At 58.3% G+C, this 56,714-nt stretch carries 58 protein-coding genes and 1 tRNA gene (1 of these 59 running past the window's edge); 28 read left to right on the top strand and 31 right to left on the bottom strand.

Annotated features, from left to right (window positions below):
• The 6 genes from G1C95_RS03510 to pyk form a co-directional block, all read left to right on the top strand.
• Window positions 1–561, top strand: the 3' portion of a protein-coding gene (locus tag G1C95_RS03510; protein ID WP_169171581.1) for a bifunctional methylenetetrahydrofolate dehydrogenase/methenyltetrahydrofolate cyclohydrolase. Its footprint begins 318 nt before the window's first position; only the last 561 of its 879 coding nucleotides appear in the window; its start codon lies off the left edge, out of view; its stop codon occupies window positions 559–561.
• Between the two features lie 280 nt (window positions 562–841).
• Window positions 842–2,317, top strand: coding sequence for a 30S ribosomal protein S1 (gene rpsA / locus G1C95_RS03505; RefSeq protein WP_169171580.1), 1,476 nt, complete (start codon window positions 842–844; stop codon window positions 2,315–2,317).
• Between the two features lie 117 nt (window positions 2,318–2,434).
• Window positions 2,435–3,040 carry a dephospho-CoA kinase gene (gene coaE / locus G1C95_RS03500; RefSeq protein ID WP_169171579.1) on the top strand — a complete coding sequence of 202 codons (606 nt, stop codon included), beginning with the start codon at window positions 2,435–2,437 and terminating at the stop codon, window positions 3,038–3,040.
• 95 nt (window positions 3,041–3,135) lie between these two features.
• On the top strand, window positions 3,136–5,247 hold the full coding sequence (gene uvrB / locus G1C95_RS03495) for an excinuclease ABC subunit UvrB (RefSeq protein ID WP_169171578.1): 2,112 nt from the start codon (window positions 3,136–3,138) through the stop codon (window positions 5,245–5,247).
• Window positions 5,248–5,315: 68 nt separating this feature from the next.
• Complete coding sequence (locus tag G1C95_RS03490; protein ID WP_169171577.1) at window positions 5,316–6,302, top strand: TerC family protein; 987 nt, start codon at window positions 5,316–5,318, stop codon at window positions 6,300–6,302.
• Between the two features lie 166 nt (window positions 6,303–6,468).
• Window positions 6,469–7,917 (top strand): pyruvate kinase, encoded by a 1,449-nt coding sequence (gene pyk / locus G1C95_RS03485; protein ID WP_169171576.1) that lies wholly within the window; start codon window positions 6,469–6,471, stop codon window positions 7,915–7,917.
• A gap of 148 nt (window positions 7,918–8,065) precedes the next feature.
• On the opposite strand, the gene G1C95_RS03480 is transcribed toward pyk, so the two are convergent.
• Complete coding sequence (locus G1C95_RS03480; protein WP_169171575.1) at window positions 8,066–8,665, bottom strand: NUDIX domain-containing protein; 600 nt, start codon at window positions 8,663–8,665, stop codon at window positions 8,066–8,068.
• A gap of 239 nt (window positions 8,666–8,904) precedes the next feature.
• On the opposite strand from G1C95_RS03480, the gene G1C95_RS03475 reads away from it, so the two are divergent.
• From G1C95_RS03475 to G1C95_RS03440, 8 genes are all read left to right on the top strand, one after another.
• A tRNA-Leu gene (locus tag G1C95_RS03475) sits at window positions 8,905–8,978 on the top strand.
• Window positions 8,979–9,069: 91 nt separating this feature from the next.
• A complete protein-coding gene (locus G1C95_RS03470; RefSeq protein WP_169171574.1) occupies window positions 9,070–9,855 on the top strand; it encodes an ANTAR domain-containing response regulator in 786 nt (261 codons plus the stop codon).
• A gap of 21 nt (window positions 9,856–9,876) precedes the next feature.
• Window positions 9,877–12,732, top strand: a complete 2,856-nt coding sequence (gene polA / locus G1C95_RS03465) for a DNA polymerase I (protein WP_169171573.1) — start codon at window positions 9,877–9,879, stop codon at window positions 12,730–12,732.
• Window positions 12,733–12,757: 25 nt separating this feature from the next.
• Window positions 12,758–13,669, top strand: coding sequence for a Nif3-like dinuclear metal center hexameric protein (locus G1C95_RS03460; RefSeq protein WP_169171572.1), 912 nt, complete (start codon window positions 12,758–12,760; stop codon window positions 13,667–13,669).
• Between the two features lie 178 nt (window positions 13,670–13,847).
• Window positions 13,848–14,525 carry an NUDIX hydrolase gene (locus tag G1C95_RS03455; RefSeq protein WP_169171571.1) on the top strand — a complete coding sequence of 226 codons (678 nt, stop codon included), beginning with the start codon at window positions 13,848–13,850 and terminating at the stop codon, window positions 14,523–14,525.
• A gap of 73 nt (window positions 14,526–14,598) precedes the next feature.
• Complete coding sequence (gene glgX, locus G1C95_RS03450) at window positions 14,599–16,719, top strand: glycogen debranching protein GlgX (protein ID WP_169171836.1); 2,121 nt, start codon at window positions 14,599–14,601, stop codon at window positions 16,717–16,719.
• 150 nt (window positions 16,720–16,869) lie between these two features.
• A complete protein-coding gene (locus G1C95_RS03445) occupies window positions 16,870–17,238 on the top strand; it encodes an SdpI family protein (RefSeq protein ID WP_169171570.1) in 369 nt (122 codons plus the stop codon).
• 103 nt (window positions 17,239–17,341) lie between these two features.
• Window positions 17,342–17,854 carry a GNAT family N-acetyltransferase gene (locus G1C95_RS03440; protein WP_205832695.1) on the top strand — a complete coding sequence of 171 codons (513 nt, stop codon included), beginning with the start codon at window positions 17,342–17,344 and terminating at the stop codon, window positions 17,852–17,854.
• A gap of 62 nt (window positions 17,855–17,916) precedes the next feature.
• Here G1C95_RS03440 and G1C95_RS03435 read toward each other — a convergent pair whose 3' ends face one another.
• The 4 genes from G1C95_RS03435 to dcm all read right to left on the bottom strand — a co-directional run bounded on the left by G1C95_RS03435 (window position 17,917) and on the right by dcm (window position 23,064).
• The gene (locus tag G1C95_RS03435; protein ID WP_205832694.1) at window positions 17,917–18,696 is read right to left on the bottom strand and encodes a class I SAM-dependent methyltransferase; all 780 of its coding nucleotides are present in this window, start codon (window positions 18,694–18,696) and stop codon (window positions 17,917–17,919) included.
• A 498-nt stretch (window positions 18,697–19,194) separates the two neighbouring features.
• Window positions 19,195–20,199, bottom strand: coding sequence for a hypothetical protein (locus tag G1C95_RS03430; RefSeq protein WP_169171569.1), 1,005 nt, complete (start codon window positions 20,197–20,199; stop codon window positions 19,195–19,197).
• A gap of 110 nt (window positions 20,200–20,309) precedes the next feature.
• Window positions 20,310–21,761: an MvaI/BcnI family restriction endonuclease gene (locus tag G1C95_RS03425; RefSeq protein WP_240947406.1), complete on the bottom strand. Its 1,452-nt coding sequence runs from the start codon at window positions 21,759–21,761 to the stop codon at window positions 20,310–20,312.
• 43 nt (window positions 21,762–21,804) lie between these two features.
• A complete protein-coding gene (gene dcm, locus G1C95_RS03420) occupies window positions 21,805–23,064 on the bottom strand; it encodes a DNA (cytosine-5-)-methyltransferase (RefSeq protein ID WP_277348163.1) in 1,260 nt (419 codons plus the stop codon).
• A 185-nt stretch (window positions 23,065–23,249) separates the two neighbouring features.
• Between dcm and G1C95_RS03415 the strand changes: the two genes are divergently transcribed.
• Window positions 23,250–23,738, top strand: coding sequence for a GNAT family N-acetyltransferase (locus tag G1C95_RS03415; protein ID WP_169171567.1), 489 nt, complete (start codon window positions 23,250–23,252; stop codon window positions 23,736–23,738).
• 69 nt (window positions 23,739–23,807) lie between these two features.
• Complete coding sequence (locus G1C95_RS03410; protein ID WP_169171566.1) at window positions 23,808–25,559, top strand: hypothetical protein; 1,752 nt, start codon at window positions 23,808–23,810, stop codon at window positions 25,557–25,559.
• A 60-nt stretch (window positions 25,560–25,619) separates the two neighbouring features.
• Here G1C95_RS03410 and G1C95_RS03405 read toward each other — a convergent pair whose 3' ends face one another.
• The 25 genes from G1C95_RS03405 to G1C95_RS03285 all read right to left on the bottom strand — a co-directional run bounded on the left by G1C95_RS03405 (window position 25,620) and on the right by G1C95_RS03285 (window position 47,252).
• On the bottom strand, window positions 25,620–25,895 hold the full coding sequence (locus G1C95_RS03405; protein ID WP_169171565.1) for a hypothetical protein: 276 nt from the start codon (window positions 25,893–25,895) through the stop codon (window positions 25,620–25,622).
• A gap of 24 nt (window positions 25,896–25,919) precedes the next feature.
• Window positions 25,920–26,984: a GH25 family lysozyme gene (locus G1C95_RS03400; protein ID WP_169171564.1), complete on the bottom strand. Its 1,065-nt coding sequence runs from the start codon at window positions 26,982–26,984 to the stop codon at window positions 25,920–25,922.
• A gap of 76 nt (window positions 26,985–27,060) precedes the next feature.
• The gene (locus tag G1C95_RS03395; RefSeq protein WP_169171563.1) at window positions 27,061–27,402 is read right to left on the bottom strand and encodes a hypothetical protein; all 342 of its coding nucleotides are present in this window, start codon (window positions 27,400–27,402) and stop codon (window positions 27,061–27,063) included.
• The gene (locus tag G1C95_RS03390) at window positions 27,399–28,691 is read right to left on the bottom strand and encodes a hypothetical protein (protein WP_169171562.1); all 1,293 of its coding nucleotides are present in this window, start codon (window positions 28,689–28,691) and stop codon (window positions 27,399–27,401) included. The genes G1C95_RS03395 and G1C95_RS03390 overlap by 4 nt, the downstream gene beginning before the upstream one ends.
• Window positions 28,692–28,703: 12 nt before the next feature.
• Window positions 28,704–30,914, bottom strand: a complete 2,211-nt coding sequence (locus G1C95_RS03385) for a phage tail spike protein (RefSeq protein WP_169171561.1) — start codon at window positions 30,912–30,914, stop codon at window positions 28,704–28,706.
• Between the two features lie 19 nt (window positions 30,915–30,933).
• On the bottom strand, window positions 30,934–31,698 hold the full coding sequence (locus G1C95_RS03380) for a hypothetical protein (protein ID WP_205832693.1): 765 nt from the start codon (window positions 31,696–31,698) through the stop codon (window positions 30,934–30,936).
• An 88-nt stretch (window positions 31,699–31,786) separates the two neighbouring features.
• Window positions 31,787–34,648: a phage tail protein gene (locus G1C95_RS03375; protein ID WP_169171559.1), complete on the bottom strand. Its 2,862-nt coding sequence runs from the start codon at window positions 34,646–34,648 to the stop codon at window positions 31,787–31,789.
• Window positions 34,649–34,669: 21 nt separating this feature from the next.
• Window positions 34,670–35,110, bottom strand: a complete 441-nt coding sequence (locus G1C95_RS12695; RefSeq protein ID WP_205832692.1) for a DUF5361 domain-containing protein — start codon at window positions 35,108–35,110, stop codon at window positions 34,670–34,672.
• On the bottom strand, window positions 35,086–35,340 hold the full coding sequence (locus tag G1C95_RS03365; RefSeq protein WP_169171557.1) for a hypothetical protein: 255 nt from the start codon (window positions 35,338–35,340) through the stop codon (window positions 35,086–35,088). The genes G1C95_RS12695 and G1C95_RS03365 overlap by 25 nt, the downstream gene beginning before the upstream one ends.
• Before the next feature lie 96 nt (window positions 35,341–35,436).
• Window positions 35,437–36,138: a phage tail tube protein gene (locus G1C95_RS03360; RefSeq protein WP_169171556.1), complete on the bottom strand. Its 702-nt coding sequence runs from the start codon at window positions 36,136–36,138 to the stop codon at window positions 35,437–35,439.
• Between the two features lie 21 nt (window positions 36,139–36,159).
• On the bottom strand, window positions 36,160–36,522 hold the full coding sequence (locus tag G1C95_RS03355) for a hypothetical protein (RefSeq protein ID WP_169171555.1): 363 nt from the start codon (window positions 36,520–36,522) through the stop codon (window positions 36,160–36,162).
• A complete protein-coding gene (locus G1C95_RS03350; protein WP_169171554.1) occupies window positions 36,522–36,791 on the bottom strand; it encodes a hypothetical protein in 270 nt (89 codons plus the stop codon). The genes G1C95_RS03355 and G1C95_RS03350 overlap by 1 nt, the downstream gene beginning before the upstream one ends.
• Window positions 36,792–36,793: 2 nt before the next feature.
• A complete protein-coding gene (locus G1C95_RS03345; RefSeq protein ID WP_240947425.1) occupies window positions 36,794–37,105 on the bottom strand; it encodes a hypothetical protein in 312 nt (103 codons plus the stop codon).
• A 20-nt stretch (window positions 37,106–37,125) separates the two neighbouring features.
• On the bottom strand, window positions 37,126–37,512 hold the full coding sequence (locus G1C95_RS03340) for a Gp19/Gp15/Gp42 family protein (RefSeq protein ID WP_169171552.1): 387 nt from the start codon (window positions 37,510–37,512) through the stop codon (window positions 37,126–37,128).
• Window positions 37,509–38,420, bottom strand: coding sequence for a phage major capsid family protein (locus G1C95_RS03335; RefSeq protein WP_169171551.1), 912 nt, complete (start codon window positions 38,418–38,420; stop codon window positions 37,509–37,511). Before G1C95_RS03335 ends, G1C95_RS03340 begins: the two co-directional genes overlap by 4 nt.
• 27 nt (window positions 38,421–38,447) lie before the next feature.
• Window positions 38,448–38,948, bottom strand: a complete 501-nt coding sequence (locus G1C95_RS03330) for a hypothetical protein (protein WP_169171550.1) — start codon at window positions 38,946–38,948, stop codon at window positions 38,448–38,450.
• Window positions 38,949–39,024: 76 nt separating this feature from the next.
• Window positions 39,025–39,843 (bottom strand): VG15 protein, encoded by an 819-nt coding sequence (locus tag G1C95_RS03325; RefSeq protein ID WP_470287740.1) that lies wholly within the window; start codon window positions 39,841–39,843, stop codon window positions 39,025–39,027.
• Window positions 39,770–41,302: a phage portal protein gene (locus G1C95_RS03320; protein WP_169171548.1), complete on the bottom strand. Its 1,533-nt coding sequence runs from the start codon at window positions 41,300–41,302 to the stop codon at window positions 39,770–39,772. The genes G1C95_RS03325 and G1C95_RS03320 overlap by 74 nt, the downstream gene beginning before the upstream one ends.
• Window positions 41,303–41,315: 13 nt before the next feature.
• Window positions 41,316–42,794, bottom strand: a complete 1,479-nt coding sequence (locus G1C95_RS03315) for a terminase (protein ID WP_169171547.1) — start codon at window positions 42,792–42,794, stop codon at window positions 41,316–41,318.
• The gene (locus tag G1C95_RS03310; protein ID WP_169171546.1) at window positions 42,766–43,023 is read right to left on the bottom strand and encodes a hypothetical protein; all 258 of its coding nucleotides are present in this window, start codon (window positions 43,021–43,023) and stop codon (window positions 42,766–42,768) included. Before G1C95_RS03310 ends, G1C95_RS03315 begins: the two co-directional genes overlap by 29 nt.
• Window positions 43,024–43,127: 104 nt before the next feature.
• A complete protein-coding gene (locus G1C95_RS12620) occupies window positions 43,128–43,466 on the bottom strand; it encodes an HNH endonuclease signature motif containing protein (RefSeq protein WP_169171832.1) in 339 nt (112 codons plus the stop codon).
• 804 nt (window positions 43,467–44,270) lie between these two features.
• On the bottom strand, window positions 44,271–44,627 hold the full coding sequence (locus G1C95_RS03300; protein WP_169171545.1) for a hypothetical protein: 357 nt from the start codon (window positions 44,625–44,627) through the stop codon (window positions 44,271–44,273).
• Window positions 44,628–44,729: 102 nt separating this feature from the next.
• The gene (locus G1C95_RS03295; RefSeq protein WP_169171544.1) at window positions 44,730–46,058 is read right to left on the bottom strand and encodes a tyrosine-type recombinase/integrase; all 1,329 of its coding nucleotides are present in this window, start codon (window positions 46,056–46,058) and stop codon (window positions 44,730–44,732) included.
• A 15-nt stretch (window positions 46,059–46,073) separates the two neighbouring features.
• Entirely contained in the window at window positions 46,074–46,490 is a 417-nt protein-coding gene (locus G1C95_RS03290) for an ImmA/IrrE family metallo-endopeptidase (RefSeq protein ID WP_169171543.1), read from the bottom strand.
• 27 nt (window positions 46,491–46,517) lie between these two features.
• Window positions 46,518–47,252, bottom strand: coding sequence for a hypothetical protein (locus G1C95_RS03285; RefSeq protein WP_169171542.1), 735 nt, complete (start codon window positions 47,250–47,252; stop codon window positions 46,518–46,520).
• Between the two features lie 232 nt (window positions 47,253–47,484).
• Between G1C95_RS03285 and G1C95_RS03280 the strand changes: the two genes are divergently transcribed.
• The 11 genes from G1C95_RS03280 to G1C95_RS12505 all read left to right on the top strand — a co-directional run bounded on the left by G1C95_RS03280 (window position 47,485) and on the right by G1C95_RS12505 (window position 54,976).
• Window positions 47,485–47,679: a hypothetical protein gene (locus G1C95_RS03280; RefSeq protein WP_169171541.1), complete on the top strand. Its 195-nt coding sequence runs from the start codon at window positions 47,485–47,487 to the stop codon at window positions 47,677–47,679.
• Window positions 47,666–47,914, top strand: a complete 249-nt coding sequence (locus G1C95_RS03275) for a DNA-binding protein (RefSeq protein WP_169171540.1) — start codon at window positions 47,666–47,668, stop codon at window positions 47,912–47,914. The genes G1C95_RS03280 and G1C95_RS03275 overlap by 14 nt, the downstream gene beginning before the upstream one ends.
• 321 nt (window positions 47,915–48,235) lie before the next feature.
• Window positions 48,236–48,589, top strand: coding sequence for a hypothetical protein (locus tag G1C95_RS12510; RefSeq protein ID WP_240947404.1), 354 nt, complete (start codon window positions 48,236–48,238; stop codon window positions 48,587–48,589).
• Window positions 48,590–48,740: 151 nt separating this feature from the next.
• Entirely contained in the window at window positions 48,741–49,127 is a 387-nt protein-coding gene (locus tag G1C95_RS03265) for a hypothetical protein (RefSeq protein WP_169171538.1), read from the top strand.
• A gap of 95 nt (window positions 49,128–49,222) precedes the next feature.
• Window positions 49,223–50,074, top strand: coding sequence for a hypothetical protein (locus tag G1C95_RS03260; RefSeq protein ID WP_417852255.1), 852 nt, complete (start codon window positions 49,223–49,225; stop codon window positions 50,072–50,074).
• A gap of 66 nt (window positions 50,075–50,140) precedes the next feature.
• A complete protein-coding gene (locus tag G1C95_RS03255; RefSeq protein ID WP_169171536.1) occupies window positions 50,141–50,833 on the top strand; it encodes a hypothetical protein in 693 nt (230 codons plus the stop codon).
• Window positions 50,834–50,933: 100 nt separating this feature from the next.
• On the top strand, window positions 50,934–53,273 hold the full coding sequence (locus tag G1C95_RS03250; protein WP_169171535.1) for a DUF5906 domain-containing protein: 2,340 nt from the start codon (window positions 50,934–50,936) through the stop codon (window positions 53,271–53,273).
• Between the two features lies 1 nt (window position 53,274).
• On the top strand, window positions 53,275–53,706 hold the full coding sequence (locus G1C95_RS03245; RefSeq protein ID WP_169171534.1) for a hypothetical protein: 432 nt from the start codon (window positions 53,275–53,277) through the stop codon (window positions 53,704–53,706).
• Window positions 53,703–54,110, top strand: a complete 408-nt coding sequence (locus G1C95_RS03240) for a hypothetical protein (RefSeq protein WP_169171533.1) — start codon at window positions 53,703–53,705, stop codon at window positions 54,108–54,110. Before G1C95_RS03245 ends, G1C95_RS03240 begins: the two co-directional genes overlap by 4 nt.
• On the top strand, window positions 54,097–54,252 hold the full coding sequence (locus G1C95_RS03235; protein ID WP_169171532.1) for a hypothetical protein: 156 nt from the start codon (window positions 54,097–54,099) through the stop codon (window positions 54,250–54,252). The genes G1C95_RS03240 and G1C95_RS03235 overlap by 14 nt, the downstream gene beginning before the upstream one ends.
• The gene (locus tag G1C95_RS12505) at window positions 54,227–54,976 is read left to right on the top strand and encodes a hypothetical protein (RefSeq protein WP_240947403.1); all 750 of its coding nucleotides are present in this window, start codon (window positions 54,227–54,229) and stop codon (window positions 54,974–54,976) included. The genes G1C95_RS03235 and G1C95_RS12505 overlap by 26 nt, the downstream gene beginning before the upstream one ends.
• 48 nt (window positions 54,977–55,024) lie before the next feature.
• Here G1C95_RS12505 and G1C95_RS03225 read toward each other — a convergent pair whose 3' ends face one another.
• Window positions 55,025–55,882 carry a hypothetical protein gene (locus G1C95_RS03225; protein ID WP_169171531.1) on the bottom strand — a complete coding sequence of 286 codons (858 nt, stop codon included), beginning with the start codon at window positions 55,880–55,882 and terminating at the stop codon, window positions 55,025–55,027.
• A gap of 288 nt (window positions 55,883–56,170) precedes the next feature.
• On the opposite strand from G1C95_RS03225, the gene G1C95_RS03220 reads away from it, so the two are divergent.
• Window positions 56,171–56,605, top strand: a complete 435-nt coding sequence (locus tag G1C95_RS03220) for a helix-turn-helix domain-containing protein (RefSeq protein ID WP_169171530.1) — start codon at window positions 56,171–56,173, stop codon at window positions 56,603–56,605.
• Window positions 56,606–56,714 lie beyond the last annotated feature (109 nt).

Below are 56,714 nucleotides of genomic sequence, written 5' to 3'. Positions count from 1 at the left end.
GCGATTATCAATTTGATCGATCCCGCTAAGGATGCCGATGGCATGCATCCGCGTAACCTCGGCGAACTCGTGCTGCATGTGCGAGGCGACATCACCACGCCGCTGCCCTGTACGCCGCGCGGCGTCATCGCACTGCTCGACGCCTACAACATCGATTTGAACGGCAAGGAAGTATGTGTGCTGGGCCGCGGCATCACCATCGGACGCACCATTGGACTGCTGCTCACGCGCTCCGAAGTCAACGCCACCGTCACCCTGTGCCACACCGGCACCCGCGACGTGGTCGATCATATGCGCCGTGCCGATGTGATTGTGGCCGCCATGGGCTCCGCTGGCTTCGTCACTCCGGACAAAATCAAGGATGGCGCGATTCTCGTGGACGTGGGCGTCTCCCGCGTCTTCGACGAGGAGGCCGGTCGCTACCGCATCAAGGGTGACGTGGACAAGGCCTGCTATGAGAAGGCCTCCGCGTATACGCCGAACCCCGGAGGCGTGGGACCGATGACCCGAGCCGGGCTGCTCGCCAACGTCGTCGACATGGCAGAGCGCCAAATGAAATAGCTTGCGCTGCAATGAATTAAATTGCAACCACGGTAGCGTAGGCCGGCAGTTGCTGTTCGCGGGCGTAAAGCTTGGCCCGAGCGGCCTGGAGCGGTCCCGCGAACAGCAACTGCCGGCCTACGCGTCGAAAAGTAATACAAGATGCGCGACACACCCGAGTTTTGCAAGAGTTTTTTGACTGTAGGGGCCTGTAGACTTGGCTTTCGCATGTCCGAAAGGGCATGCTTATAACTGAAGAACGAGTAATATCCAACCAACTATTAGAAACCATAGTATTTACATGGCAGAGAACAACACTGAAGTCACCAAGGTCGCCATCAACGACATCGGCACCGAAGAGGACTTCATCAAGGCAGTCGATTCCACCATCAAGAACTTCGATGATGGTGATCTGGTTGAGGGCACCGTCGTCAAGATTGATCACGACGAGGTTCTCGTTGACATCGGCTACAAGACTGAGGGTGTGATCCCCTCCCGTGAGCTTTCCATCAAGAAGGACGTTGATCCTGACGAGGTTGTCGAGGTCGGCGACCAGATTGAAGCCCTTGTCGTCACCAAGGAAGACAAGGAAGGCCGTCTGATCCTCTCCAAGAAGCGTGCTCAGTACGAGCGCGCCTGGGGCGACATCGAGAAGATCAAGGACGCCGACGGCGTCGTCGAGGGCACCGTCATCGAAGCCGTCAAGGGCGGCCTCATCGTTGACATCGGTCTGCGTGGCTTCCTGCCCGCATCCCTCGTTGAGATGCGTCGTGTGCGCGACCTGTCCCCGTACATCGGCCAGAAGATCAAGGCCAAGATCCTTGAGCTCGACAAGAACCGCAACAACGTGGTGCTTTCCCGTCGTCAGTACCTCGAGGAGACCCAGTCCGAAGTGCGCGAGACCTTCCTGTCCCAGCTCAAGAAGGGCCAGATCCGTGAAGGCGTGGTGTCCTCCATCGTCAACTTCGGCGCCTTCGTCGATCTCGGTGGTGTTGACGGCCTGATTCACGTTTCCGAGCTGTCTTGGAAGCACATCGACCACCCGTCCGAGGTTGTCAAGGTCGGCGACAAGGTCACCGTCGAGGTGCTCGACGTCGATCTCGATCGCGAACGCATCTCCCTGTCCCTCAAGGCCACTCAGGAAGATCCGTGGCAGCGCTTCGCTCGCACCCACGTTCCCGGCCAGATCGTCAAGGGCAAGGTCACCAAGATCGTCCAGTTCGGCGTGTTCATCTCCGTCGAAGACGGCATCGAGGGCCTGGTGCACATCTCCGAGCTCGCCAACCGTCACGTCGAGAACCCGGAGACCGTGGTCAAGCCGGGCGAGACCGTGTTCGTCAAGGTGATCGACGTCGATCTCGATCGTCGCCGCATCTCCCTGTCCCTCAAGCAGGCCAACGACTCCGTCGATCCGGCTTCCGAGGACTTCGATCCGGCCCTCTACGGCATGCCGGCCGAGTACGACGAGCAGGGCAACTACAAGTACCCCGAAGGCTTCGACCCGGAGACCAACGAGTGGATCGCTGGCTTCGAGAAGCAGCGCGAGGAGTGGGAGTCCCAGTACGCCGCCGCCCACGATCTGTGGGAGGAGCACAAGGAATTCGTGGCCAAGGAGCTGGAGAACGCTGCCGAATCCGCAGCCGCCGACGGCCAGGGCCCGAAGGAAGAGAAGCCGGTCGAGGAGACCAGCAACTATTCTTCCGCCAACGTCTCCACCGGCACCCTCGCTGACTCCGACCAGCTTGCCGCCCTGCGCGACCAGCTGCTCGGCAAGTGAGTTTGCCATCAGGCGACTGACGCTTAGCGCATAACAAAACCCGGTACCCGTTTCATGCGGGGCCGGGTTTTGCATATTCGCTTAACAGTTCCCCAGGGGAGGATAATACGTAGGGTGATGAGAATAGGGTTGACCGGCGGCATCGCAGCCGGCAAAAGCACAGCGGCCGCACGATTGCGCGCATTGGGCGCGCTGCACATCGACTACGACGCATTGGCCCGACTCGTAGTGGAGCCCGGGGGAGCGGCACTGCCCCGTATCGCCGAAGCATTCGGGTCCCAGGCATTACATGACGATGGCACATTGGATCGGGCATGGATTGCCGAACATGTATTCGGGCATGCCGCGCAACCGGGAGCGCGCGAACGCTTGGATGCCATCGAACACCCGCTGATCTACCGTGAAGCCGCACGCATCGAAGCCGCGCATCCTGAAGCACGCATTATCGTGCATGATGTGCCATTGCTGGCCGAAGTGCTGTCCAAAGGCGAAATCCCGTTTACCTTCGACCACATCATCACTGTTGAGGCGCCGATAGAAGAGCGCATCCGCCGTATGATCGTTGAGCGCGGCATGACCCGTGAACAGGCCGAAGACCGCATCCGTAACCAATCCAGCCAAACCGAACGCGAGGCAATCGCCGACATCGTCATCGATACATCGCAACCCGTGGAACATACACGGAAACTTATCGAAGACCTGTACAACCAGTGGTCGGTATGACGATGTTTCTTGAGATTTTCATGCCGCAAGCATAATCGCAGGAGACATTAGACTGGTCAAATGCATCGGCATATCAGGGTATGAAAGAGGAACGCATGGGATTCAACATCGAGCGTACGAACAAGCCGTTCGTCGTCAAGTCGCCCTATAAGCCGAGCGGCGATCAGCCGGCCGCCATCGCGGAACTTGCTGAACGCATCAACAACGGCGAGAACGATGTGGTGTTGATGGGTGCCACCGGCACTGGCAAAACGGCCACCACCGCATGGCTGATCGAAAAACTCCAGCGCCCGACCCTGATTATCGAGCCGAACAAAACGCTTGCCGCCCAGCTGTGCGCCGAATTCCGCGAACTCATGCCCGATAATGCGGTGAGCTATTTCGTATCTTACTACGACTACTACCAACCCGAAGCGTATATTCCGCAGACCGATACCTATATCGAAAAGGACTCGAACATCAACGATGATGTGGAGCGCCTGCGTCATGCCGCGACCGCAAACCTGCTGACCCGTCGCGACTGCGTGGTTGTGGCCACAGTGTCGTGCATCTACGGCTTGGGCACGCCCGAGGAATACGCCGGGCGCATGCTGCTGCTGAAGGAAGGCCAGGAAATCAACCGCGATGACCTGTTGCGTCAGTTCGTCGCGATGCAATACAAGCGCAATGACATCGCTTTTACCCGCGGCACCTTCCGTGTACGCGGCGACACGGTCGAAATCATCCCCGTATACGAGGAACTGGCCGTGCGCATCGAATTCTTCGGCGACGAAATCGATCGCATCTCCACGCTGCATCCGCTGACTGGCGATGTGATCAACCATGAGAGCCAGGTGCATATTTTCCCCGCTTCGCATTATGTGGCAGGCCCCGAACGTATGGAACGGGCGCTGACCACCATCCGCGAGGAGTTGGACGAGCGTGTCGCCGAATTGAAAAAGCAAGGCAAGGAGCTGGAAGCCCAGCGTCTGACCATGCGCACCACCTACGATTTGGAAATGCTCACCCAGGTGGGCGTGTGTTCCGGCGTGGAGAACTATTCGCGGCATTTCGACGGACGCGCCGCCGGCACCCCGCCGCATACGCTGCTTGACTTCTTCCCCGACGACTTCCTGCTGGTTATCGACGAATCGCATGTCACTGTGCCGCAGATCGGCGCAATGTACGAAGGCGACGCCTCGCGTAAGCGCACGCTGGTCGAACATGGTTTCCGCTTGCCCTCCGCAATGGACAACCGTCCGCTCAAATGGCCAGAGTTCCTCGATCGCGTAGGCCAGACCGTCTACCTGTCCGCCACCCCCGGCGACTATGAGCTGGGATTAAGCGACGGGGTGGTCGAACAAATCATCCGACCCACCGGTCTGGTGGATCCCGCCATCGACGTGCGCCCGGTCGAAGGCCAGATCGACGACCTGCTGGGCGAAATCAAGGCTCGTGTAGCCAAGGGCGAACGCGCGCTGGTAACCACACTGACCAAGAAGATGGCCGAGGATCTGACCGCCTACCTGCTGGAGCGCGGTATCAAGGTCGAATACCTGCACTCCGATGTTGATACGCTGCGGCGCGTCGAATTGCTGCGCATGCTGCGCGAAGGCAAAATCGACGTGATAGTGGGCATCAACCTGCTGCGTGAGGGCCTGGATTTGCCCGAAGTGAGTTTGGTGGCGATTCTCGATGCCGACAAGGAAGGTTTCCTGCGCTCTTATCGTTCGCTGATTCAGACCATCGGCCGTGCGGCCCGCAACGTGGACGGCACCGTGATCATGTATGCCGACGAGGTCACCGATGCGATGCGCAAAGCCATCGACGAGACAGATCGTCGCCGCGCCAAGCAGATCGCCTACAACAAGGAGCACGGCATCGATCCCAAGCCGCTGATCAAAAAAATCAGTGACGTCAACGACATGCTCGCCAAGGAGGACGTGGATACTGCCACCCTGTTGGAGGGCGGTTACCGCAACGCTGGCAAGGCCGGCAATACGCATCTTGGCGTGCCCAGCTTGGATCCGCAAGAGGCGGACAAGCGCCATGAAGAAATCCTGAAGGCCGGTCTGCCCGCCCAGGATCTGGCTGGTCTGATTCGCCAGTTGAGCGAGCAGATGCACACTGCTGCAGAACAGCTCCAATTCGAGCTCGCCGCGCGTCTGCGCGATGAGATTCGCGACTTGAAGAAGGAACTGCGGCAGATGACCGAGGCAGAAAAATAGCGCGGAGGGGTGTTGCTCTTAGACGGTGAAATATTGGCCGTCATATATATCCATTAGGGTAGGGAATCATGGCTGAAACCCCTCTTGCATTTGAAATTGTCACCTTCGTGGTGCTCGCTTTATTCTTTGTGGTCGATTTGTTCATCATCGGACGTCGACCGCATGTGCCCTCCACCAAGGAGTGCGTGCAGCACATCGCCTTCTTCGTGGTGATGGCGCTGATCTTCGGCGGCTGTATCTGGTTCTTCGCCGGATCCAAGCCCGCCATCGAGTTCTATTCCGGCTGGCTGACCGAATATTCGCTGTCGATCGACAACCTGTTCGTGTTCGTGATCATCATGTCGAACTTCGCGGTGCCCAAGCAGCTGCAGAAATATGTGCTGTCCGTCGGTATCACCATCGCCTTGATCTTCCGTGGCCTGTTCATCCTAATCGGTGCCGCGCTGATTTCACGCTTCACCTGGGTGTTCTTCATCTTCGGTGCCTTCCTTATCGTCACTGCGGTTAAGCTCATCACCGGCGGCGACGATGATGAGGAATACCACGAAAACGGTTTGATTCGCGCTCTGCGCAAGGTCATCAAAATCACCGACGATTACGACGGTGAGAAGCTGCGGACCACCAAGAACGGCGTGCGCTACTGGACCCCGATGCTGATTGTGTTCCTGACCATCGGCACCACCGACGTGATGTTTGCCTTCGATTCGATTCCCGCCATCTTCGGTCTGACCAAGGATCCGTTCCTGGTGTTTACCTCCAACGTGTTCGCCCTGCTTGGCCTGCAGCAGCTGTACTTCCTGCTTGGTGCCTTGCTTGACAAGCTTGTGTATCTGCCGGTTGGCCTGTCCGTGGTGCTCGGCTTCATCGGCATCAAGCTCATTATGGAGGCACTGCACGGTAACACTCTGCCGTTCATCAACGGCGGCGAAGGCGTGCACTGGGTGCCTGAGGTGCCCACTTGGCTGTCGCTGGCGGTGATTGTTGTGGCGATTGGCGGAGCGGCGATTGCCTCCGTGATTAAGATGAAGGGCCAGCAAAGCGTCGAAAAGGCCTGAAAATGCAAGGCCACAAGGATGGTAAATCCTTGTGGCCACAACAATGTGAGCGCTCACAACACGCCGGCATGCTGAGTAGCTAAGCTGGCAAAACATCTGTAGACTGTGTCGTGGAATCTGACGGCCATCCGGTCGTCGGTCAATAGGAAAGATAAGGCAGGCACTAATGCGCAAAGCCAAGATCGTTGATACCCTCGGTCCCGCGAGCAACTCGCTGGAGAACGTCACCAAGCTGATTGAGGCGGGCATGAACGTTGCTCGTATCAACCGCTCCCACGGTACCTTCGAAGAGCACGAAGAGTGCTACAAGAACATTCGCACCGCCGCCAAGAACCTCGGCAAGAACGTCGCCGTTCTCGTTGATCTTCAGGGCCCGAAGATCCGCACCGGCTGGGTGAAGGAAGCTGACTGCGTCGATGGCACCGACAAGGTGTTCCTCGAGGAAGGCCAGGAGTTCATCATCACCACCGACGACATCGTCGGCGATGAGCACAAGGTTTCCACTTCCTTCAAGGGTCTGCCGGGCGACTGCCACGCTGGCGATCCGATCCTGATCGACGACGGTAAGGTCCGTCTTGAGGTCACCAAGGTCGAGGGCAATGACGTGTACACCAAGGTCATCGTCGCCGGTCCCGTGTCCTCTCACAAGGGCATCAACCTGCCGGGCGTTGCCGTGAGCACCCCCGCCCTGAGCGAGAAGGACGAAGAGGATCTGCGTTGGGGCATCCGCACCGGCGCTGACATCATCGCCATGTCCTTCGTACGTTACGCCACCGATATCGATCGCGCCCACGAGATCATGGACGAAGAAGGCCGCCGCGTGCCGGTCGTCGCCAAGATCGAGAAGCCGCAGGCTCTGGACAACCTCGAGGACATCGTCAAGGCCTTCGACGGCCTGATGGCTGCCCGTGGCGACATGGCCGTTGAGTGCCCGCTCGAAGAGGTGCCGCTGGCTACCAAGCGCATCATCGAGCTCTCCCGTCAGTACGCCAAGCCCGTCATCGTGGCCACCGAAGTGCTCGGCTCCATGGTGAACAACCCGGTCCCGACCCGCGCTGAGGCCTCCGACTGCGCCAACGCCGTGCTCGACGGTGCCGACGCCACCATGACCTCCAACGAGACCGCCGTGGGCAAGTACCCGGACGTGACCGTGGACACCATGGCTCGCATCTCTGAATATGCCACCGATCATGGCTTCGACCGCATCCCGGAGATGAAGAACCTCGACATGTCCTCCACTGGTGCTGTGTCCTCTGCCGCCGTTGATCTGGCCGACAAGCTCAACGCCAAGGCCATCGTGGCCTACACCCAGACCGGCGCCACCGTGCACCGCGTCTCCCGTGAGCGTCCGGCCGCCCCGATCTACGGCATCACCAACAACGAGCACACTTACCACTGGCTGAACCTCTCCTGGGGCACCGAGCCGGTGCTGGTGTCTGAGGACTACCACGACAAGTCCCGCAAGGATCTCATGATCTTCACCGACAAGGTGCTGAAGGAAACCGGCAAGGTCTCCGACGGCGACAAGATCGTGATTCTGTCCTCCGCTCAGGGCGAGCACAAGGCTGGAAGCACTGATTCTATCTACGTGCACACCGTCGGCGCTTGCGACTGATTCGCGTTTACACGCTAACAGTTAGCGCATAACATAATTCCCCCATCCGGATTTCAACGCCGGATGGGGGAATTATGTTATTCAGCCGTTTATATGCTTGTCTGCCCAGATCAACTACAGTCAGTCAAACTCAGGCAGATAGCAACAGTTAGTCGTTCACATGATCCAAGCTGCCGGAATACAGGCGCAGAATGGCGATGACGGACTTAGCATCGACAATCGTTCCATTCACCACCATCTGATAGGCATCCTCGATGCTGACCATACGCACATCGGAACGCGGCGTTTCCGGGCCAATCTCCTGACGAGTTGCCGGAGTAAGTCCTGTCGCATAGAACAGCGAAGTATGCTGGGTTGAATACCCCGGCGTATTGAGAAAACGGGTGAACTGGGCGAGCTTGGCTGCGTCGAATCCAGCTTCTTCGGCCAACTTACGCTTGGCCACATCAGCCGGGCGCTCGGATGGGTTGTTGGCGTGGCCCGCAGGAATCTCCAATGTCCAACGATGGTTGGCGATGCGGTACTGTTCGACCAGTGGAATCATGCCATCGTCGGTAACAGCGATCACAGCCACGGTCTCACCATTGTTTTCATGAATGAAGTAGCGTTCGAACGAACCGATCTGGTTGGACTCGAACGTGACATGATCAACGTTGAAATAATGTGATTCGACAATCTGCTTGCGAGAGATTTCCTTAACCGGAGACGGGCGCCACGGATCGAACGCCCGGTATGTTTCGTTACTCATCATGCCTCCTTGGGATAAAGGACGAAACCAGCCTCATTGTAAGCCGATTGCGCTTGCCAGCTGGGGGACAACACACTGGTCAAGCTATCCAATCGCATGTATCTGCCGGATTGCATGCGCAGTATTCTGCCGAAAAGCCATCATGACGAACAAGGACGAACAAGATAGTGGCATGAATATGCGTGTCTTGTTCATACACGTCGAACATCTATGCTAAACTCACCAAGAGTGCCGGGAACGCCCTCGTATCCCAATTGGTAGAGGAAGCAGCCTCAAAATCTGCGCAGTGTGGGTTCGAGTCCCACCGAGGGCACGCACGCAATATCTGCCCGATGACCGGCAACGGTGTCGGGCAGATATGTTTTGTGGGGCAGATACAAGGTTTTCGATGAAAAGAGGTTGGCATGGCTGCAAGGAAGAAGTCCGAGGAACCGATGATGAGCGTCGATGAGGTGTTGACCGACGAAGAGCTCAAGGCAGCTGCTGGCGAAAGCGAACCTGTTGCTCATGAGGAACGACCGGCTGATGCTCCGCACACGGTGGTGGTGGCCGAAGACGAGGCCGTGAACCGCATGGATTTGGTTGCCATGCTGGAAGACAACGGCTATGAGGTTGTCGGCCAGGCGGCTAATGGTGAGGAAGCGGTCGAGCTGACCCGTAAGTATCGCCCGGATGTGGTGTGCATGGATGTCAAGATGCCGCGTATGGACGGCATTGCTGCCGCCGGCATCATCTGCGACGAAAACATCGCCCCCGTGGTAATGCTTACCGCTTTCTCCCAGACTGACTTGGTGCGCAAGGCCACCGGTGCTGGTGCCATGGCCTATGTCACCAAGCCGTATGAGGAGTCCAAGCTGCTGCCTGCGCTGGAAGTAGCGATGGGTCGTTTCGCTGAGATCAATGATCTACTGGACAATGTGGAGCGAGGCGAGCGTAAGCTGAAGGAAGCCGAAGCTCAGCTTAAGGCGGCCGAGGAGAAGCTCAAGAAGGCCGAGGACACGCTGGAGGAGCGCAAGCTTGTCGATCGTGCCAAGGGCCTGCTGATGGATAAGGCTGATTTCTCCGAACAGGGTGCCTTCCGTTGGATTCAGAAGACGTCCATGGATCAGCGCATTCCCAAGAAGCGTTTGGCACTGGCCATCATCGCAAAGTATGGCGATCCGAAGCCGTCCGACGCCGACGAGCGCTAAACTGCAGACAGGTTTACCACTATGACGATTGAATCCACCGACGAGACGATTCTCGTGGTGGATGGCCACTCGTTGGCTTTCCGCGCCTTTTTTGCCCTGCCCGTCGAGAATTTCAGCACTGCGTCCGGGCAGGCCACCAACGCGGTATGGGGCTTTGCCACCATGCTCGCCCAAGTCATCGATCAGGAACAACCCAGTCATCTGGCTGTCGCCTTCGATATGAAGGGTGGCACGTTCCGCAACCAGATGTTGCCCCAATATAAGGGCACCCGTGAAGCTGCACCAGAGGAGCTTCTGACTCAGTTGCCTCTGATTCAACGCATGCTTAAGGCGCTGGGTGTCACCTACATCGAAAAGCAGGGGTATGAGGGCGATGACATTATCGCCACCCTTGCCACGATGGGTGAGCAGGCCGGCTATCGTGCGCTGGTGCTGTCGGGAGACCGCGATGCCTTCCAACTGATTGATGACCGGATCACCGTGCTGTATCCGGGGCATCATTTCAAAGAACTCAAGCATATGACCCCAGAAGCCGTGGTTGACAAATACAAGGTGACCGCGGCGCAATACCCTGATTTGGCTGCTCTTCGCGGAGAAACGGCGGACAATATCCCCGGTGTGCCTGGGGTGGGCGACGGATTCGCCGCCAAATGGATCAACCAATTCGGCTCCCTTGAGGGCATTATCGAGCACGCCGACGAAATCGGCGGCAAAAAGGGCGAGGCACTGCGCGCCAGCATTGACCAGGTGCGCCTGAACCGTAAGGTCAACGCGCTGGTGCGTGACGTGGATCTTGGCGTGAATATCGAGGATCTGACCTTCGGCACGCTGAACGTCGCCGATGTGGACGAATTGTTCAAGGAACTCGAATTCGGCCCACGCACCAAAACCCGTGTGCTCAAGACTTTCAATGGAGGGGTCAAGCCCTCTAACTCAGTACGAGCCTCAGATGCCGGAAAAACGGATGACAATGACGCGGAACATGATTCCGCCGGTCTGCATCTTCCCGAAACCACCAATATCGACACGGCGGCGCAATTCAAAGCATGGGTTGCCGAACATAGTGCGGAAGCTCACATCGCCGAAGAGATTTCCGTTGCTCAATCGGATGCCTCTGATGAAAAGAGTCGACATATTACCTGCGGCCAGGCTGTGCGCGCCGGCTGGCGTGTGGCAGCATGGGGCGACAGTCGTCCCGGCCGAGCTAGTTGCGAGGCTCTTGCCATTGCCACGGCGAATCATGCGGCCGTGATTACCACTCCAATTGCTGAGGAACTTACGGCAGCACTGGCTGCTTTCCTGAACCGCGAGCATGAGCATGCCATCGTTCACGGATACAAAGAGCTCTTGCACCTGCTGGGCGCGGCGGGCCTCGATATGGCCGTGCCGATGTTCGACACCAAGCTCGCCGGATATCTGGATCAGCCTGATTTCCATGCCGATTCGTTGAACCACGCTGCCGAACACTTCCTTGACTTGCATATCGACGAAGCGCAACAGCCCAGTCAAGGCACACTCGACTTTGATGATGAGCAAACCGAAGAGGATCCAAACGAGCGCCGCGCGCGTGATCTGGCGATCATCGGCGAGCTTGCCACCACAATCGGAGCGGTAATCGACGAGCGAGAGCAGTACTGGCTGATGCGTGCGATCGAACTGCCCGTCTCTCGCACACTGTATGCCATGGAACATGCCGGTGCCAAGGTAGACACGATGCGTCTGATCGCTTTGCGCGATCAGTTCTCCGCAGACGCCAACCAGGCACAACAAGTGGCGTTCGACGCCGCCGGCCACGAGCTTAACCTGCAAAGCCCCAAACAGCTGCAACAGGTTCTGTTCGAGGATATGGGTCTGAAGCCCACCAAACGCACCAAATCCGGTTCCTACACCACCAACGCCACGGCCTTGCAGGATCTGTACGTCAAATCGGTGGACAACGAACGCGCCAACAATTTCCTCGGGGCGCTGTTGCGGCACCGGGAAACCAACAAGCTCAAGCAGATTGTGGCCACGTTGATCGAAGCGACCAACAAAAACGACGAACGTATCCACACCACCTTCGAACAGACCGTGGCCGCTACGGGCCGTTTGAGTTCGGTGGATCCGAATCTGCAGAACATTCCCAACCGTAATGCTGCAGGCCGTGAGATTCGCAGTGTGTTTGTGCCGGGCGAAGGCTACGAGGCGTTGATGAGCTGTGATTATTCGCAGGTCGAATTGCGCATCATGGCGGATCTGTCGGGTGATGAAGCACTGATCGAAGCATTCAAATCAGGTGCCGACTTCCACAAATATGTGGCCTCCATGGTCTACAAACTGCCGGTGGATCAAATCACCGGCGACCAGCGCAGCCATGTGAAAGCCATGAGCTACGGTTTGGCTTATGGTCTGAGTGCTTATGGCCTCGCCCAACAGCTCAGGATCACCCCGCGTGAGGCTGAAGCGTTGAAGAATCGCTATTTCGACACCTTCGGCAAGGTGCATGACTATCTGGAATCGCTGGTATCCGATGCGCGTAACAACGGCTACACCGAAACATTGTTTGGACGTCGCCGCTACTTCCCGGCACTGCACTCGCCGAACCGTGCGGCCAGGGAGGCTGCGGAGCGCGCGGCATTGAACGCGCCGATTCAGGGATCGGCTGCCGACATCATGAAAATCGCGATGATTCGAGCGGATCAGGCCCTGCGGGAGGCGGGTGTGAACAGCCGCATCATTCTGCAAATCCACGACGAACTCGTGGTGGAAATCGCACCAGGAGAAAGCGAACAGGTCACCGACCTGATCACCAACGCCATGGAGCATGCGGTCGATCTGGCTGTGCCGTTGGATGTGTCCTGCGGCATCGGCTCCGACTGGCAGCTCGCCGCCCATTAACCAGGATTGACGAAAAGGAACGCCGATGCCCAATCTCAAAGCTGTCGTGGATGTGCTGGAAACGTTGTATCCGCTGCGATATGCGGAGCATTGGGATGAGCCCGGATTGATCGTGGGCGATTTGAGTGCTCCCGTGCGTCGCATTGTGTTCGCCGCTGATCCCACGTCGGCCATCATCGACAAAGCCATCGAAGCCGGCGCGGATCTGCTGGTCACCCATCATCCGCTGCTGTTCCGTGCGGTACATGAGGTATCTGGACTGGGCTTCCGCGGCGATATCGTGCGCAGACTTAATCAGAACCGGTGCGCCCTGTGGGTGGGGCATACCAACGCCGATGCATCCGTGCGCGGCGTAGGGCAAGCCGCTGCCGATTTGTTCGGACTGGTCGATCAGCACCCGTTGGTGCCCATTGACGATCCAAACGCTCCCGGTCCTGTTGGACTGGGGCGTATCGGCGTGCTGCCTGAGCCGATGCGCTTGGGGGATTTCGCGCGTCGTGTGTTTACCCAAGTCAACGACTACGGTATGGTGACCGCCCAAGGCATTCAGGTATGCGGGGAGCTGGATACTTTGGTGAGTTCGGTGGCGGTACTGCCTGGATCAGGTGATTCGTTGTTCGATGAGGTGCGCGCCGCTGGCGTGGACGTGTATGTGACCAGTGATCTGCGCCATCATCCGGCCACAGATGCCATCGAACAGGCCCGGTACGAGGCGCGTATGCGCGCTCAAGGCATTGCGCTTGGACAGGGGAGTGCAGGCGACGGCCAGGTGCGGCCGTTCCTCATCAATACACCGCATGCCGCCATTGAATCGATGTGGTTCAACTATGCGATCGAGGATGTGCCTGAGGCTGTGGAGCGGGCGACGGGGGAGCGGCCCGAAGTTACCTGGTTGCATGACACCACCGACCCGTGGGTGATGTCCATTACGCAGTAAGCCGATCTGCACTGGGCTCTCTGCTCTGTCCGTGGTGTTGTCGGACGTTGTTCGGTTGTACTGAGCGGAGCTACGTACACCATCGTTGCAGAAAATGCACAGATGAACAAACCCGTTCGATACCCGTTCGATACGGTATATGGGTACAGTAGAACCACATCAACCGGTAAGGAGGATCATGCCGCTACGCAATGACCCTGATGCGTTTGAACGCAGAATCGACCGCAAGCTCAACGCCAGCTGCGATGGCATCGATATGGATGTGCCAGCGCGCCAGGTCTCCAGCGAAACCGTATACACCGGTGCTGTGTTTCAGGTTGATGATGCGGTTATCGCACTGAAAGACAGGCAGGGGGCCGAGCATACCATCCGTCGCCAAATCCTGCGTCATGCGCCCTGCGTGGTGATGCTGGTGCATGACATGTCGTGCGACCGATACCTCATCGAACGGGAATATCGCGCCGGCAGCGACCTGTTTGCCTATGGCTTACCTGCGGGATTGATGGACGAGGGCGAAAGCGTTCTTGACGCCGCACTGCGTGAACTTGCTGAAGAAACCGGCGTGGTGCCCGATCGTAACGCCATGGGCATCGACCATGTAGGTGACTTCTACTCATCCGAAGGCATGAGTGACGAACTGGCGCACATCATGGTGCTCCATCTAGGATCATTCACACAAACAGAGCGACACTTCGACGCCGACGAGCACGTCGAATCCGCTTGGATTACGTGGAGCGATTTGACGGCGCTGCACATCACCTCATCCAATTCCATGCTCGCCGTGCAGCATGAGGCGTTACGTCGACTTATTGCCCAACATGCCGATGACGACAACAAACCGACATTGTTCGCCTGACATTCACCGTGCTCACAACACGTGCATTTAAAGAAAGTGGGATACTGGAATCATGCAGATCAGACCCGGATCAATGTACCCGCTGGGTGCCAACTACGATGGTGCCGGCGTGAATTTCGCACTGTTCTCCCAAGTCGCGCAGAAAGTCGAACTGTGTTTATTCGACGACAATGATGTTGAAACGCGCATTGAAATGACCGAACAGAACTCCTATGTGTGGCATAACTACATCCCCGGCTTGCAGCCAGGACAACGTTACGGCTACCGCGTTTACGGCCCCTATAACCCGTCACGCGGCCTGCGCTGCAATCCCAACAAACTGTTGCTTGACCCTTATGCCAAAGCCATCGAAGGCAACATCGACGGCGACGAAAGCCTGTTCTCCTACTGGTTCTCGTCGCCGGACGACGACGGACGGATGAACGACCTCGACTCGGTTGAGCACACCATGAAATCCGCCGTCATCAACCCCTACTTCGATTGGGGCAACGATCAACACCCCAACATTCCCTACCATGATTCGGTAATCTACGAAGCCCATGTGCGCGGCATGACCAACCTCAACCAGGACGTGCCGCCGGATATTCGCGGTACCTATGCAGGTCTTGCCTATCCATCGGTTATTGAATACCTGAAAAAACTCGGCGTCACGGCCATCGAACTCATGCCCATCCACCAGTTCGTCAACGACTCCTTCCTGCAGGAAAAGGGCCTGTCGAACTATTGGGGTTACAACACCATCGGCTTCTTTGCCCCGCACAACGCCTATTCAAGCTCCGGCCAGCGCGGCGAACAAGTCAACGAATTCAAGTCCATGGTTAAGGCCTACCATCGCGCCGGCATGGAAGTGATTCTTGACGTGGTGTACAACCACACCGCCGAAGGCAACCATATGGGACCCACCCTGAGCTTCAAAGGCATTGACAATCAGGCTTACTACCGCTTGGTTGATGGCGACGAGCGTCATTACTTTGACACCACCGGCACCGGCAACTCACTGCTTATGCGCTCTCCGCATGCCCTGCAGCTCATCACCGACTCCCTGCGATACTGGGTCACCGAAATGCACGTCGATGGCTTCCGCTTCGATCTGGCGGCGACCCTTGCACGTCAGTTCCAAGAGGTTGACAAGCTCTCCGCCTTCTTCGACATCGTCGAACAGGATCCGGTCATCTCCCGCGTCAAGCTCATCGCCGAACCCTGGGATTTGGGTTCCGGCGGCTACCAAGTGGGTGGCTTCCCCTCCAGTTGGTCCGAATGGAATGGTCGCTATCGCGACACCGTACGTGACTTCTGGCGCTCGCAGCCCTCCACGCTGCCCGAATTCGCCTCGCGTCTGATGGGTAGCTCCGACCTCTATCAGGTCAACGGCCGCCGACCGGTCGCTTCGGTGAACTTCATCACCGCGCATGACGGCTTTACCATGAACGATTTGGTCAGCTACAACAACAAGCACAATGAGGCCAATGACGAAGGCAACCGCGACGGTGAAAACAACAATCGTTCGTGGAATTGTGGTGTTGAAGGGCCCACCAACATTCGCGACGTCAACGACCTGCGTGCCCGTCAGATGCGCAACATGTTCTCCACGTTGCTGCTTAGCCAGGGCATTCCGATGATCTGCGGCGGTGACGAAGTGGCTCGCAGCCAGCAGGGTAATAACAACGCCTACTGTCAGGATAATGAGATTTCTTGGACTGACTGGAATCTCGACAAGCCGAAGAAGGAGATGCTTGCCTTCGTCTCCAAGCTCATCCACCTGCGTCTTGAACATCCGGTGCTGCATCGTCGTCGTTTCTTCACCGGCCGTGAACCGGGCGATGACACCAACATGATTCCGCAGGTCGAATGGTTCGACCACACCGGCTCCATCATGGATATGGACGACTGGCAGAACACGCATGCCTTCTCCATGATGATTTACCTCAATGGTTCGGATATTCCCGAAACCGACTGGTATGGCAACCGGATGGTCGACAACGATTTCATCCTGATCTTCAACGCCCACTACGAGCCCATCATGTTCACCTTGCCCGATGAGCATTATGGGCGCAAATGGCGGCTGGTAGTCGACACCCATAACCCCACCGGTCCGGAGCTGAACTATGAGGCGGGCTTCATGATCACCGCCCAGTCGCGCAGCTTCCTCATGCTGATGAGCGACAAAAAGAACGTCCATTCACAGGATGACTGATTGATTTCGCCCCGCCTGTCCGGCGGGGCTTCTCTTTATCCCGAGCATAACTTTCCCGTCATCCCGAGTGAAGTCGAGGGATCCCCATGAACATTGCAGGCCAGTCCGCAGAAGACCCGTTATTGTTGGCCTATATATATAATTGGACATATGTTAATTGCAGATTTTGTGATTAGTGTGGCGATGGTTGGGGTGTTTGCATGGGTATATCGCGCTGCACAATCAGGAACGTTGCCGTTTCAGAATTCTATTGGTATCAAAACACGGTGGGTGATGTCTTCGGAAGTGATGTGGACGCGTATACACCAGAAATACGCGTGGATCTTCCTAGTTGACGCAATTGCCTTTGCCATTCTCGGCATGACGATTATTATTGGCGGTTTCCTGAATGGCAGTATCAACGAGACGAACGCTTCGGCGGGCGTGGTGGCCATCGTCACTGTCGCAGTCATGCTCGTGGTTACGCTCATAGGCGTTGCAATAGCCAATCAAGACGCAAAACATCAAATGAGTCGCTAACTGCCCAAAGTGCTCTACAACTGAAATCTAACCGTGCACTCCAAACGATGTCATCCCGTTAGCTTGGCGAGGTGTTTTCTATAAGCATCAGAGCAGTTTCGCCATGCTGTTTTACCATGCTGTGGTGGAAAGGCGTAATGATATGGGGCATTTGGCGACGATACGCGACTATGAGTCCGCTGATTGCGAAACAATTGTTCAGTTGTTCTATAAGACGGTGCATGTGGTTAATGCCGCCGATTATTCTTCGGAACAGCTTGATGCTTGGGCACCTGCACATGTTGATGCTAAAACTTGGGATCTGTCATTTCGCGGGCATGATTCAGTGGTGGCAGAACGCGACGGTGAAATTGTGGGGTTTGCCGACATGGCAGCTGATGGGTACCTTGATCGTCTGTACGTGTCGGCGGATCATCAGCACCAGGGGATAGCCACCATGCTGTGCGATCGTTTGGAACTTGGGTGCAACGATGCTCGATGTTTCGTCACGCATGCCTCAATCACGGCCAAAGGTTTCTTTGAGCGTCGTGGCTATGGCGTCACCGCATGTCAACAGGTGATCCGGCATGGTATCGCTCTAACGAACTATGTCATGGTCAAGCCCAATACCCATTGACATCGAGTGGTGCGGAATACACAATACGGCCAGCGGATAAGCATCGAAGCTGGCCGTAAAAATTAAGCTGCTGCCGCTGCAGCGGCACGTAGGCGACGGTAGTCCGCGACCCATTGGCCGTTCCGCTGATCCCAAAGCTGAGGACGCAAGTAGTCGGAGACTTCACGAATTATTGCTCCACTTTCGTGCGGCGATAACGTTGAAAAATCATCAGCATAGAACTGTCGCAGCCAATTGGATAATCCTTGTTCACCAGCGCTCAGCGGTGTCGGGCGATCAAATGAAACCACATGAATACTGTTGAATCCTGCACACTGCAAGGATTCGCGAAAACGTTCATCTGTCGGGAAATTAAAGCGTGGCTTATGCGTGTGCCCGTGGGCAAGGAGCACGGTGCTCATTGCCCTTTCGATGTGTGCGATGTTACCGTGCGCGCCGAATTCGCAGACCAGCATGCCGCCGGGACGCAATGCTTGGTTCACGCTGTGCAGCAGAGCGTCATGATCCACAATCCAATGGAAGACCGCATTGGAAAAGACCACGTCGAATTCGTGAGTGAATGGCAGAGCCGTGGCATCCGCCAACTGAAATTTGATATCCGGGTGCTCCGCAGTCGCACGATCAATCATCTGCGGTGAACTGTCCACGCCGATCACATAGGGAAAGTGCCGTGCAAGATCGGCAGTAAGCGTACCCGTGCCACAACCTAGGTCGAGTATGGACTGTGTGGATGAAGGGATCAACGTTTCCAGCGATTGGCCATATTGAGCGACAAAAGCGTGACTGCTGTCGTAGAGCTTGGCGTCCCATTGCATGGGAATATCGTAGATCTGCCAAGACATGAGCATGACCTTTAAGCCAGATACTGGTCTTTGCATGCGGCGCTGATATCGTCAGTAACTCGACTGTACCTGCCATGCCGAGATCGTGCGGTCATTGTTACTGGTTTTTTACTGGGAAGCCTATCAGAGACAATGCAGAATTGGCGTTTCCCAAGCGGGAGTAGGGCTTTTGGTCGGGCCGGCGGGATTTGAACCCGCGACATTCTGTTATGCCGGGGGTTATTTTGGCTCAGACGACCGCTCTTTGTTAGGGCCAGAATCGTTGGAAACATGCGGTTTTGCATTTTTGACTGTCTTTGTTGAACCGACTGGAATTGGCCAATCGTGACGGTCATTGTTACTGGTTTTTTACTGGAATCGACCCCGTACCAGCAAGACACGCTCGGCGTGTCGAAGCACGATGCAAAACAGAAGATTTGCTTAGGTAGCCTTTATTAAAGAAGTCTATCTAAGTAAATCTTCATACTGACATGTCACGATTATGCCTTCTGTTGGAATTTAAAGATCCGAAGAACGCAAACTATAAATTTGGTCCAAGTTTGGCACAGATGACGAATCAGGTAAATCTACATGTTTCTTAGGTTCAAGAGGATTAGGGGAATAGTAGACAGGAAGCCAGCGTGGATTTACCCAACAATTCCCCGTCCATTCTGCGACTGCAGAACTTGTTAGAATGCCGGAACTTGTAGTCCATGGTGCTACTGGAGAAACTTCACACTGCTGTCCCGTAAAATATGTTCCCGGAACTGGTTTCACTACTTCTTTCACCCATAGTGGACTGCCGCATATTATGTTTTTTTCGGTATTATCGATACGCAACAACATTTCAAGAACTTTTTGTTCATGTAAAAGCGGTGCCCTATTTACGCCATCGCAGAAGCACTCATTATATAAACCATTGAGGGAGATCAAACGCTCTTCTTCTGAAAAACCTGACCACTCGGACCATAACGCCGAATTGCTCATTGACTCTATCAATTTATAGTATGTGTCAGCGCGTGATGGCCACCAAGTGGCTTTATGCTCTTCAGCTCGTCGTTGCGCGGAATCATCATCTAAATAATTGGCAATATCTCCATAGGCGAGAACGGTAAAATTCGCAGTTTTTCCTATCCACCATACAACATGACGAAATGTTGACTCTTCATCCGTTCCAGCCCAAGGCCACATAGTTCCACACTTTGCGATAACACGCACTAGTGCATATCTATCTCTTTTAAGGGAAGGTTCATATTGAATATGACCTACCTCTTCCATCTTTTTCCCTACATCAGACAAGAGTTCTCTTTCTGTTTTTTCCTTCTTACCAATTCTAGGTATAGCTGCAGTTAAAGTTTTTACTCCCCCTTGAAAATCAAGAGAAGCAGATGAATCTGAAGGGAAAAGAAGAGTCGTCTTATCTCGATTAATGGCATATTTTTTTAGCAGAGTATCTAACTTATTTTTGGAATAATATAGCAGTATATCATCTTTGGAAAGGTGCCATTCAATTGGTGCATACATCTTTTATACCTCTTCATCGCCGCATAGCTATTGCTATTCATCGATAATATCCAAAACCCCATGGCGCTTGTGAAAGTGCCATAGTACGCATTGTCTGCATAGCAACATCATTACGACTCTTTTTCCTGCATGGTTTCTGGAGTCCGTAGGTCTATCTCGCATATTCGCTGATAGATCGCGTTAATATCATTAATATTGATGCGGAATTGGCTTCTGGGGTGTGGTGTCCAGCTGCCGTTTTTAAGTGTGATTTTGTCGCCGGGATCGTAGATGGCTTTACAGTCTTGGAATGCTTGGAGGAATAGTCCGAAACTGGTGGAGAGGCCTAGGGTGATGAGCGGGCCGAATTCTACTGTGGTGCTGCCGCCAGATCCTTGCTTGATGTAAGGTACGTATGCGGCGCGGTTATGTTTGCGCTGCCAGTGCTCAAGCAGTTTAAGATATGACCATCCGGCTGCTAGTTCTCCGGTTTCCTTGTCGTAGAGGGCGATCATACCATTCGGATCATAGTTCTTGGAATCAGTGAACCCCACAAGACGTAGATTCAGTTTGGCACCCTCTTTGCTTTCATCAAAGCGATTAATGTCGCCGGAGGTGAAGTAATACTCGTTAGGTTTGCCGTTTTCATCGACACCACTGACATGACCGTATTTCAACACGAATTCAGCTTGTGTATGGTTCGTAATCCATCCGAGGTCAGGTTGTGGGGTGAATAGGGTGACCCTATGGTTGTTACGTCGTTCGAGTGATTTCTGACTGATGGCCTTGAGCTCCCAAACGTCGAAGTCTGGACCTGGGATGGCGTTTTCTCCCACACCTAGTTCTGCCTCTAGGGTCAGGCCCGGAGCGTTGGGCGCGATATACGGTTTGATCTGTTCTCCACTGTTCAGCCGTCGCCACGGGACAATTTTCTTGCCCATAATCTTAACCAAGGCTTCTTCGAGAATGGAGAATTCGCCAACCTTCTTCTTCGATTCATAGAAGACCGGGCAGATGTGGCCTTTTTCAAACGTATCCATGTCCAACACATATTGCGCAGCTGGTGACGACGCTCCAACGACAAGGGCAACCACATGGTCGTTTTCGCCGTCGGAATCCTTCACGGTTCCGAAAAACATGCAGCGGTTGAGTTCGTGACCCCGTTTCGACTCACCCATCAGCTCAGATGGACCTTCCTTACACCCCTGCAGAAAGCCCGAGAAACGTACTTCCGGATATTGCGGATAGAAACACATATTGGCATTTGGGGCGTTAAACTCGCCGTTGGGTGTAACCCAGCGCCATGGCACCGGAATCCTAATTAGCAGAGGCCCCGCTTTCTTCTTTTGTGACTTAGGAGCCTTATATTGCGGCGTACCAAGTGGAAGGAAGGCAAGGTCGGACGGGTCACTACCTAGGAAGATCTGCTGTTTCGAATTGTTGTTGGGCACCAATCGCTTGACCCAGATGCTCTCGGCACCGGCATTGGTCAGCAAATCATGGACCTGTTGAATGTCGGCTCTGTCGAACCATCGTTCATCATCGTTGACATGGGTATCGTTCATATTCTCAACAATACCCATGTCAACGACGCTCGTAGTGTGTCAACACGTAGGGAAACTGAAATCAGTCGAGGCCCGCGCCAGCGACTGCCAGTTGGCGTGCCTTCTGAATCGCCTCGCCCGCCATTTCGGAATCGGATATCAGCTCCGGTTCCTCGCCTTCCTGCATGACTTTGAGGATGTGAGGGCGCATGATGCGGGCGATTTCGGCGACAGCTGGTACGACCACCGAGTTGCCAAACTGGCGGTAGGCCTGCGTGTCTGACACGGGGATGCGAAAATCATCCGGGTAGCCCATCAAACGTGCGCATTCTCGCGGCGTGAGTCTGCGCGGCCGTTCATTATCTTGTGCGACAAGGATCTCGGATCCGTCCTTGTGATAGCGCGCGGATAGCGTGCGCGACACCATATCGGGGGTCACCAGCCCATAGCCGAACCCGTGTCCCAGCGCTTCGTGCTTCTTCTTGTAGTCCTGAAGATACTGCCACAGGCGCGGAGTGAGTGTGTACTTATCCTGCACTTTGTTGTGCTTGGAATCGAAGTAACGATCACCGTCCCAAGGCAGATACGGCTCGGTGCCATCTGTCTTGTGCAGGATGTCGGCAAGCAGAGGCTTATGCTCGGGGAACTTCAGATCGTCCCACGTGAAGTCGGTGTGTGAGCGGAAACCCACAATGTAGATGCGCTCGCGATGTTGGGGTACGAAATTCTGACCGTCGATGACCTTCCAGTGGACTTCGTAGCCGAGTTCGTTCTGCAGTGCATCAAGGATCACCTTGAACGTGCGGCCTCCGTCGTGCGAGGTCAGGTTCTTCACGTTCTCCAGCAGGAACGCCGCCGGTCGCTTCGCGGCAATGATGCGGGCGACGTCAAAGAACAGGGTGCCTTGTGTCTTGTCGCGGAACCCGGTTTCACGTCCCAAACTGCGTTTTTTCGACACGCCCGCTAGGCTGAACGGCTGGCATGGGAAACCCGCAAGCACCACATCGCAGTCGGGAATGTCATCAGTGTTCACCTGTGTGATGTCGCCGGCCATCGTCTCAGCGAACCCGTAGTTCGTCCGGTACGTGCGCGTCGAAAACTCGTTCCACTCGGAAGAGAACACCGCATGTCCGCCGGCTGACGCGAAACCGCGACGAATGCCACCGATGCCGGCGAACAGATCGATGGTGCGGAAATCGGTACCAGTCTCATGCGTGGTGCCGAAATACAATTCGCGCAACGCGGGAACATAAGCCGGCTTGCACTCCACCTTGCCCGACTCCCAACGCTCCACCGTCGAGGTGGATACCTGCAAAGACTCGGCCAGCTGTCGTCGCGTCATGGATCCACGCAGCAACGTGATAAGCTCAGTTGGCTCGTCAAAGGTGCCGGTACTCTGTGGTTTTCTGGTGATTATCCTGCTGCTCATAGGGAATATACTATGTCATTATGATGACAAAAATTCCCAGATGACTCTACCTGCATAGTAAAATAGAACAAATGTTCGATTTATGGTAACATGAAAACATGAATCTTGAAATGCTCCGCCTCTGCCCAACGCAGGATTTCGAAACTCCTTTTGGCTATGACGTTGACGGGTTCACCGAACGCTGGTGGCATGGTTCGCTGACGGCTCAGCCGTTAGAGGAGCAGAGGGGGAATGACTATTGGTCTTTTGGGGAAGAAGGGAATGAGATTGTTCGCGCCTGGATTGAAACAAGTACGCTAGATGACTCTTATATTGATTTCACTCCGCCGGAAGTGGTCACCGATATTGCTTTCTTCGAGGTTCGAGAAAAATACAGGAGACGGGGATACGGCACAAAGGCAGTTGAAATGCTTATGATGCATTACCGCAAACGGCTGATAACTTCGTTTCCCGTCGACGCGGCAGCGGACTCGTTTTGGTGCTCGGTAGGGTTCATCTATCACCCGAGAAAGGATGGCGCAGATTGCCGAAATTCAACAACCCGGAGATATGACCCTCTTTATGTTTTCGACAATCGACAGGACTGAATCAATAGCTCGATTCCGGGCTTAAGTCATTGATTCGTCATTTTGTAATGAGTTCAAGGAGTCACAATAATGCCTGGTCGCATTCCATGGGAGAGAATATCCGGCGATGACGTAGAAACCATTATTGCAGTATATGTGTGTAGAGAAAATCCTGATGCAATACGAATTCGTCCATCAAGAGGTGATGGTGGCGTTGATCTTCTCAACAAAAGAGAAGATGGTTCATATGATGTATATCAAGTAAAAAAATTTGCGACAAATCTTTCGGATAGCCAGAGAAAGCAAATTCTCAACTCATGGGAAAGAGTGCAGCAATACTTCAATGAGCGCCACTGGACCATACAAAACTGGTACTTGGTTCTTCCTTTGGATCCAACACCAGAGAATTTTGTATGGTTTAAAGAAACCATACAAAATCACTCATCCTTCGCTTGCCATTGGAAAGGTCTTACTAATGTGGAAGTTTGGGCATCAGCTATGCCGGAAGTCTATGATTATTATATGGCTGATGGAAAAGAAGCAGTCAATCAACAAATTAAATCGTTATTGAGCGCTGCTCAACAGCCAGATCTGCGTGATTCGAAAGTTCTAACGGAAAAACTCCTTAGATATGCGGAACTTCTTAGTTCTACTGATCCCAACTATGCTTATTCCGTTCGTATCATAAGCAAATATGATAAAAATGGTCTTGTTTTCTTTAATCGACCAAACCTCTTATATTCTGCAAGCATAACCAATGATGAGGGCTATTCTGTAGTTATAGAAGCGATTGCCAAATACAAAGCTTCCTCTGAGTTCGCTCCTTTAAAAGAATCCGGTACAATATATGCGAATACTCCGGAAAAAGAGAAAGAACTGTTAGACTTTCAGAGATATGGGACACCTTTTAACAAGATGCCAATTAAGAATGTGAGTGGAAATCTAAAGCTCCCATTACTTGAGGAAAGCAAACACGTAATTTCTTCTCATATTTCCTTATTGGCACAAGTTGATCCGCATCCATTGACATTGATTCTGGTTTCAGGGAATAAACACATAGCCCTGAAACAAAAAAGCCACACGGTCGGATATGTCGGAGGTGAGTGGGTAGGTGAAGATAACTCTCATGTGATTCATGTTCGATTGCGAACAGACATAGACTCTCTAAAGTCAACATTGCAAATTACTGTTCGTCTTGATTCTTTATCGGGTTGTGAGGTTCTGCCAGCATTTCATGCCATAGATTTTCTGTATGAAGTTTCACAAACAAAAATGATGGAATTGCAGACCTTGGATGGAGAAACAGTATATTGCAAGTCTGAACATTTAGATGATACAGTCTTTGATGAAGAAAAGATTTTCCCTTGGTATGAATTACTCTCATCCTTAAAGACGATTCACGATGCAGCTTTTGTCGATTTCAAGTGTCCCGACTTTGCGAGTCTTAAGATGACACATGTTCGACGTTGGAATGAAATAGAACATCTACTTAGGGGAGAACTTGTAATTCGACATTGGGATTCTTTCAAATTTGTCAAAAATGCTGACACAAATGTTGATTTCCCTGCGGGTGTAATTGTTTATTCTAAACTAGTAGCCCCAATTGGCGATCAAAGTATTTTTTTGGGCTATACTCAGTTGTTTTTTAATGCGAATTCGATAGATTTGCTTCCTGATGACAAAGAATATGTTTTGCATTCTTCATCCGATATTTGTGATTTACTCATAGAACACAAATACGAGCCCCGTAAGCCTGAGGATAGAGACAATATTTCTCGCGTTACTGTAGGACCTTTGATGAATTTATCGGAATATCAACAATATGTTCTTCCGAAAGAATAAGGAGTTTTGGATCCCATTTGATAGGTTCCAAAACTCCTTTAGTCAAGCATACCGATGGTTTTATTGTTTAGATAGTTTTCCGTCGAACGCTTGGTTGACTAGCGTGTATACGGTTTGTGCGACGCCGACTACGCCTGCGAGCACGATGCCCCATGTGTATGTGCCGTCGAATCCTCCGGTGGCGGCGATGGCGATGGTGCCGAACAGTATGGACGCCGCGAGCGACGTCAGCCCAACATATTCTGCGGGGATATACTGCTTGATCGCCTGAACGAATGCGGGCACGATAAGGGCCACCAGTCCGGATGCGAGGGTGGTTGCCGTGGATATATCCATTGTGTTTTCCTTCCTGTGGGTTGGTCAGTAGCGCAGCTGCTGGCCGGGGAATATGAGGTTGGGGTTGCTCAGGTTGTTGAGCTGCGCGACGCGCTGCCAGCCGGCGGCTCCGAAGATGCCGCTCAGCGTCTCGCCACGCCTGACCACGTGAATCCGCGTGCCGGTTCCAGCGTTGGAGGCAGTGGTTGCGGTGCCCGTGTATCTGACTGTCTGGCCGGGCCAGATGCGGTTGATGTCACCGGACGGCACGCTCCAAGCGGTGACGGGCCAGAGTCCGGTGCGCATGGCGATGCCGCTGATGGTGTCGCCGGAGCGAACGACCACGCTGTATCCACCGGCTGGCTTGGGAGCCGGTTGCGGCGCAGGTGTAGGAGTCGGTGTCGGAGCGGGAGTAGTTGCGGTGTTGTTGGGGTTGGCGTATTTGTTCCACTGTTCGCGGGTGCCTCGGAAATAGTTCAGATCCAGCGGCCCGTTATATCCGTTGATGCGTCCGCTGCTGGTGTACTGGCGCATGGCCTCGCCGTAGCGCCCGTAGTTCCATGGGCGGGACTGGTATCCGGTGGGATTGTTATTAGCGTACTGTGCCACCCACAGGCCGCAGTTACGGCGCACGTCGGATGGGATCTGGTAGATGTATGCGGCGGACACGTAGACGATCGGCCATACCCCGGTGCGGTCGTGGACGCGGTTGACGAACACGCGCACCCAGTTGGAATTACCCCATGCTGCGTTCTGGTAGGATTCCCAGTCCAGCACGAGCACGGCCTGTCCGATGTAGGGGCGCACGGTGTTCACGAAGTAGTCGGCTTCGGCAGTCGGGTTGCCGCCGCCGGCGTAATGGTAGAAGCCCAAGCTCTTGCCGCGCTGCCGCACGCACTGCGCCTGCCGGGTCATATAGCCGTTGGTGAAACCGGTGCCTTGGGTGGCTTTGACGACGGCGAAGTCGTAGGAGGCGGTGCAGGTCACGTTCGGTGTCTGCCAGCCGCTCACGTCGATGCCGTGCATGTCGGCGATCGCCAACGGTACGGCCATGCATGCGATGAGTATCGCCGCGAGTATTGCCGCGAATCGTTTCCTGAGTTTGGGCATGATGATGCCCCTTTCTCCCGGAACGAGGAACGCCCCGCTGTGGTGCGGGGCGTTCGTCCGGAGTTGTGTTGTGGGTTTATTGGTAGTTCCAGTGGTTGGTGTCGAGTCGCTGCCGATAGTCGTCTTCGAGTTGCCTCAGGCGTATGCGGCCGGGGCCGTTGCCGCCGAGGCGCGTGTATTCACGTCCGGCGTCGAGCTGGTGCTCATGCTGCATGCGGTTGGTGGTGGATTGGAACAGGGATTGGCGGTAGATCTCGAGTTCGAGTCGGCGGATGGTCGGTGAGTCGGCGATGGCCCTTTCCATGTCCCGCCGTTGGTCGAGCCGGCGTAGCAGCCATGAGACAAGAGAGGTGACCGCGCCGCTGCCGATGACTGCGCAGACAATCAGGATGATGGGGTGTGCATTCATGGTGGTCATGGCAATACTTCCATTGCAAAACGAACAACGCAGGTGAATGCCGGCGAGCATACGTTGGGAAAGTCAGACGAGCTGATGAGATGCAGGTTGTATGTTGTCTGAGATTGCGTCTCGTCGAGGAACTCGACTCGCACGTTACCTGTGGATTTGATGGTCGTCACTCTGACACCCACGTGGGTAAGCCCGTCTGCAAAGCTCGTGATGGTCTTCAGCATCGGGACTGCGAACAGACAGGTCGTAACGCTGCTTTCGAAACGGTAGTTCTCTGAGAGCACCGTGATTTCAACCGGACCAGTGATAGTGGATTCATAGTTCATATTCGGCGTAAACGTGATGATGGGATCATAGAAGGATCCACGGCCGCTGTATCCGAGGACTGTCACGGTGTCGAAGGGTGAGGCATACTCACCTATCCGTGAGTACCAGCGTCCTCTGTCTTTCATATAGATGGAGCCATCGGAGAGCACACCGATTCCACCACTGGGTCTAACGATGCCAGCCTTTTTGGCGGTCGCCACCGGCACGTTGCTCACGTCACCAGGGTCGCCCTTCGGGCCAGGATCGCCTTGGACTCCCTGTTTGCCGCGTGGCAGGCCGAGGGCCACGATCATGTCGCCATTGCCGTCTGTGCTTGTGGAGACGGTCGGGGTTGCGGAGTCCAGAGCAGTGGCGGTGATCTGACTGATCTTGGTGCCGCGTGGGATGCTCAAGTTGAGCTTGCGCTGCCAGCCGCTACCGGTCAGTGTTGCACTGGCCTTCTTGGCGGGCGTGAGCGTGGCGACGGTGCCCATGGTGATCGCTGCGGTGTCGATCAGGTTGTGGGCGTCATCGATGATGCCGTGCAACTCCTTGAGTGGATCGGCGAGTTCCGCCGCCTTCGGGTTCAGGCGGGACGGTTCCACAAGCACGGGGATGCTTCGGCTGGCGATGACGTTGCCTTCGGCATCCTCGATGTCCAGACCCAGCACGGTGCGCTCGCCCGCCTGTTGCAGCAGGGCGCGTGGCACAGGCGCGGTGAAGGTGACCTGACGCACGCCGGTCGAGTTGTCCGTGTTCGTCTTCACGGTCATCTTCCTGTACCCTCCGGCGCTCGCCGGATCGGTAGGGTCGCGGTTCCATGTGAGTTGCGCGGACAGTCCGTTGAGGTCATCGACGTCGTTGCCGCCGTCTGTGATGTTGAATTTGAGGATGCGTCCGTTCACGTCGCCCGCGTTGAGGCGGATGGGCGGGGCGTAGTCGTCGGCGAGGTCGAGCGTGGCCTCGATGGTGCGGTACTTCTCAATCTCCATGAACGGTTTTCCTTACTGTTTGACGAATGCGCCGTTCTCGAACACGTAGGTGCCGGACGGGTCGGCCAGGCTGATCCGCTCGCCCAGTGTGACGGCAAGGTTCCCGTGCCTGAGCGTTGTTTCCGTGGCGTTTTGCCGGACTGCCTGGCTGAGGTTGCTGGCGGTGACGTAGGCCTCGTCCCAGTCGTCTTTGCCGAGGGTGACGTCCATGCTGGCCGTATCCCATGCGTTTTGGCGTTGCGATACGGTCTGGGCGGCATCGGCCCATGTGTTCTTGTTGTCCTGCACGAGCCGGCTGGTCTCGCTCCATTCGCCGCTGTTCGCACTCACCGTTTCGGCCGTGGCATCCCACTGCGGTTTGCCTTCGGTCATCGCCGCCGTGGTGCCGTTCCATGCGTCGGCGTGCTGGTTGATGGCGGAGGCCGCCGCATCCCAGTCCGCTTGTCTGGTGGTGACCGTTTCGGCGGTGTTGGCCCAGCCGGTTGCATTGGTGTTGATTGTGGTGGCGGCGTCGTTCCATTGGGTTGCATTGTCCACGACGGTTTGAGCCACCTGGTCCCATTTGCCCGCGTTCTGGCTAATCTGCTGGCTGCTGGTGTTCCATGCGGCCGATTCGGCCACCACCCGTTCCAGGCGCTGCTCGGCGGTCCGGTTGGAAACGGTGAACCGTTCGATGATGTTGCCGATCGTGACGGTCGTCGATGCGGGGTCAAGCAGGTTCTCCTCAAGCTGGAGCACGCGGCCCGCCAGCCGCAGGTCGGGTGTGAAGGTCGTATCCACGAGCAGCACCCTGTCGCCAAGGCCCACGCCTCGCAGGTCGGTGCCCGATTCTGCGAAGGTCTGTACGTCGGCTTCATAGCTGACCGTGGGCATGCAGCGCCGTTGGAGCTCCGCCTTGGTCTCCGCCAGCAGTTGCGCCTTGTCCTCGCAGTCTCCGTTCTCGTAGATGCCTTCGGCGGGATGGATCGTGGTAGTGGTGGCCATGGTGAGGGTCACGTCATCCACATACATGGTGCCGGTGGGGTTCTCGATGTAGATGCGGATCGTGCTGCACTTCTGATGGGTGGTGAACCGCCATGTGGTTCTCGTCCACCCGCCCGTGTTCACGGGGTCTGCGAGCGCGATGTCGCTTGATGGGTACACGTTCACGTTCTGTGTGATGCGCACCTTGGCGGTGGCGTTGGCCGCGCCGTGGGTTCGCATGGTGAGCTGGTATTGGGTGCCGCCTTTGACGGTGATGGGATCGTAGATGGCGCTGCTGGCGCATGTGCTGGCGTCGGTGCCCATGCGCAGCATGACCTTGCCCTCGCATGGGGTGACAGTGCCGTCTTTTTTCACCAAGGCGTCGAGGAACGCGGTCGTGGGGATGAACAGCCAGCCTTCGCCGTAGGTTCGTTCGAAGCCGCCGCCTTTGAGCATGTTGCCGCTGATGCTGGTCTTGGGCGGGCCGGGCAGTCCCCACAGGGCCGTGGCCTGTGGATCCTCCACGTATGGCTTGCCGTTGTTGATGTCCGCGAAGTCGATGCGCCGACCGTATCCGCCTGTTTCCTCACCGTTCCCGTCTGTGGTGGGCAGGCCTTTGCCGTATCCGTAGAGGCGGGTTTTGACGCCTGTGGCGTCCACGGTGCGTGTGATGCCTTTCAGGTTGTGTCCGTACTCGAAGCGGCGCAGGCCTTCGTTTGTCTGGTCGCCTTGGGTTTTGACGAGGTTGACGGCCCGATCCGTGATCTTCATGTGGGACGGATCCATGAGGTAGCTGGCGGTGACCTCCAGCCCGTATTTGGCTGCGATCGATTCGACCGCCTGCAATGCGGAGACGTGGTAGAAGCTCAGGTCGAGCAGGGTGCCGTCATCGTCCACGACGCCGACCGCCCAACGGGTGCCCTCCAGTGCTTTTCGCAGGCATTGCGTGGCGGTGGCGTTGCGGTTCCGTCTGTCCTCGATGAATGTGTCATCAAGCTCTTGGATGCTGCCTTTGCATACGAGGCTGGTGATGATGCGCTGGTTCTCGCGACGGTGTTCCGGGGAGACGACGATGGTCTCCTGCAGCTTGCCGCGCGGATCCGTGAACACGATCCGGTCGCCCTTGCCGATGCCGGTTTCGCCCACGCAGGTCAGTTCGAGGCTGCGGGTGCCGTCCACGCCGCTGGTCCATGTCGCTTCGGTCACGCCTGTAGGTTCTGGTTTGGGCGTATCCCACCGGTCGAAGCATGCGAAACGCACGGGGTTCCTCCCTCCGTTGCTATATGAGCCACTGCGGCGTGTAGGTGATGTATTGCGAATACTTCTTCACGTTGGTTTTCGGTGACAGTGACGCGCTGAATGTGGCGGGGCCGGGCGGCATGCCGGGATAGTCATCGTCGATGGCTATCGGGATCGGCTTGCCCTGCCATGTCGTCTGTCGGTTTTCGCAGTCGAGCAGCAGTTCGTGCGGTTCGTCCCACAGGCCGGCACCTTTGAGCGTGCCGTATGCGCGTACCCGTTGGCCGTTGACGGTAAGCGTGTGCGTGACGCTTTCCGGGGTCACGTCGTCCACCTTCTCGTCGACCAGCTGGTGCAGCACGGGATGTGTGGGGCGGTTGCCCCGGATGCTCGCGTGCATGGTCTTGCCGTCCAATGGCAGGTCGATGCGTTGGGTTGGCCCGTAGGCGCATGGTTCCGCGTCCAGCGTGAGTTCGCAGACGCTCCACCGCAGCAGGCCTGCCGCGTCGTGGTGATCCTCCCATGCGCCCGTTGAGAGCCTGCCGTGGAATTCGCCGAGGTTGGTCAGTCCGCCGATGCGGACGTTTCGGCCATTGGCTCCGCCGACCAGCGTCTTGGCCTCCTCGATCTCCATGGGGTCGCCTGTGGCGGCGATCCGCATGGTGATCTCGCGGCGGCCCAACGCCGGATACCCATACGGATCGTCCAGCGTCATGTCCCAGCCGCCGGAACGGCCCGGAGCCGTTTGGAACATGGTGACGGGTTTGGCGTCGTCGATGCTGATGCCGTCGGCCAGCGTGAACACCGCGTAATCGGACAGTGGTTTGCCGTCGATGCTGATCCGGCTCCTGTCGAGCCGGAGTCCCCGGATCCTATGCGTGTTCGCGAGCATGCTAGTAGCCTCTTGCCTTCCTGTTGCCGAGTGCCTTGTCGATGGCGGGCGCGAGCTGGCCGGCCATCACGCCGGAATCCAGCAGCAGCCGCATGGCGGGCATCGACTGCAACGCCTCGCTCACCGCGTCGATCACATCGTCCTTCGACAGGCCGCGTTCCGTGGAAGGGGTGCCGCCTGCGGCCGGAGTGTCCTTGATGTGTTGGGCTTGCATGGTGTGTTCCATGCCGACTTGGGCGTCGAGGTTGAACATCCGGCTTGCGGTGGCCTGATCGAACGCCTGATAGGCTTCGCCGGCGAGATTGGTCGCGGCCTTGGCCACGAGCGTATCGGTGCGGGTGATGCCGTTGGCGAGTCCCCGGCCGACCATGAGACCCACGGTGTCGCGCATGAGCTTGGACGGGGATGCGATGCCGAAGAAGCTCTTGACCGCGTTCCAGGCGTTCTTCGCCAGTCCGATGATGGCGTCCTTGATCGCGCCTCCCGCGTTCATCAGCCCGTTCTTGATGCCTTGGATGATGTTCCATCCGAGACCTCCCCAGTCCACTTGGGTCAGTCCGTCCCAGATCGCGGCGATGATCCTGGGCAGTGCGGCGATCAGTTCGGGTATGGCCTTGATGATGCCGACGACGAGACGGCCCAGCAGAACCAGACCGGTTTCGATGATCTGCGGCAGGTGCTTGCCGATGCCGTTGACGAATCCGCTAATGATTCGGGGCAGGGCCGCGATGAGTTCGGGCAGTGCGCGAATGATGCCGTCCACGAACTTCAGCAGCAGATCCACGCCTGTTTCGAGGATTTGGGGCAGCATGCGGATGATGCCGTCGGTGAAGCTCGTGATGATACGGGGCAACGCCTCCGTGAGTTGCGGTAGCGCGTTGATGATTCCCTCGACGAATCTGGCGAGCAGGTTGAGTCCTGATTCGATGATTCGGGGCAGGTTGTCCGCCACGCCCTGGACAAGGGTGGTGACCATCCGCATCGCCGCGGGGATCAACGTGGGCAGCGCGTTGGCGATGCCGTCCACCAGCGTGGTCAGCAGCATGGTGGCGACGGCCAATAGTTGGGGCAGGTTCGCGGTGATGCCCTGGATCACGGACGTGAGCAGTTGCAGGCCGGACTGCATGAGCGTCGGCAGCTGTGCCGCCGCCCACGTCTGGAAGCGGCTGATGTATCCGGGCAGGGTGACGGTCAGGAACTCGGTGACCATGGTCGCGAGTTGGCCGCCAAGGCTCGTGTTCAATGCGCCGAGGGCCACGACCAGAGCACCCAGTATGGCTGCGATGCCGAAGTATTTCAGGAAGTTGGCGGGGTTGAAGAAATTCGAGAACAGGGTGCCGATGCCGTTCAATCCGGCCTGTATCGGCGCGGCCAGCGTGGTGCCGAACCCTTGGAACGCGGTGGAGAACGCGCCGGTGACCGGTGCGAGGAATCCTCCCACGCGGCCCGCCAGCGCCTGGAACGGGGCCGTCATCCTCGCGCCGATGCCGCTGATGCCCTGTTGCAAAGGCAGGTAGATTTTGCTGTCGAACAGGCCGACCATTGTGGTGCCGATGTCGCCGAGCCCGGTTCTGGCGCGGTTGGCCATCATGCCGAAGACGCCGCCGAAGTTCGCGTCGATCAGGCCCATCGCATTGCCCCAACGGGTGCCGAGATCCGTGAACAGACCGCCCGCGCCGGAGACGACGCCTCGGATCTTGCCCATGTTGCCCGACACCAGCGAAACCAGCGCTCCGCTGGCATTGCCCGCCGTGGTGAACACGTCGAGGATCTGCGGGCCGAACTGGCCGAGCATCGTGAATCCGCCGAACGCGCCGACCAGCAAGCCGACATGCTTGGCGATGTCTTGGATGGTGATCGAGCTGTCCGCCATGCCGTCGGCGAAGCGTTGGATCCACGGGGTCACGGTCTTGACCGCGTTGGAGAGTTTGGTGCCGAGCCTGTCGGCCAGCGGCTGCAACGCGCCGTTCACCTTGTCGATGGCCGGGGTGAGCACGTTGAACGTGTCGCGGAGCGCGTTCAGAGCCGGTGTCGCCGCCTTCTGACCCACACGGCTCAACGCGGCTCTCACGTTGGCCATAGCGCCGGAGAAGGTTTCGCCGGCCGCCAAAGCGGATCCGCCGAGGTACTTGTCCAACGCGGTGGCGAACGTCTGGAAGTCCACCTTGCCCTTGGACACCATCTCCGACACATCCTGCGTGGAGACGCCCAGCTGGTCGGAGAGAGCCTGCAGCACAGGCACGCCGCGCGAGGTGAGCTGGAGCATATCGTCGCCCTGCAGCTTGCCTCGGGCCATCACCGATGTGAAGATCGCACCCGCATCCGAGAAGCCCATGCCGGCGATCTGCGCCGTGTCTCCCACGGTCTTGAGCACCTGCGTCAGCTGTTCGCCCGGCTTGATACCGCTGGCGACGGCCGCTGCGGCCACGCTTGCGGCCTCGTCCAACCCGTAGGCGGTGCCCTTCACCGCCATGTTCGCGTTCGCCATGATTTCGCCGATGGCCTCGGCGGAATGGCCCAGACCCTTCAGTTTGGCCTGCGCGTTCTCGATGTTCAGGGCGCGGGCGAAACCGCCCTTCGCGGCCAGGGCCGTGATGCCGCCGCCGATGGTGGTGATGGCACCGAGTCCGACCTTGCCGATTTTGCCGAAGCCGGTGATGGCGCTTTTGGTTACGCCGGTGAGCATGCCCGCCAGACGTGTGCCGCCGGTTTTCGCGCCGGCGGTCAGACCGTCGCCGAGTTGGGAGCCCAGCCTGGATCCGGCACCGGCGGCGTCGATTCCCCTGAGCTCCCTGTTGAAGGTGGAACTGAGGTCTTTGAATCGGGGAACGATGTCAACCCATGCCGTGGCGAGCGATGCCATCGTCGTTCCCTCTCTCTTCGGTTATGCTCCGCTAGCCGTTCTCGGCCGGTTCAGGTAGTCGCGCAGGGACTGTTTGTCCATGCCGGCCAGCTCGCCCTTGCGCACCACGCTGCGGCGGTTCGGATCATTGGCGGAGATTCCGGGCGGCTGGATGGGCTTTGGCTTCCCACGGCCTTTCTGACCGTCCTTGGTCTTCGCCCAGACGAGCCATCGCAGCGAGTATTCGATGCTGCGCATCCAGAAGTCGATGGGCTTCCATGCCATCCGCCTGTCCAATGCCGTGGCGAGCGGGGTGCCCGGTTCGCAGTTGGCGGCGATCAGGTAGATGTCATGCCATGACAGCAGTGGGCGTCCCAGCCATCTGAGCCGGACGCCCGCTTTGATTAGTTCGTATTCGAGTTCATCTCTGTGGTTGTCGATGAGCCACAGGACGGCCGCTAGTCTTTTGGGTTCCCGGTCCACGCCTCGATGAAGTCGTTCAGCTGCTGCGGGTGCAGTTTGTCGAGTTCCTTGCGTGCCTCTTCGGGGAACAGGTCGTAGAACGCGTCGATGTCGCCGGCGGTGATGCGCCGCAGGTCGCCCAGGGTCAGCCCGTCGGACGACTTGACCTCGTAGCGGGTCTTGGATCCGGGGAACTGCACTTCGACGGTTTCGGTGCCTTTCGGCTGATAGTCGTTGATGATGATTGCCATGCTCGTGTCTTTCATGCTTCGATGTCGTGTCCGGGGAGAAGGGGTCGCCCATGCCGCCGGATGCGACGGAGGTTTCGGCATGGGTGCGTGGTCTGTTTACTGTTTCGCCGTTTTGCTGGTTCTGGTTCGAGTCGTCGCCTTGGCGGCCTTGGCGAGTGAGGGGACGGTTCCGTCGTCGAACGCCGGGGCGTCCGCCTGCGCCGGCGTGCTGCCGGTTGCGATGTGGGCGATGTACTCGTAGGCGGTGTTGCCCTGCGCGTCGGGTAGCGCGTTGATGGTCGGCGTGTAGGTGATCGGATCGCCGTCGGTGTACTCCACGTCGTCGAGTTCGCCCATCTTGCCCTGCGGTACGACGATGCGCTTGACGCGGTTGTTCGTCATGGCGAACTCGAACACGAGCAGCAGGAGCGGGCCGTCCTTGCCGTTGTGCTTGACCGCGATGGTCTTCTTGTCTCCCTCGCCGGCGACGGTCACGTTGTCCGGGCCGTATACGAGCGAGAGCGTGTCCTCGGTGGTCTCCAGCATGCCGAACTGGAAGCTTTCGGCCCGTGAGGTGACGACGCTCAATACGCGGTCGCCGCCGAACGCGTTGATGTCGCTGGTGTCGGAGTCGATGGTGTTGGTGACGCCGTCCTCGCTCAGGTAACCGCCGTCGCGCAATGTGTCGGCGAGAGGGGTGGTTGCGTCGGTAGGTACGGTGGCTTGGCCGGATACGGCCCACCACATGCCTCCCGCGTATCGTCCGCCCTCGCCGTGCGGTTTGCCGACTGACACGTTCAGGGAATCTGGGGTGCCCATGTGTCTCCTTCCTTGCCGCTGTCAGGCGGCGTCGTATTTGTGGACCGTCAGTTCGACGGTGATCTGGTATCTGGGTGTCGATTCGTCCAGGGGGAAATTGATGGTGCTTTGCACGTCGATGCGGGCGACGTTCGGGAGCTGCCATGCCCGTTCGAGCACGGTTTTGGTCAGGTCGGCGAGCTGCGCCGCCTTGACGCGGGATCCGGCCCAGCATTGGATGGCGAGCATCGGGGTGTCGATGAGCTTGGTTTCGCCGCCGCCCACCCGTTCGATGGTGATGAACCGTTCGGGGTGCTGCGGGGGCGCGTCAAGGCTGACCGGGATCCCGTCAAGTTCGGACTGCTTGGACAGCCATTGCGCCAACTGGGTTTCGGTGTTGGGCATCAGCCGCCGCCCCGCAGTGCCTTCAACAGCGTGTTGTGCTTGGCGTTCGACCGTTTCGTATGCAGATCGGTGGTTTTGACCATGCCGTGCGCACGGGGTTTCGAGCCGGATCCGACGATCGCGTCGCCGACGTATCCCTTGGCGTTGTGCATGCCGTTGGCCGTCGAAGCCACGCGCTTGGCTTGTTGGTCGATTTCGTCGAGCACGCCGGAAGAGGTCAGTACCTCGGTCATGCCCTTGCGATGGGTCTGTATCCTGATGTTCGCCATGTTCAGCCGTCGCTTCTCGTCACCGGGACGGTCATGTTCCATTCGGTCGGAGTCATGCCGCCATCCACGGGCAACGGATCCCCGACCACCTTGTAGGGGTGGCCGCGCACGACGATGGTCTGTCCTCGCAGCGCATCGCCTTTGTAGCCGCGCGGGAAATACAGGTTGGCGTCGATTCGGACGCCGTCCGGCCGGTTGGAGTCGCCGGAGTTCTCACCGTTCGGGGCTCCGACAAGCACGTTGCCCACGGGCTCCGGCTTCGTCTCGTAGACTGGGTTGTTTCCCTCGTCCAGACCGGTCTGCTCTCTTCGCATCACGGTGACGGTCTCGCCCTTCATCGGCTGCCTCCGGCCATGTCCAGATGGAAGGCGTGCGGCACGCCCACGCCCAGACGGGCTTTCTCCGCTCGGGTCAGGTAGAGATCGCCCATCGGGTTGCTGTAGGTGAACGATTCGCTGAAGCTGCCGGCTGTCTGCTGCGCGTTGGTCACGCCGAGATGGTCATCGTCAACGAGCATCTTGCGGATCACCATCGCGCAGACAATCGTCTTGAGTGTGCGTTCGGATGCCTCCGCCCATCGTGGGCAGGTGTCCACGATGATCTGCGTGGCATCCTCCAGCAGCGTGGACGCGGTCTCCCGTTCCGCCGCGCTCAGGGTATGCCATCGTTTCTCGACGTCCCCGTAGGCGGCGAACGGTTCGACCGGTGCCGTCGATGTCACTTGGCGGCCTTCGCGGCGCGGGCCGCGCTGCCGGTCTTGAGCACCGTGAGCGCCTTCGGGTTCAGAATCGCGAAGGAGAACATGGCTTCGGAGCGGTATGCCACCTGATTGGATCCGGCCAGATCCACACCGGTGTTGTCGGGGTCGCCGTAGGGAATCACTTCGGCGGTGATCGGTCGGACGAGTCGCCAGCGGATCGTGGTGAAGTCGCCCATGAAGGCGAGCACGTTCGTGGCGGTGGCCGCGTATTCGCCATCGACCGTGGTGGACGTGGATGCGGGGATGCCGTCGATGGTTCCCGCGTTCAGGCTCAACGGGATCTCGGGGAACTGGCGTGCGCCGGTCGCGCTGACGCGCAGCTTGCGCAGCGTGTTGGCGAACACGCGGGACAGGGCGATGCCGTTGATGTTGACCTTCAGGAGCTGGTCGGTCATCAGATCGAGGTTGGAGAGCGCGTCAGCCCCGGCGGTCACCTGTGTGGCCTCGCCGGACAACGCGGTGTAGCCGGCAAGGGCCTCGCCGGATGCGGGGTTCACGGCGTGGTAGACGACGTAGTCCAGCGCTTCGCCCAACGCCGCCGCCTGGTCGGCTTGGATCGCGTCGAGGATCTTCAGCTGGTCGTCCTCGTCCGCCCACTGGAGCTGCTTGCTGACGCGGGTGGTGCACTGGACGGTGAACCGCTTGCCTTCCTTGGGTGTGATGGGCTGTTCGTAGCCGCCCTTCTTCGCGCCCTCGGCCACGACCTCGGCCCTCGCCTTGCCGTTGAACACGTTGTACTTGTCATCCAGGAAGCCAAGCTTGTCGGCCGGGCTGAGCGTGGCGATGGTGCTGGTGTCGTGCGCCTTGTCCACGACGGCGAGGGATACGTCGGTGGGCAGGGTCACCTGATTGGTTTGCAATGCTGCCATAGTGGTGTTGTCTTCCTTCCATGGGGGTCAGTTGGTGCCGAACAGCTGCTTGAGCAGCAGCGTGTTCGGGTTGTCGTTGCGGGATTTCGTCTTCGGGGTGCCGGAGGGGTTGGGGACGGTCGGGGCGGTGGGCCTGCCGATCGTGGACAGGTAGGATTTCAGGGCTTCGGCGTGCGCGTTGATCTCCTCTTCGCTGTCGCCTCGAATCAGATCGGCCGGGATGCCGGTCGCCTTGGCGGCTGTGTTCCTCCAATCGAGCCGCTGCTGTGCGGTCTTCATGTCGGCGAGCGCCTTCTCGGCGGTTTCGGCGCGTTCGGTGAGCTTGCCCACCGCTTCGCCGCTGGTTTTCGCCTTGGTCTCCCACTCGTGGGAGGTGTTCACCGCGTCGTGGTATTTGGCCTCCCAATCGACCTGTTCGCTGTTCTCGTTTGCTTCGGGATCCGGCGGCTGTGCGCCGCCTCCTTCAACGGGCGGCGCGTCCACCGTTCGGATGCGCCTGGGGTACCGTGGCTGCCACGGTCTGAACATGGTTTCATCTCCAATCAGCCCGTCAGGGCATAGAAAAAGCCCCTATGAAGGGGCTTGGTGTCGATCGTTTTGTGGGTCAGCGGAGGTTTCCGTCCGCCTTTCTGAAGAATTCGGGGTGCTGGCGGCGCATGATCGCCGCGAGACTGTTGAGGTTGTTGGGATTGCCCGGCTCGTAGGTGTGGGTTCGCCGTTTGCCGTTCCTCTGCGTGATGGTCACCGTGTACGGCGATACATTGCCGGCCGCCTCCAGCAGCAGCGGATTCACATGCCGGTTCTCCAGGACGTCGCGGGCCTGACGGTACATCCGCTCGTAGGAATCGGGGTCGTAGCCCTCGATATGGTTCGAGCCCTTGCCCCATTCGGGCACAATCTCGCAATCGCAGTCGTCGTGGAAGTCATGGTCGGCTCCGGCGGTTTCCGCGCTGGCATAGACGTAGCCGCGCCCCGCCAGCATGAGGCAGAACGGGCAGGTGCGCTCGCCGGATGGCACACGGGCATAGCCAGGTTTGCGCGGATCGCGTTGGGCGTTGGCTTGTATGGTCAGCCTTCCGGGATCCTTCACGTTGCGGTCGAGGAACTTGTTCGCCCACCTGAGAAACTTATCGGGATCCGCCGGCGTGCCATCGGGCTTGTCGAACAGTAGCCCCGCATTCGCGCGGATGATGCCGCGAGCCGTTTCGTCATCGAACCCGTTGACTGGCTGCGCCTCGAAATCGCCGTCGAACCACCGTTGCCACAGTTCGTCGTACCATTGCGCGGCGGCGACGGAACCGACGTCGCCGTATTTGCGGCACAGCGCCGGCAGCAGGTCGAGCAGGATGTCACGCTGCCGGGCCGGCGGCAGTCCCTCCAGTTCCATCCACAGACGCCCCAGTTCCCGCCGGGCCAGTTGCACCGCTTGGGATTGCGCCTTGCCCAGTCGGGCCACGTCCGCCCGCGTCACCATCGCCATCAGCGCCTCCGCTCTTGGTCAGCATGTCCAGCACGCTTCGCGCCTGGTCGCGCGTGGCCTCGCTTCGCAGTGATGCGATCTCGTCGTTGGTGAGCCCCAAACGGCGCAGGCCGACGACGCTGTTCGCATAGGACTCGTTCACGCCGCTGATCTTCACATAGGCGTCGGCGCGGGCCGCGTCGGAGATCTCACGGGTCGGCATCCACACCGGCCTGGCAGTCTTCAGATCGGCTGGCGGCTCGTTCAACCCGTCGCGCAGGCACACGGTCATGCGCAACAGCCGCTCCAGCTGCAAACCGAACAGGCGGTTCTGCCTATCAGCCTCGCGGGTGAGCTTGCGTTCGGCCGCCGCCATCGCCTCGGCCGACGTGGGGTTATCGAGCGTGATGCCCAGATTGTCGGCCGGAAGGTTCGTCTCCGAAGCCACCACCAGCGCGATGGTCCTCAGCATGTCGCTGTGCGGCTGCATGGAAGCCTGGCTGATCTGGTGCAGCTCCGGGTTCCGCCCGTCGATGTCGCCGTCGATCGCGTTGATCGCCGACACCAGCGAGGACCACGTGTCCTGGTTGAACGCGTCCTCAGGCGCTCCAAGAAACCACAGTTTGGGAACGCTGTAAAACTCGGCGCTCGCCTCCATGCGCACCAACGTCCTGAATCCCATATCGGTCAGCGACATCAACGGCCGCGTGATGCGGGCGCGTCCCAGAGGGCGCGACAATTGGGGGTCGCTGACGAACGGCACCGCCGTGGGTTCCGGCCAGTTCGTCACGATCAGCCTGGCCTGCCAGCGGCCACGGTCGTTGCGTGCGACGGCATACACCTTGTTCGGCAGGAACACGTTGAACGCGGTGATGCGCCCTCGGCTGGTCGCGTCGTTGATGGTCAGCACGGCGGCGAGCCTGTTGTGCCGGCCATCCCAGATCGCGGCGCTGTATTCGGCGCTGCGCGGCGTGACGATGATGCCCTCGTCGTCCTTCGTGACGGTCAGGAACGCGCATCCGTGCATGTACGCGGAAACGATGGTCTGCGGTATCGCCAGCTCCAACGAGGTCTCGTCGGTCAGCTCGCCGACTCCATGCGGGTCGGCCCCGCCCAGATCCCATCCGTCGAACACGCTCAGGTCGGCGAGCGTCCTGACGGACTTGGCGGGCCATCCAACGCACGCGCTCACGTTCGCGCGGATCCTGTCGGGGATGCTGATGCCGAAGTCCTTGAACCGGTAACGGGCGAAGTAGTAGCCGCTGCGGATCAGATTGTAGGGGTAGCGGTCTCGCCATACCTTGCACAGGGCACGAATCATCGGCATGTCCTCGGAGTCGACGCCGTCGATGCCGGTCGCGCCGAGGCTGTTCACATCCAACGGCCGTCTGACCGCCGCGCTCCAGATGCCCTCGTCCGTCATATCCGAATCCCTTCTAATGCATGACGTGCTGTCGCCTGTTCGGGTTGCGCCGCGTCATCCAGGCTCCCTGCAAAGCCATCGTGCAGGCCACCAGCGGTGAGATGTCGATGTCCGACCCGGTTTTATTCCAGCCGAACGCCCCGCTTTTGCCGATTGGCCTCGTGGTCACATTCGCCACGGCCACGGCCAGTTGCGGCTGGTCCTCATCGGGCAGGTGGTGCAGGGTGCCGGCGGTCAGCATGTCCAATACGCGGCCGCAGGCCTGGCCCATGCCGTTGGTGGTGTTCACCATGACCCTCACGCCCCGCGACTTCAAATCGGGCAGTAGCACCATCGCGGGGCTTTGCGCGTCGATGACCACGGCGGCGGTCCTCGGCCAGCGTTCCGCGATCCAATCGGCCGCCCATGCGGTGCCGTATCGTTTCGTGTCACGGTATTCGGCCAGTTCGATGTGGGCGCTGCGGTCTGGGTATTTCATGCAAGCGCCGATGGCGAGTGCATTGCGATCCGGGGACATGTCGATGCCGAATGACGTGACGCCGCCGTCCGCTCGCACGGGCACAGCGCCGTTCGCCCACAGTTGCGGGTCGATGGCGGTGGAGACGGTGGTCTCGTCCCATATGCCCAGACCTTCGCGCCGGAACGAGTCTTCCCCGAGGTTCTTTTTCATGCGCAGGATGGCCGCCTCACCGGTGCGATGCGGGTACGAGGGATTCGCTACCGCCCACTGTCTGCGGTCATCGCCGTCTGCATCCCTGTCGGCGCTGAACTCCACGTACAGCATGTCAGCGCTGTCGCCCTTCAAGGCCTCGCTGCGGCGCGTGGAGAATACCTCGGACGGATCCGACGGCTTGGGCGGCGTGCCCATGTAGATGATCAGCGGGTTACGCGCCGCGTTCGTCGCAGGGATCATATCGTCCAATGCGCGTTCGGTGAGGATCTGCGCCTCGTCGAACACCTCCACGTCCACGCTGTCGAATCCACGGCCAAAACCGTTCTCGCGGGCACCGAACATGACGCGGGAACCATTGATGAACACGATCTCCTGCTGACCGTTCGCCCGACGCGGCTCGCCATCGACGAACCGGCTGATGGCCTTTTGCTGCACGAGTGCGCACATGAACTTGAACGTCTCATCGCTCGTGCGCGTCCTATGAGCCGTCCAGAGCACCTTCAGTGGGTAGTCGTTCAGGATGCACAGCATGACGATCATCGTGCCGATCAGAAACGTCTTGCCCACCTGACGACAAATGCTGATGACCACGCCGCCGATACCGGCCGCATACACGCCATCGGAGGTCTTGCCGAGAATGCAACGGCCCAGCAGCCTCTGCCAGCCGTCATACTCGATGCCGCACAGTTTCGCCTGCGCCTCGACCTTCGGCCAGCCAGTCGTCACTATGCCTTCGGGCAGAACGACATGCCGGGCAACGTCGGAGAGCTTGCGCCGGTCGGGCCGTATCTCAGATCTCGCTCGGGTCGAACGGTTCATCCTCCACCTCCGTCGCGGTCGGCGCACGAGCCCCGCCGTTCTCGGATTCAAGCCGTTCCAGTTCCCGACAAACCTCCAGCATGCGGCGACTCAAAGACGCAAGATCCCTGGGAGGGGTGTCTGGATCGAACACGGCAGTCTGCAAACGTGTCAACGTCTTACGCAGCATTGCCTCGTAATTGAACGGATCCGTTTTCCTTGCCGTTCGCCGTGATTCGTCTGCGGCCATAAGACACCTGTTTTCTTGCTGTGGAAAAATAAAAGGGAGAGATTTGGCCAATACTCCGGGGTAGCCGAAGTCCTGGCCGGGAGGATACCGTCCCCAGAGCGGCTTCACCAGCCTGAAGTCTTGAACGGTACGGCTGTGGACTTGAGCGCCGGAGCGCCTTTGGCCTTCTGTCTTGCCCATGCAAGGCTCTTGTCGCTTTTGAGCTGGTTACAGCAGCGATGCACCTTCTGAAGGTTGCGCAGATTCGTCGCGCTTCCGCCGCGACTTACAGGAATGATCTCGTCGACTTCGGCACTCATAGGGTCAGGCCATGGAATCGAATCGTCGATTGGCCTGTCGCAGATACCGCATGGCACCTGTTGTGTGAGCACGCGTTGTCTGGCGAGGTTGCGTGCTTGTCTGTTGATTCGTCGTGGATCTCTGTAGTTCCTGCCGTGGGGCATGCTCATTAGCCTGTATGTGGAGGGTGCCGTGATGCCGACTGGCTCAAGCTGGTGCGGATATGAGTGAGGCTTGGCGGGCTTCACGGCACCCCGGAATGAATAGGCCCCGCCGGTGAAAGGAGTAAAGGCCGACGGGGCGGAGGAGAAGTTTTTTTTAAGGTTGCCTCGGTGCTCCTTGCATTGAACGGCAACACTATCATTTTCCATGCGTTGCAATCCCGGCGCAAGCGGCGAGGGGCTTTACGGCTACTAGATATTTGATATGGCCGGACTTGTAACCGGCGGTAACGTCATCCTGACTTTATCCGTTACGGCTGGGAATCGCCGTTTACGCGCGGCTTCACGTCTACTCAATTCCCCCTCGTAACAGGTGTAACGGGTGTAACTAGAGGACATGAGATATGTGGTGATGAATGATGGTGGATAGGAACAGTTGCCGCAGTTACACCTGTTACGCCTATTGTTAATCGGTTGGGTTTCAACTATTTGACGGTAACGGGCTGTTGGGAGCGCGATGTTAGATGTTATTCGTGGATCCGTGCTTTTTTGACTGCTGCGCGCTTATCGATTGGGACTTTTTATGGTTGAGAGTCTGTAAGATGTTGAGACAGCTCCGAGATGGAGTCAGTGCTGCTGGCGTTTCCGCCATATCCGGTAACGGCTCAGGTGGATTCCCCGGCGGCACGTAGGCTGCGATTGAGAGTAAAGCAGTTCGACCACCATGGATGAGCCGGTGGTATGGCGGGCGGCGCTCAAAGCGAAGCGCCTTCAAGTCCATTCTTGAGGGCGCTTGTCTTCTTTTTATCACCATGCATGGCGTTCGGTCTGGCCGAATATGGATTCCCATAGGGCACAGGATTGCTTGGACTGCTCATCCCAGTCGGGTTCATACTTTTTGATGATGTCGTCGAAGCCGTCCCAAAGCCGGCTGATGATGTTCGGACGATCGTAGGAGCCGTTGGGTTTGACGGGGACGCTTAATGTCGTCAAGCGGTATTCATCGATGTTCTGTATGGGATGGCCGCCGGGCTCGGCGACCATGATGTCATCGCAGTACCCATACCCATCGGAATCCTTATGGAAGATTCCTACGGCAGGGTAATCGTCAAGCAGATAGAAGCAGAGTTGCACGTCAACAGTAGGCGCGTTCATGTCGCTCATCTTTGAGACCTCCAATCAAGCCCATCATACTTGTGCTTTATGTAAAACGGGTGCTTCCCGTAAAGGGAGGCACCCGTTGGTTGTCTCGTTCTCTTCTTTGGATTAGGCCACGGTGTCATACTCGGACGGATTGCCTTTGCTGTCTGGCTTGTCCTTGGCGATGGCGTCAAGTCTTGCTTGGTCAACGGCGTCCGCGACTTCGTTGAGCCTTTCTGGCCAGAGTCCCGCGTAGACGTCGAGCGTGATGCTCGCGGTGGCGTGGCCGAGCTGTTTCTGCAGGGTTTTGACGTCGGCACCACTGGCGATGGCGATGGACGCATAGGTGTGGCGGAGGCAATGGATGTTCACGCCTTCGTCCTCCATGCCGGCGTTGCGCACGCTGGGATACCAGATGCGTGTCCGCCAGTTGTGGTCGTGTATGTACCCGCCTCGTTTCGCCCTGAACAGGAACTCGTTCCTGCTTTGCCCGGCTGCCTGTTCCTTGAGCTTCGGAATCAGAGAGGCGGGTATCGCGATGGTACGGGCCTCGCCGTTCTTCGGGGTGCCCAGCTGCATCTTGCCGTTGCCGTCGTCCGACCATGTGCGGCGGATCCGCGCCTTGCGCTTAGCGAAGTCCATGTCCTGGACTTGCAGGGCGAGCGCTTCGTTGATTCGTGCTCCCGTATAGGCGAGGAATCGTATGAGCAGACCGTCCACGTCCCGGCCCTTTGCCGTCGCGGCTTCGGCGAGCAGTTCCACTTCCGGCACGGTGAGGAACACCATGTCTTCGTCTTTGGATTCGATTTTGGGCGTGTTGACCTGTTTGGCGGGATTCTCGCGGATCCATTTGTTGGTGATGGCGTACTCGAACACCGCCGCCATAACGACCTTGACGATGTTGCGGATGCTGCTGGGGCTGAGTGGCCGTGGCTTCCGCTTGCCGGGCAGCTCGGCCACGTATCCGCCTTTGGAGAGCTTGTTCACCCATGCCTGGAGCTCCTTGGGTGTGATTTCGCGCAGCGTCTTTCCGCCCCATGTGGGGTTGATGTACACCCTCAGTTCGCGTTCGTAGCGGCCAAGCGTGGACGGTTTCACATCCAGCTTGGTTTCGATCCACTGGTCGGCCACGTCGCAGAACAGGCGTTGGTCGGCGTTCGGATCGACGTACCTGCCGCGTCGGATGTCGTCTTCGAGTGCGGCTTGGAATTCCTCGGCGTCGCAGAGCTTGTCGAATGACTTGGTCTTGGACTGCTTGGTGCCGTCGGGTTTGATGACGAACCAGCGGCAACGCCAGCGCTTGCCCTCTCCGAATCGTTGCGAACGCCATTTTTCGGGTACGCGGGCCTTCTTTGGGTCGCGTGCGTTGGCGAGGCTCCGTCTGGCCGTCGCCGAGGGAGGGGTGCCGTCGTCGGCGTCTTTAAGCCACAGGTCGTCGATGCTTACTCGTGCCATGACGGTCGCTCCTTCCTATGCGTGGATCATTTTGCAGGGTTCGGCTACGCCTTCGAGGATTTCCTGATAGTCCTTGATGAGCCCGACCGTGACTCCGAGTTCTTCGGCGATCCGGTAGGGGCAGGCCTCGTATGCCTGTTCGGCGTTCGCGTAAGCCATCGGGCTGATAAGACGTAGGGCGGTTTCGCGCCGGGTTTTCTGTTCCTCGGCTTCGTGTCCCATGAGCTGGGCGATGCCATCGCGCCAGTGTTCGGCGTGGATGATTTCGTGTTGCAGGGTGACGAGTTTCTGGCTGTCGGTTAGACGCTCGTCGAGGGTGATTCTGCGCTGGTTGTGTTGATAGCTCCCCAATCTGTCGTCATTGATGGTGGTTTCGACTACTTGCAGTCCCATTCCTTGGGCGATGCGAAGCAGGTCGTGGTAACTGTTCAACCGTTTCCCTTCTCTGCTGGTTGGCTGTCAGTCGATTGGCGTGTTCATTTCCTGTTGCTTGTTGTGGTCGGTGTACGCGGCGGTGTCGTAGTCGCTTTGCACCGTGTGCCCGGTGATTTTGGCGAGCTGCTGCGCCGCGCTGAGGTACGCGGTGCCGGTGGTCGCGGCGGGCGTCGTTGTGATGGGGGTCTGTGTGGTTGCGGCTGGTTTCCTTTCGGTGGCGTACAGGGTGAAGTCGTATACCTTGCCGTCGCGTTGGAAGCTGCCGTGGGTGATTTCGGCCTTCGGGTCGTGAGACATGAGGTCTTCGGACACTTTCTCCAGAACGCTCTCGTAGCCTTCCGGGACGTCCCCGTCGCGGAGTGCGTCGAGTATGCGGAGGCGGAGTTCGCTTTGCGCTTTGGCGTATTCGGGTGTGGCGAGTTCCGCGTTCGCGTAGCCGAAGCTGCCATGGACTTGGCTTTCGTATTCGTTGCGGACGTCGTCGATTCCTTTGTCGGGGTTGTGTTCGACGTACTGGGACAGCGCCTCTATCTCGCGCAGCGCGATGACGGGATCCGTGTCGCATTCCTTGGAGAGGATGATCAGTTCGCTGATGCGGACCGCGCCTCGCGACGCGTTCACGATGTCGCGCATGCGGCTGTACTTGACTTTTCCGCCGGTTTCGCGGTCGATGACAAGCATTGATTTCGGCGCGTGTTCGAGCATATACCCGACCACGACGCGGGAGGCCATGTCATATGAGGAGTCGTATGCTTTCATGCCTCTCATTGTTGCATCATGTCAAATACGACATGCCGCATTTGCGAAACAAATTCGTCAATTGCGTAATGTGTATGACTTGTAAAGAAAGGCCTCGACTTTGGCAAATGACTAAGTCATATGACAAACTGAAGCCATGAGTCAAATGACAAATGCAAATGACGAACTTGCTGGGGTTAGCGCTGTGGCAATCCGGCAGGTGCGTATCCACACGGTACTCGAAGGAATGACCATGGAGCACATAGCAGAACGGACGGGCGTATGCAGGGAGACCGTCTCCCGTCGCCTGAAATCCACGGACATGAAGGTCGCCGACTATATGAGCCTGTGCCATTCGGTCGGCATGGACCCGGCCGACAATCTGGATGACGCCATCGCGGCGGCTTCCCGGTTCCGTTCCGAGGGGGCCGGCCATGCATCCAGATGAAAAGGTGAACACGGATCTGTTCTCGGCGCTGGAGCGCTCCCTTAAGCCGATGAACACACCGAAGGACGTCTCCGCGACGGGAATCTCCGAGGGGACGCTGGGCTATTGGCGCTCCATGGGCGTCGGTCCGAAGTTCGTGAAGGTGGGTCGCACCGTGCTCTATCCGAAGGAGACGGTGCTCGACTACTTTCGCACCCACGTCTACCAGTCGGCTGGCGAGGTGAGAGGCGAATGACGGACTTCGACCTTGACGATCTCACGTTCATCGCAACATGCCGGGCCGGACGCGTCCCAAGCCGAGCCGCTGTGCGCCGAACCCGCAGACGGGGAACGAGACCGATGAGCGACGACGAGCGCCGCAGAAGGAAACGCGATTGGCAGCGCATGAGGCGTGAGGATCCGGAGGAACGGGAGCGGGATCGGGCTTATGCGCGTGACCACTATTACCGGAACCGGGAGAAACGGCTCCGGCAGATGAAGGAATACCAGCAACGTCGCAGGACGGAGGAACCGAATGGGCAGAAGCATGAGGACGGCGAGACGGGCCGGTGCGTCAATGGAATCCCGGACGGCGGACTATCTGAGATGGGCTTTGGGCGACGACCGGATCGAACGCCGCCACCTTGCCGGGGCCAAGGATCGCGGTGACATAGCCGGCATCCGCTTCCGGGGGCATCGCGTCGTGATCGAATGCAAGAACACGGCGGCGATGAATGTCTCGCAGCATCTGCGGGAGGCGGAAACGGAGCGAGGCAATGACGACGCCCTGATCGGAGTGGTCGTGCAGAAACGACCCCGCATCGGCATCGAATCACGCGAGGGGCAGGCGCGGCAGTTGGTGATGATGACCCTGGAGTCATTCGCCCTGATGCTGAATGACGGTCTGCCTCTGGGAGGCGAAAAGGAATGAAACGGTACCTGCCACGCTGCCGCACCTGCGGATCCCTGTCGGCACCAAGCGATGTTGACTCGGCATACGAGACGGCGAAGGCGCATATGAAGAACAAGCCCGGCCATGCGGTCGGGGTCATCCCGATAAGGGTGAACGGAGGCAAACGACAATGAAGGAAACCATGGTGCAGCCGACGATCGACGGAACGACGCCGTCGGAACGCGATCTCAAACGGGATCTGTTGGCGCGGCAGGCGGCCCGCATCGCGGATCTGCAGGAGGGTATCAAGCGCTCCCAGGACGAGATCGACTTGCTGAAGTCCCAGATCCTCGACGCCTGGCCGGTCGGTTCGTATGAGGCCGGAGACCTGAAGGTGCAGATCAGACCCGGCAACCAGCGATTGGATGCGAAGCGCTTCGCCGAAGCGTATCCCGCCGCCGCCAACCCGTCGCTCTACAAGGTGACGCCCGATGCGGCCGCCGCGCGAAGGGCTCTGGGCGAAATGGCGTTGGAGCCGTTGATGAAGCGCGACAAGAGTTCCGTGGTGGTCAAATGAGCGCCGCCGACGTACTCGCCGTGCTCAACGACGGCAACCCCGAACCGGAGACAAGTCAGGCAGGTGGCAAGTCCGACGGGAAGACTCCCTATTCGATGCTGCGCGTGGAGGCGACGCTGTGGCCCCAGATCCGGGAACTGATCGAGGACAACATCCGCAACGCGCCACGGGAACGGCAGAGGGCCATAGGCCCAAGCGAATTGGGCACGGACTGCGTGCATTGTCTCGCCGCGAAACTGGCGGGCTGGCATCGCCGGTGCGGTACGGCATGGCTGCCGTTCATCGGAACCTGCGTCCACGAGCATTTCGAGCGGATGTTCGCCGGATTGAACCCGCAGGGATTCGACCCGGATGTGAAGCACCGGCCATACGAAACCGAGATGCGAGTCACCGTCGGTGAATTGCACGGCCTTGAGGGCGGCTACCCGGTGCGCGGATCCATCGACCTATACGACCGGACTTCCGCAAGCACAGTGGACTGGAAGATCGTCGGACCCACCACATTGAAAGGCGTGAAGGCGCACGGCCCCTCGCAGACCTACATGGTTCAGGCGTCGCTGTACGGCATCGGACTGGTCAACGCCGGCGAACAAGTGGAGCGTAACTGCATCTTCTTCCTGCCGCGCAACGGCATCAGCCTGAACGACGCCATGCCGGTCGAACTGCGCTTCAGTGCCAAGCCCGGACTATGGGCATTGGCGAGGGCTCAGATGCTCGTCACGTTCATGGACCTGATCGAGCAACAGGACGGCCCGGACGTGCGCGACGCATGGATCCACCTGCTGCCGGTCTCGGACACGCACTGTTTCGACTGCGGGTCGTGGGCGGACGACGCGGCGAACGCGATCCCCGAACTCGCCAAGCCTGCCACGCCGGAAGTGCCGGAACGATGGCGACGGCTCATCCCGCTACTGGAGCCGACGATGCGGGAGGTGCCGGATATGTGAGAGACAGCGCCCACTCGCCGAATTATCCCCTGAAAACAAACAGTCAACAATGTCAAGGAGTCATCAATGTTCGCACAAGCAAACCAGCCGCAGGGCAATTACGGCCAGACCGCGCAACCGCTCCCGTCCCTGGCGCAGGTGATGGCGGGAGGCACGCCGTCGTTCTTCCAGCGGGACGATCCCATCGGCGCAAGCGTGACCGGCACGGTGGAAAGCATCGAGGCCCAGCAGCAGCGGGACATGGACACGCAGGAGCCGAAGTACTTCGACAACGGGCAGCCCATGATGCAGGTCGTCATCCACATCGCCACCACACTGCGGGACGCCACCATCCCCGGCGACGACGGCGTCCGCGCCGTGTACGTGAAGGGCAAGAACCTAAGCACGCTGCGCCAGGCATCACGCATGGTCGGCCGCGACTTCCCCCACGTGGGCGACGGATTCACCGCCACCTACACCGCCAACGGCGAAGCCAAGAAACGCGGATGGAACCCACCGAAGCTGTACAGCTACGAAATCGTGCCGAACCAGTCGCAGGTAACGCAGGCCATGAACGCCCAGGAGCCGCAACAGTCTGCGCCGGCGCGGCAGACGTCTCCGGCCATGCAATCGCAGCCCGCGTACCCGCAGCCGCAGGTGAACGCGCTGCAGATCAAACAGCTCGCCGCCACCGGACGGTCGGCCACGGAAATCGCCGGCTTCCTCGGCATCGACGAGAAAACCGTCAGCGGCATCCTCAACGACGAACCGGAGTTCTGAACAACCAGCCCGAACCGTAGCCAAGCGGACATCACGGATGCGACAGACGTGACGGGCACCAATAACACACCACATGAACCACAGGAATCGAGGCGAAGGAATGAACGCTCCGTTCAGGCACACATGCTCGATCATCCCGGACGGGCCGAGCAACGTGCAGAACGTACTCATGGGCATGCGCGTATCGCCGGATCCGTGGAAGCACACCTTCTACGACCGCCTCGGCAGAAGCATCGAAGTCCCACGCAACGAGATGAACAGGAACAAGCCCTACTTCGACGACGGATACGCGAAAGCGTTATGGGACTTCCGCAACGGTTCCATGCTGCTCGGCGAAGACGAGCGAACGCTGTACGTGCGCGACGTGGACAGAAGCGGAGCCAACCGGCTGCTCGACTCATGGCACGCCATCGGGTCCCTGGAGGACGAATACCACGTGACCGGGCGCTCGCAGGTGTATCTACCGTGGAACGTGCAGCTGCGCGTCGAATGCTCGAAACTGCCCGGACGCGTCCTCCACGGGGTGAAGTTCCGCAACATGGCCTTCTACCGCATCGACGGGCGTGTGCGGCGCATCCTGCCCGGCGAGAAGTTGTTCGACAACCCGTTCGAGGTATTTATGGACGTGGACTACTCAGACGAACTTGTAGCCGAGGCGGGCGAGTTCCTGCGCTTCGTCACGGCGGACGGGCACAGCGCCGAGAATCTGGGACGGATGTTCGCCACCCCGCTGTTGGAACCGTACAAGCATCTGTTCTTCGTCCTGTACGGAGGCGGCGGCAACGGCAAGGGCATATTGCTGGACACGCTGCACCGCAGCCTGCCCACGCTGTCCGCTGCGGTCACGTCGAAGACACTGCTGGGAGGAAGGAACGGCAACGGAGGCTTCGCCACGGATCAGGAGACGCTAAAGCTGATCGGCGCGTTATGGGCATACGACGAGGACGCGGACACCATCACCTTGGAACAGGCCACGCTGCTGAAGAAGATCGGCACGGGCGACACGATGGTCGCACGCCGGGTGCAGGAGAACGCGGTCAGCTTCAAGAACAAGGCGACGTTCATCATCGCATCGAACAATCCGGTCATCATGAGCATGACCGAGGCCCTGGAACGTCGCCGCGTGTTCGTCCGCATGCGGGACGGCCGCGCCGAGGACGAGTTCAAAGACCTGCTGAGATTCCGGGACGAGCACGGCATCGCCCCTTTCCTCATGGCGTCATGCCGCCTGTGGGAGGTTCGCGGGGACAAGCCCTGGAACGATGTGGTCATCGGATCCGCCGACGACCTGACCGAGGCACAGCAGTGGATCGTCGACTGCATCGTGGCGAACGGCTATGCCGTCAGCCGCGACAACCCATTCCATGAGACCGACGCCGCGCACCGGAACACGGCCATGAAACTCGGACTGAAGTCGAAGCCCAAGCGCATCAACGGCGAAGTCGTCCGCGTGCTTGTGGTGAAGAACGAGCACGTCTTCAGCGTGTACCGGGACAGCACCGCACGGGATATGACCGAAGCCCTGCAGGATGACGAAGGCCATACGCCCGCGCTGCCGGATCCCATTGAGGACGCCGCCGTGAAGACGCCGGACGACTGCGGATACCATGTCACGTTCGGCACCGTCTCCGAAGGCAAACGATCCTACGACTGGTCGAGAAACCGCACGCTGCCAGAAGGCAAGAAGCCGCCGACCGGCGTGGCCGCGTATGCGGTCGTGCCGGCGGAAGGCGTGGCGATCATCGATCTGGACGTCGCCAAGGATCCGACCACGGGCGAAGTGCTCAGGGACGCGCCGACCGGCTGGGACATCTTCAACCGTGAGATCGGGGCATACGGGTCTGCCGACTTCCCGAAGACATACCTCGTCGGAACGCCGACCGGCCGCAGGAACGGGCTGCCCTCCGCGCACGCCTATTATCTGATCCCTCCGGAGCTGCAGGGCAAGCTGAAGAACGCCGTCCATGAGAAGGGCATGCCGGTTGACATCCGATGTGAAGGCAAGGGCTACGTGGTCGGGGCCGGCAGCCATATCCCGGAAACGGGCGACTACCTGCTGCTGGATCTGCCGGACGGGCAACCGCCGGTGATGCCGCCGAAGATGGCGCGATGGCTCATCGACCACAACTACGTGAGCGAAGCCGGAAACCGGCCGACATTAGGCAGGAAGACAGGCGAGATCCCGTCGCTGAGCGAGATCATGCGCCGGCCGATCACGGTGACCTCGACAACGGGCGGGCGGCCGGACATGACGCCGGTTCCGGCCGGCAGCCGGAACAACGACCTGCATGCATGGGCCTACGGGCGACTGCTGAACCACCCCGAAAACGCCGACGCCATACAACGTGAGCTGTTCGAGCGTGGAAGGGCCAGCGGACTGCCCGACTCGGAACTGACCACGATCTGGCAATCCATCCGACGGCAACTGGGAGGCCGATGACATGGCACGACGAAAACCACCCTGGCTGAGACTCCTGTGCCCGAAGGGCGTGAACCCCGCGCACCTGACCGCACGCCGATGCGGCACCTGCCATGAATGGGTGGCCGTGGATACGGGCGGGCCGGTCGAGGAAGTATACGACCCCGGCGTACTCGACGCGACGGATCTGACAACGGCCATCATCCTCGGACGCGGATTCATACGAATCAAACCCATAGCGGGCACCACGCTGGTAACCCTGCGAACCCCATGCGGCGCACGCGGCATCGAACCCGAAGGCCTATATCTGGCCCGACACGAATGCTTCCACGAGCCGATCAGCATGAAACCGTTCAAGCCACCCAGACGAAGTACGCGAACCGCATGGGCAGGGCCAACGGCGAGCGCCGAGGAAATCAGACAATTCGAAACAGCTTGGAGGAACAAGCAATGACAGCCACCCGCAAACCGGTACTCAGGGCACCGAACACCAGACCCATCGCCATCCACAGGCTCGCCAGACTCATGCCGGCGGTTCTGGCGGCACTGCGCACGCCGGCCATCACGGTCGGATTCGGCACGGCGGCCGGATACATGCGCGTCTGCCAATGCGGATACGCAACGCGAGACCCGAACCTATTCGCACACCATTTGGAACTCAAGATCGGAGAAACACTGATGAACAACCCACTGGCCTTCCTGGACGACCGCACGCCGACGATCCGGCACCGCCTGCTGGACACCGCAGACAACGGCCGTCTGCTCATCTGCTCGTGCGGACGCGACTTCACATCGCTGTTGGTCATGCAGGAGCACATCCGTGCCATGAACGAAAGGCGCGACGATGACCGGGCATGAAGACCACATCGTCGTCACCGAATACGACAGACACGGCCTGCGCTGGTGGTGCTCCTGCGGATACGACACCGACAACCTCAAGGAACTGCGAAACCATCTGAACCGAAAGGAAGACCATGACAGGCCCATGCGTGAACAATGACGGAGCCCGCACCGCAACCGGACGACTGCTATGCGGGGACTGCGAGCAACGGCTGCTGAACAGCCTCACCGCGATAGGAGAGGATGCCACGCCGCTGTTGATGATCGCCACGAAACGGGCCAGCGTAAGCATGCAGGGCAATGGGCATGCGGCACCGGTCCAATCGCCATCGCCACTGCGCGACGGCATGTGGGAGCTGTACTGTGAGACGGAACGGCTGCTACGGCAGCTGGGGCTGAGATTCAACTATGCGAAGGCCGTGGATCCACGCGCCACCGTGGCCGCTCTGGCCGGTGCCGTCATCTCGGATCCGGAACCGCTGCTGTCCAGTGGCGACGTGCTCGCCTGGTACGAGGACATCACCGGCATCGCCGACCGGATCCGCACGGCGGTCAACCCGGCAAGGCCACGCATAGCGTTCGGCGCATGCCCGGAATGCGGAAGCGTGGTATGGGGAGACCCCGACGAACAGTACGGCGAATGCGCCGGCTGCGGAAGCCGAGTGAACCGTCGTGCCGTATCCGACCGTCTGCTCGCCAGGCTGGTCGTCAGCGAGGTCAGGGGAACACCCACCCAGTTGAGCGCCGAATGTGCCAAAGCGGGAATCCGTCTCCCCGCAAGCACGATTCGTAGCTGGGTAAAAAGGGGACGGTTGCGATATGACGATGATGGAAAACTAAGCTTAAGCGAGCTCGTGCCATTGCTTGATGAACGTAGAAGATAGCGATAAGCGGTGATGATATTGTGCAATTGACATCATCACCGCTCGCTTCTACTTTTCATCATTATGCGATGGAGCTTCCAGCATTGCCCGATACGGTTCCAGACTCAATGCCGTTCGCAGAGCGTCGCTACGTAGGGGTACAAACTCGCCATCTTTGGTCATCTTTCCCAGAAGCGCCGACCAAGCATCGAAATCCTTTTGTTGCTCAAGAAGCGGGATATTCCGTTCCAAGGCTTTATTGATGAGATCCGTCACATTCTGCGTAGTCAGTTTCTCCATGGTTTGACGCAATTCCAGTTTCGTCTTTTCATCGAAATCGGAGTCACGTATGTTGGCCGAAGAAAGCTCGCGAATATCCTTTGCCAAATCCATTGCTTTGTACATGATGACGAGCAGACGATTTTGTGCTTCTTCGCTGTTCATGTGCAACTGACACTCTTCAATCGCCTCATCAACTTCTTTGGAAAAAGTATTCGTTTCCTCGGACGCGGACGTCAGTAACGCAATCGGCTGCGATGCCTCGGAGTCATTCTTCTGACGAGTTACCTTGTTCCAAAGTTTACCCACCGAGGGCTTGACAGAATCATTCCACCAGTGGACAACGGTTTTATCCCACCAATTTCTGAACTGCTCGTTGTTTGCTAGGTAAACTGCTGTTCCAGCCACTGCAGCAATTGCAATCACAGCAGCAGCCATGGCAGCTGCCGGCGAATCCCCGTCATCGGGGTCAATTCCTATGTCGTTACTATCGTCATCATTACCGGAGACAGGCTCCCAACGAGCTTGTCCCTTCAGATGGTTTTCTTCATCGAAAAAAGCTCCCAGAAAGACGTTAGGATCATCCTGAGGATTAGCTAAGTGCATGCCGTCAGGCATTATCAAGCGGAACAGTTGCTCGTTTCCCACATCGGCTCCTTGTCCTCACGTTTCAGCATGAAACGCATGAATCACACGTTAAACAGTATAAGGGTCAAGAACGGCTTGTTGCAGCGACAGTGACAGGACAACGGGGGCTTAGACGATATGTATGTTGGTTCACAAGCAAGCCCCCATGATCTATCGTGATGCAAGCCAGTAAAACTCAGTAAAACAAAATCGGGCCAAAAATGGCCGTTTCACCAACAAAGAAGAAGCCCTACTTCCCAAGCTGAACTGCCTCCCATTTCTTGGACACGAGAAATGGGAGGCTCTTTTATGACTGGAAAAGCCATCTACGATGTCGGGATGAGGATGCGCGCCGTCGAGCTGTATGAGGAGGGGCGTGGCTACCCCTCCATCGCGTCGCTGCTCGGGATTCCCAAGGAGACCGTGAGAAAATGGCTGGATACCTACAGGTCCGTGGGAATCGAGGTTCTGGCTTTGATGGGCGCGAAGAAGACGGTGTATTCGTTCGAGACGAAACTGGCCGCCGTCAGGGCGGTCGTGGACGAGGGGATGACCAAGGCCGATGCCATGGCCAGGTACGGGATCGCCTCGTCCAGCCCGTTCAAGAAATGGCTGAAGACGTACCGCGAGGACGGCCCGGAGGCTCTCAGGGCGAAGCCCAGGGGACGGCCGAAGGGTTCGAAGGCGGAGGCCAGGGCGGAGACGCGGGAGGAGGAGCTCGAGCGGTGTCTTTCGTCAAATTGATGTGAACATCGTCGGCACTTTTTCTGAACACCGTCGGCGTTCAAATTGAACATGGTCGGCGGTTGGTTCCTTTGTTTTGTTGTGTTTGGTTATTTCATGAGCGAGTGTC

The organism is Bifidobacterium oedipodis (assembly GCF_012932425.1).
Lineage (GTDB): Bacteria > Actinomycetota > Actinomycetes > Actinomycetales > Bifidobacteriaceae > Bifidobacterium > Bifidobacterium oedipodis.
This window is presented reverse-complemented; position numbering and strand designations above follow the sequence as displayed.

What these genes read in the sequence shown, in the direction of transcription:
- G1C95_RS03365 (WP_169171557.1), bottom strand. Translation starts at nt 35,340, where the DNA reads ATGGCAATCATCATCAACGACTATCAGCCGAAAGGCACCGAAACCGTC.
- G1C95_RS03470 (WP_169171574.1), top strand. Translation starts at nt 9,070, where the DNA reads ATGGCTGCAAGGAAGAAGTCCGAGGAACCGATGATGAGCGTCGATGAG.
- uvrB (WP_169171578.1), top strand. Translation starts at nt 3,136, where the DNA reads ATGGGATTCAACATCGAGCGTACGAACAAGCCGTTCGTCGTCAAGTCG.
- G1C95_RS03315 (WP_169171547.1), bottom strand. Translation starts at nt 42,794, where the DNA reads ATGAACCGTTCGACCCGAGCGAGATCTGAGATACGGCCCGACCGGCGC.
- G1C95_RS03255 (WP_169171536.1), top strand. Translation starts at nt 50,141, where the DNA reads ATGTTCGCACAAGCAAACCAGCCGCAGGGCAATTACGGCCAGACCGCG.
- G1C95_RS03245 (WP_169171534.1), top strand. Translation starts at nt 53,275, where the DNA reads ATGGCACGACGAAAACCACCCTGGCTGAGACTCCTGTGCCCGAAGGGC.
- G1C95_RS03490 (WP_169171577.1), top strand. Translation starts at nt 5,316, where the DNA reads ATGGCTGAAACCCCTCTTGCATTTGAAATTGTCACCTTCGTGGTGCTC.
- G1C95_RS03360 (WP_169171556.1), bottom strand. Translation starts at nt 36,138, where the DNA reads ATGGGCACCCCAGATTCCCTGAACGTGTCAGTCGGCAAACCGCACGGC.
- G1C95_RS12620 (WP_169171832.1), bottom strand. Translation starts at nt 43,466, where the DNA reads ATGCCCCACGGCAGGAACTACAGAGATCCACGACGAATCAACAGACAA.
- G1C95_RS03425 (WP_240947406.1), bottom strand. Translation starts at nt 21,761, where the DNA reads ATGGGTATTGTTGAGAATATGAACGATACCCATGTCAACGATGATGAA.
- G1C95_RS12505 (WP_240947403.1), top strand. Translation starts at nt 54,227, where the DNA reads ATGACAGGCCCATGCGTGAACAATGACGGAGCCCGCACCGCAACCGGA.
- G1C95_RS03265 (WP_169171538.1), top strand. Translation starts at nt 48,741, where the DNA reads ATGAAGGAAACCATGGTGCAGCCGACGATCGACGGAACGACGCCGTCG.
- glgX (WP_169171836.1), top strand. Translation starts at nt 14,599, where the DNA reads ATGTACCCGCTGGGTGCCAACTACGATGGTGCCGGCGTGAATTTCGCA.
- G1C95_RS03440 (WP_205832695.1), top strand. Translation starts at nt 17,342, where the DNA reads ATGCTGTTTTACCATGCTGTGGTGGAAAGGCGTAATGATATGGGGCAT.
- G1C95_RS03415 (WP_169171567.1), top strand. Translation starts at nt 23,250, where the DNA reads ATGAATCTTGAAATGCTCCGCCTCTGCCCAACGCAGGATTTCGAAACT.
- G1C95_RS03460 (WP_169171572.1), top strand. Translation starts at nt 12,758, where the DNA reads ATGCCCAATCTCAAAGCTGTCGTGGATGTGCTGGAAACGTTGTATCCG.
- G1C95_RS03320 (WP_169171548.1), bottom strand. Translation starts at nt 41,302, where the DNA reads ATGACGGACGAGGGCATCTGGAGCGCGGCGGTCAGACGGCCGTTGGAT.
- G1C95_RS03350 (WP_169171554.1), bottom strand. Translation starts at nt 36,791, where the DNA reads ATGGCGAACATCAGGATACAGACCCATCGCAAGGGCATGACCGAGGTA.
- G1C95_RS03445 (WP_169171570.1), top strand. Translation starts at nt 16,870, where the DNA reads ATGTTAATTGCAGATTTTGTGATTAGTGTGGCGATGGTTGGGGTGTTT.
- dcm (WP_277348163.1), bottom strand. Translation starts at nt 23,064, where the DNA reads ATGACGCGACGACAGCTGGCCGAGTCTTTGCAGGTATCCACCTCGACG.
- G1C95_RS03330 (WP_169171550.1), bottom strand. Translation starts at nt 38,948, where the DNA reads ATGTTCAGACCGTGGCAGCCACGGTACCCCAGGCGCATCCGAACGGTG.
- G1C95_RS12510 (WP_240947404.1), top strand. Translation starts at nt 48,236, where the DNA reads ATGGAATCCCGGACGGCGGACTATCTGAGATGGGCTTTGGGCGACGAC.
- G1C95_RS03430 (WP_169171569.1), bottom strand. Translation starts at nt 20,199, where the DNA reads ATGTATGCACCAATTGAATGGCACCTTTCCAAAGATGATATACTGCTA.
- G1C95_RS03455 (WP_169171571.1), top strand. Translation starts at nt 13,848, where the DNA reads ATGCCGCTACGCAATGACCCTGATGCGTTTGAACGCAGAATCGACCGC.
- G1C95_RS03375 (WP_169171559.1), bottom strand. Translation starts at nt 34,648, where the DNA reads ATGGCATCGCTCGCCACGGCATGGGTTGACATCGTTCCCCGATTCAAA.
- G1C95_RS03390 (WP_169171562.1), bottom strand. Translation starts at nt 28,691, where the DNA reads ATGGAGATTGAGAAGTACCGCACCATCGAGGCCACGCTCGACCTCGCC.
- G1C95_RS03480 (WP_169171575.1), bottom strand. Translation starts at nt 8,665, where the DNA reads ATGAGTAACGAAACATACCGGGCGTTCGATCCGTGGCGCCCGTCTCCG.
- G1C95_RS03280 (WP_169171541.1), top strand. Translation starts at nt 47,485, where the DNA reads ATGGAGCACATAGCAGAACGGACGGGCGTATGCAGGGAGACCGTCTCC.
- G1C95_RS03355 (WP_169171555.1), bottom strand. Translation starts at nt 36,522, where the DNA reads ATGCCCAACACCGAAACCCAGTTGGCGCAATGGCTGTCCAAGCAGTCC.
- G1C95_RS03345 (WP_240947425.1), bottom strand. Translation starts at nt 37,105, where the DNA reads ATGCGAAGAGAGCAGACCGGTCTGGACGAGGGAAACAACCCAGTCTAC.
- pyk (WP_169171576.1), top strand. Translation starts at nt 6,469, where the DNA reads ATGCGCAAAGCCAAGATCGTTGATACCCTCGGTCCCGCGAGCAACTCG.
- G1C95_RS03300 (WP_169171545.1), bottom strand. Translation starts at nt 44,627, where the DNA reads ATGAGCGACATGAACGCGCCTACTGTTGACGTGCAACTCTGCTTCTAT.
- G1C95_RS03250 (WP_169171535.1), top strand. Translation starts at nt 50,934, where the DNA reads ATGAACGCTCCGTTCAGGCACACATGCTCGATCATCCCGGACGGGCCG.
- coaE (WP_169171579.1), top strand. Translation starts at nt 2,435, where the DNA reads ATGAGAATAGGGTTGACCGGCGGCATCGCAGCCGGCAAAAGCACAGCG.
- rpsA (WP_169171580.1), top strand. Translation starts at nt 842, where the DNA reads ATGGCAGAGAACAACACTGAAGTCACCAAGGTCGCCATCAACGACATC.
- G1C95_RS03310 (WP_169171546.1), bottom strand. Translation starts at nt 43,023, where the DNA reads ATGGCCGCAGACGAATCACGGCGAACGGCAAGGAAAACGGATCCGTTC.
- G1C95_RS03220 (WP_169171530.1), top strand. Translation starts at nt 56,171, where the DNA reads ATGACTGGAAAAGCCATCTACGATGTCGGGATGAGGATGCGCGCCGTC.
- G1C95_RS03335 (WP_169171551.1), bottom strand. Translation starts at nt 38,420, where the DNA reads ATGGCAGCATTGCAAACCAATCAGGTGACCCTGCCCACCGACGTATCC.
- G1C95_RS03240 (WP_169171533.1), top strand. Translation starts at nt 53,703, where the DNA reads ATGACAGCCACCCGCAAACCGGTACTCAGGGCACCGAACACCAGACCC.
- G1C95_RS03400 (WP_169171564.1), bottom strand. Translation starts at nt 26,984, where the DNA reads ATGCCCAAACTCAGGAAACGATTCGCGGCAATACTCGCGGCGATACTC.
- G1C95_RS03435 (WP_205832694.1), bottom strand. Translation starts at nt 18,696, where the DNA reads ATGTCTTGGCAGATCTACGATATTCCCATGCAATGGGACGCCAAGCTC.
- G1C95_RS03295 (WP_169171544.1), bottom strand. Translation starts at nt 46,058, where the DNA reads ATGGCACGAGTAAGCATCGACGACCTGTGGCTTAAAGACGCCGACGAC.
- G1C95_RS03275 (WP_169171540.1), top strand. Translation starts at nt 47,666, where the DNA reads ATGCATCCAGATGAAAAGGTGAACACGGATCTGTTCTCGGCGCTGGAG.
- G1C95_RS03260 (WP_417852255.1), top strand. Translation starts at nt 49,223, where the DNA reads ATGCTGCGCGTGGAGGCGACGCTGTGGCCCCAGATCCGGGAACTGATC.
- G1C95_RS03235 (WP_169171532.1), top strand. Translation starts at nt 54,097, where the DNA reads ATGACCGGGCATGAAGACCACATCGTCGTCACCGAATACGACAGACAC.
- G1C95_RS03285 (WP_169171542.1), bottom strand. Translation starts at nt 47,252, where the DNA reads ATGAAAGCATACGACTCCTCATATGACATGGCCTCCCGCGTCGTGGTC.
- G1C95_RS03410 (WP_169171566.1), top strand. Translation starts at nt 23,808, where the DNA reads ATGCCTGGTCGCATTCCATGGGAGAGAATATCCGGCGATGACGTAGAA.
- G1C95_RS03405 (WP_169171565.1), bottom strand. Translation starts at nt 25,895, where the DNA reads ATGGATATATCCACGGCAACCACCCTCGCATCCGGACTGGTGGCCCTT.
- polA (WP_169171573.1), top strand. Translation starts at nt 9,877, where the DNA reads ATGACGATTGAATCCACCGACGAGACGATTCTCGTGGTGGATGGCCAC.
- G1C95_RS03395 (WP_169171563.1), bottom strand. Translation starts at nt 27,402, where the DNA reads ATGACCACCATGAATGCACACCCCATCATCCTGATTGTCTGCGCAGTC.